This is a genomic window from Novosphingobium sp. (assembly GCF_965229225.1).
In the GTDB taxonomy this organism is placed as follows: Bacteria; Pseudomonadota; Alphaproteobacteria; order Sphingomonadales; family Sphingomonadaceae; genus Novosphingobium.
Window position 1 is genome coordinate 1,080,124 of the sequence record NZ_OZ245867.1, and the last position, 55,405, is coordinate 1,135,528.

Annotated in this window: 55 protein-coding genes and 1 tRNA gene (1 of these 56 cut by a window edge); 31 read left to right on the forward strand and 25 right to left on the reverse strand. The window is 65.0% G+C overall.

Going from position 1 to position 55,405, the window contains the following annotated elements; genetic code table 11:
- The 6 genes in view from ACO06X_RS04725 to ACO06X_RS04750 are tightly spaced (at most 26 nt apart) and all read left to right on the forward strand, a layout consistent with a single transcriptional unit that may run on beyond the window.
- Positions 1-497 carry the 3' portion of a fumarylacetoacetate hydrolase family protein gene (locus tag ACO06X_RS04725; RefSeq protein WP_421838825.1) on the forward strand. Its footprint begins 310 nt before the window's first position, so the window shows 497 of its 807 coding nt (coding positions 311-807); its start codon lies off the left edge, out of view; its stop codon occupies positions 495-497.
- Complete coding sequence (locus tag ACO06X_RS04730) at positions 497-1,360, forward strand: fumarylacetoacetate hydrolase family protein (protein WP_421838826.1); 864 nt, start codon at positions 497-499, stop codon at positions 1,358-1,360. Before ACO06X_RS04725 ends, ACO06X_RS04730 begins: the two co-directional genes overlap by 1 nt.
- Positions 1,348-2,094, forward strand: coding sequence for an SDR family oxidoreductase (locus ACO06X_RS04735; protein WP_421838827.1), 747 nt, complete (start codon positions 1,348-1,350; stop codon positions 2,092-2,094). Before ACO06X_RS04730 ends, ACO06X_RS04735 begins: the two co-directional genes overlap by 13 nt.
- Positions 2,091-2,969 carry an alpha/beta fold hydrolase gene (locus tag ACO06X_RS04740; RefSeq protein ID WP_421838828.1) on the forward strand — a complete coding sequence of 293 codons (879 nt, stop codon included), beginning with the start codon at positions 2,091-2,093 and terminating at the stop codon, positions 2,967-2,969. The genes ACO06X_RS04735 and ACO06X_RS04740 overlap by 4 nt, the downstream gene beginning before the upstream one ends.
- Positions 2,970-2,995: 26 nt before the next feature.
- A complete protein-coding gene (locus ACO06X_RS04745; protein ID WP_421838829.1) occupies positions 2,996-3,481 on the forward strand; it encodes a VOC family protein in 486 nt (161 codons plus the stop codon).
- A 4-nt stretch (positions 3,482-3,485) separates the two neighbouring features.
- The gene (locus ACO06X_RS04750) at positions 3,486-4,298 is read left to right on the forward strand and encodes a pirin family protein (protein ID WP_421838830.1); all 813 of its coding nucleotides are present in this window, start codon (positions 3,486-3,488) and stop codon (positions 4,296-4,298) included.
- 13 nt (positions 4,299-4,311) lie between these two features.
- Here the strand turns inward: ACO06X_RS04750 and ACO06X_RS04755 are convergent, their stop codons facing one another.
- The 6 genes from ACO06X_RS04755 to ACO06X_RS04780 form a co-directional block, all read right to left on the reverse strand.
- Positions 4,312-5,055: an SDR family NAD(P)-dependent oxidoreductase gene (locus ACO06X_RS04755; protein WP_421838831.1), complete on the reverse strand. Its 744-nt coding sequence runs from the start codon at positions 5,053-5,055 to the stop codon at positions 4,312-4,314.
- Between the two features lie 42 nt (positions 5,056-5,097).
- A complete protein-coding gene (locus ACO06X_RS04760) occupies positions 5,098-5,412 on the reverse strand; it encodes a putative quinol monooxygenase (protein WP_421838832.1) in 315 nt (104 codons plus the stop codon).
- Positions 5,412-6,293: an SDR family oxidoreductase gene (locus ACO06X_RS04765; protein ID WP_421838833.1), complete on the reverse strand. Its 882-nt coding sequence runs from the start codon at positions 6,291-6,293 to the stop codon at positions 5,412-5,414. The genes ACO06X_RS04760 and ACO06X_RS04765 overlap by 1 nt, the downstream gene beginning before the upstream one ends.
- A 40-nt stretch (positions 6,294-6,333) precedes the next feature.
- The gene (locus ACO06X_RS04770) at positions 6,334-7,098 is read right to left on the reverse strand and encodes an SDR family NAD(P)-dependent oxidoreductase (RefSeq protein WP_421838834.1); all 765 of its coding nucleotides are present in this window, start codon (positions 7,096-7,098) and stop codon (positions 6,334-6,336) included.
- A 20-nt stretch (positions 7,099-7,118) separates the two neighbouring features.
- A complete protein-coding gene (locus tag ACO06X_RS04775; protein ID WP_421838835.1) occupies positions 7,119-9,245 on the reverse strand; it encodes a TonB-dependent receptor in 2,127 nt (708 codons plus the stop codon).
- A 127-nt stretch (positions 9,246-9,372) separates the two neighbouring features.
- Positions 9,373-10,299, reverse strand: coding sequence for a VOC family protein (locus ACO06X_RS04780; protein WP_421838836.1), 927 nt, complete (start codon positions 10,297-10,299; stop codon positions 9,373-9,375).
- A 218-nt stretch (positions 10,300-10,517) separates the two neighbouring features.
- Between ACO06X_RS04780 and ACO06X_RS04785 the strand changes: the two genes are divergently transcribed.
- The 3 genes from ACO06X_RS04785 to ACO06X_RS04795 are packed head-to-tail and all read left to right on the forward strand — an operon-like array spanning position 10,518 to position 13,079.
- The gene (locus tag ACO06X_RS04785) at positions 10,518-10,928 is read left to right on the forward strand and encodes a nuclear transport factor 2 family protein (RefSeq protein ID WP_421838837.1); all 411 of its coding nucleotides are present in this window, start codon (positions 10,518-10,520) and stop codon (positions 10,926-10,928) included.
- Positions 10,929-10,953: 25 nt separating this feature from the next.
- Positions 10,954-12,147 (forward strand): alpha-hydroxy acid oxidase, encoded by a 1,194-nt coding sequence (locus tag ACO06X_RS04790; protein ID WP_421838838.1) that lies wholly within the window; start codon positions 10,954-10,956, stop codon positions 12,145-12,147.
- On the forward strand, positions 12,147-13,079 hold the full coding sequence (locus ACO06X_RS04795) for an alpha/beta hydrolase (protein ID WP_421838839.1): 933 nt from the start codon (positions 12,147-12,149) through the stop codon (positions 13,077-13,079). The genes ACO06X_RS04790 and ACO06X_RS04795 overlap by 1 nt, the downstream gene beginning before the upstream one ends.
- Before the next feature lie 679 nt (positions 13,080-13,758).
- Here the strand turns inward: ACO06X_RS04795 and ACO06X_RS04800 are convergent.
- A tRNA-Ser gene (locus ACO06X_RS04800) sits at positions 13,759-13,849 on the reverse strand.
- Positions 13,850-13,928: 79 nt separating this feature from the next.
- Between ACO06X_RS04800 and ACO06X_RS04805 the strand changes: the two genes are divergently transcribed.
- Positions 13,929-14,918, forward strand: coding sequence for a peptidylprolyl isomerase (locus tag ACO06X_RS04805; RefSeq protein WP_421838840.1), 990 nt, complete (start codon positions 13,929-13,931; stop codon positions 14,916-14,918).
- Between the two features lie 117 nt (positions 14,919-15,035).
- On the opposite strand, the gene ACO06X_RS04810 is transcribed toward ACO06X_RS04805, so the two are convergent.
- The 3 genes from ACO06X_RS04810 to eno all read right to left on the reverse strand — a co-directional run bounded on the left by ACO06X_RS04810 (position 15,036) and on the right by eno (position 18,546).
- Positions 15,036-16,103 carry a hypothetical protein gene (locus ACO06X_RS04810; protein ID WP_421838841.1) on the reverse strand — a complete coding sequence of 356 codons (1,068 nt, stop codon included), beginning with the start codon at positions 16,101-16,103 and terminating at the stop codon, positions 15,036-15,038.
- A complete protein-coding gene (locus tag ACO06X_RS04815) occupies positions 16,097-17,191 on the reverse strand; it encodes a phosphotransferase family protein (RefSeq protein WP_421838842.1) in 1,095 nt (364 codons plus the stop codon). Before ACO06X_RS04815 ends, ACO06X_RS04810 begins: the two co-directional genes overlap by 7 nt.
- 71 nt (positions 17,192-17,262) lie before the next feature.
- The gene (gene eno / locus ACO06X_RS04820) at positions 17,263-18,546 is read right to left on the reverse strand and encodes a phosphopyruvate hydratase (RefSeq protein WP_421838843.1); all 1,284 of its coding nucleotides are present in this window, start codon (positions 18,544-18,546) and stop codon (positions 17,263-17,265) included.
- 247 nt (positions 18,547-18,793) lie between these two features.
- Here eno and ACO06X_RS04825 point away from each other — a divergent pair, with 247 nt between their 5' ends.
- The 5 genes from ACO06X_RS04825 (at position 18,794) to ACO06X_RS04845 (ending at position 20,883) form a co-directional block, all read left to right on the forward strand.
- Positions 18,794-19,438 (forward strand): hypothetical protein, encoded by a 645-nt coding sequence (locus ACO06X_RS04825; RefSeq protein ID WP_421838844.1) that lies wholly within the window; start codon positions 18,794-18,796, stop codon positions 19,436-19,438.
- Positions 19,439-19,446: 8 nt separating this feature from the next.
- On the forward strand, positions 19,447-19,830 hold the full coding sequence (locus tag ACO06X_RS04830) for a hypothetical protein (protein ID WP_421838845.1): 384 nt from the start codon (positions 19,447-19,449) through the stop codon (positions 19,828-19,830).
- Positions 19,827-20,132, forward strand: a complete 306-nt coding sequence (locus ACO06X_RS04835; RefSeq protein WP_421838846.1) for a hypothetical protein — start codon at positions 19,827-19,829, stop codon at positions 20,130-20,132. Before ACO06X_RS04830 ends, ACO06X_RS04835 begins: the two co-directional genes overlap by 4 nt.
- Positions 20,129-20,569, forward strand: coding sequence for a hypothetical protein (locus tag ACO06X_RS04840; RefSeq protein ID WP_421838847.1), 441 nt, complete (start codon positions 20,129-20,131; stop codon positions 20,567-20,569). Before ACO06X_RS04835 ends, ACO06X_RS04840 begins: the two co-directional genes overlap by 4 nt.
- Before the next feature lie 89 nt (positions 20,570-20,658).
- The gene (locus ACO06X_RS04845; RefSeq protein WP_421839855.1) at positions 20,659-20,883 is read left to right on the forward strand and encodes a DUF4170 domain-containing protein; all 225 of its coding nucleotides are present in this window, start codon (positions 20,659-20,661) and stop codon (positions 20,881-20,883) included.
- Between the two features lie 71 nt (positions 20,884-20,954).
- On the opposite strand, the gene greA is transcribed toward ACO06X_RS04845, so the two are convergent.
- Both greA and carB read right to left on the reverse strand, forming a co-directional pair.
- Positions 20,955-21,431, reverse strand: a complete 477-nt coding sequence (gene greA, locus ACO06X_RS04850) for a transcription elongation factor GreA (RefSeq protein ID WP_421838848.1) — start codon at positions 21,429-21,431, stop codon at positions 20,955-20,957.
- 109 nt (positions 21,432-21,540) lie between these two features.
- The gene (gene carB / locus ACO06X_RS04855) at positions 21,541-24,900 is read right to left on the reverse strand and encodes a carbamoyl-phosphate synthase large subunit (protein ID WP_421838849.1); all 3,360 of its coding nucleotides are present in this window, start codon (positions 24,898-24,900) and stop codon (positions 21,541-21,543) included.
- Between the two features lie 66 nt (positions 24,901-24,966).
- Between carB and ACO06X_RS04860 the strand changes: the two genes are divergently transcribed.
- The gene (locus ACO06X_RS04860; protein WP_298174490.1) at positions 24,967-25,326 is read left to right on the forward strand and encodes an endonuclease domain-containing protein; all 360 of its coding nucleotides are present in this window, start codon (positions 24,967-24,969) and stop codon (positions 25,324-25,326) included.
- Between the two features lie 140 nt (positions 25,327-25,466).
- Here the strand turns inward: ACO06X_RS04860 and carA are convergent, their stop codons facing one another.
- A complete protein-coding gene (gene carA, locus ACO06X_RS04865; protein ID WP_421838850.1) occupies positions 25,467-26,648 on the reverse strand; it encodes a glutamine-hydrolyzing carbamoyl-phosphate synthase small subunit in 1,182 nt (393 codons plus the stop codon).
- Positions 26,649-26,810: 162 nt separating this feature from the next.
- Between carA and ACO06X_RS04870 the strand changes: the two genes are divergently transcribed.
- From ACO06X_RS04870 to ACO06X_RS04885, 4 genes are all read left to right on the forward strand, one after another.
- Complete coding sequence (locus tag ACO06X_RS04870) at positions 26,811-27,266, forward strand: GatB/YqeY domain-containing protein (protein WP_421838851.1); 456 nt, start codon at positions 26,811-26,813, stop codon at positions 27,264-27,266.
- Between the two features lie 7 nt (positions 27,267-27,273).
- Positions 27,274-29,145, forward strand: coding sequence for a DNA primase (gene dnaG, locus ACO06X_RS04875; protein WP_421838852.1), 1,872 nt, complete (start codon positions 27,274-27,276; stop codon positions 29,143-29,145).
- 45 nt (positions 29,146-29,190) lie between these two features.
- On the forward strand, positions 29,191-31,203 hold the full coding sequence (rpoD, locus tag ACO06X_RS04880) for an RNA polymerase sigma factor RpoD (RefSeq protein ID WP_421838853.1): 2,013 nt from the start codon (positions 29,191-29,193) through the stop codon (positions 31,201-31,203).
- A gap of 169 nt (positions 31,204-31,372) precedes the next feature.
- Positions 31,373-32,017 (forward strand): transposase, encoded by a 645-nt coding sequence (locus tag ACO06X_RS04885; protein ID WP_421838854.1) that lies wholly within the window; start codon positions 31,373-31,375, stop codon positions 32,015-32,017.
- Positions 32,018-32,464: 447 nt separating this feature from the next.
- On the opposite strand, the gene ACO06X_RS04890 is transcribed toward ACO06X_RS04885, so the two are convergent.
- From ACO06X_RS04890 to ACO06X_RS04900, 3 genes are all read right to left on the reverse strand, one after another.
- A complete protein-coding gene (locus tag ACO06X_RS04890; RefSeq protein ID WP_421838855.1) occupies positions 32,465-32,920 on the reverse strand; it encodes a DUF3237 domain-containing protein in 456 nt (151 codons plus the stop codon).
- Entirely contained in the window at positions 32,917-34,212 is a 1,296-nt protein-coding gene (locus ACO06X_RS04895; protein ID WP_421838856.1) for a flavin-dependent oxidoreductase, read from the reverse strand. The genes ACO06X_RS04890 and ACO06X_RS04895 overlap by 4 nt, the downstream gene beginning before the upstream one ends.
- Positions 34,213-34,277: 65 nt before the next feature.
- Positions 34,278-35,963: a M20/M25/M40 family metallo-hydrolase gene (locus ACO06X_RS04900; RefSeq protein WP_421838857.1), complete on the reverse strand. Its 1,686-nt coding sequence runs from the start codon at positions 35,961-35,963 to the stop codon at positions 34,278-34,280.
- 216 nt (positions 35,964-36,179) lie between these two features.
- Here ACO06X_RS04900 and rpiB point away from each other — a divergent pair, with 216 nt between their 5' ends.
- From rpiB to rpsD, 6 genes are all read left to right on the forward strand, one after another.
- Positions 36,180-36,620: a ribose 5-phosphate isomerase B gene (gene rpiB / locus ACO06X_RS04905; protein ID WP_421838858.1), complete on the forward strand. Its 441-nt coding sequence runs from the start codon at positions 36,180-36,182 to the stop codon at positions 36,618-36,620.
- A 12-nt stretch (positions 36,621-36,632) separates the two neighbouring features.
- A complete protein-coding gene (gene glyA / locus ACO06X_RS04910) occupies positions 36,633-37,943 on the forward strand; it encodes a serine hydroxymethyltransferase (protein WP_421838859.1) in 1,311 nt (436 codons plus the stop codon).
- A gap of 3 nt (positions 37,944-37,946) precedes the next feature.
- The gene (locus ACO06X_RS04915) at positions 37,947-38,150 is read left to right on the forward strand and encodes a hypothetical protein (protein ID WP_298174153.1); all 204 of its coding nucleotides are present in this window, start codon (positions 37,947-37,949) and stop codon (positions 38,148-38,150) included.
- Between the two features lie 9 nt (positions 38,151-38,159).
- On the forward strand, positions 38,160-38,636 hold the full coding sequence (gene nrdR / locus ACO06X_RS04920; RefSeq protein WP_298174155.1) for a transcriptional regulator NrdR: 477 nt from the start codon (positions 38,160-38,162) through the stop codon (positions 38,634-38,636).
- Positions 38,633-39,355, forward strand: a complete 723-nt coding sequence (locus tag ACO06X_RS04925) for an RNA methyltransferase (RefSeq protein ID WP_421838860.1) — start codon at positions 38,633-38,635, stop codon at positions 39,353-39,355. Before nrdR ends, ACO06X_RS04925 begins: the two co-directional genes overlap by 4 nt.
- Before the next feature lie 362 nt (positions 39,356-39,717).
- The gene (gene rpsD, locus ACO06X_RS04930) at positions 39,718-40,329 is read left to right on the forward strand and encodes a 30S ribosomal protein S4 (RefSeq protein WP_421838861.1); all 612 of its coding nucleotides are present in this window, start codon (positions 39,718-39,720) and stop codon (positions 40,327-40,329) included.
- A gap of 135 nt (positions 40,330-40,464) precedes the next feature.
- Here rpsD and ACO06X_RS04935 read toward each other — a convergent pair whose 3' ends face one another.
- From ACO06X_RS04935 to tgt, 3 genes are all read right to left on the reverse strand, one after another.
- Positions 40,465-42,777 carry a penicillin acylase family protein gene (locus ACO06X_RS04935; RefSeq protein ID WP_421838862.1) on the reverse strand — a complete coding sequence of 771 codons (2,313 nt, stop codon included), beginning with the start codon at positions 42,775-42,777 and terminating at the stop codon, positions 40,465-40,467.
- 68 nt (positions 42,778-42,845) lie between these two features.
- Positions 42,846-44,813, reverse strand: coding sequence for an alpha/beta hydrolase family protein (locus ACO06X_RS04940; protein WP_421838863.1), 1,968 nt, complete (start codon positions 44,811-44,813; stop codon positions 42,846-42,848).
- A 287-nt stretch (positions 44,814-45,100) separates the two neighbouring features.
- On the reverse strand, positions 45,101-46,228 hold the full coding sequence (tgt, locus tag ACO06X_RS04945; protein ID WP_421838864.1) for a tRNA guanosine(34) transglycosylase Tgt: 1,128 nt from the start codon (positions 46,226-46,228) through the stop codon (positions 45,101-45,103).
- 62 nt (positions 46,229-46,290) lie between these two features.
- Here tgt and ACO06X_RS04950 point away from each other — a divergent pair, with 62 nt between their 5' ends.
- Both ACO06X_RS04950 and ACO06X_RS04955 read left to right on the forward strand, forming a co-directional pair.
- On the forward strand, positions 46,291-47,061 hold the full coding sequence (locus ACO06X_RS04950) for a TSUP family transporter (RefSeq protein ID WP_421838865.1): 771 nt from the start codon (positions 46,291-46,293) through the stop codon (positions 47,059-47,061).
- Between the two features lie 67 nt (positions 47,062-47,128).
- Positions 47,129-47,365, forward strand: a complete 237-nt coding sequence (locus tag ACO06X_RS04955) for a YdcH family protein (protein ID WP_421838866.1) — start codon at positions 47,129-47,131, stop codon at positions 47,363-47,365.
- On the opposite strand, the gene queA is transcribed toward ACO06X_RS04955, so the two are convergent.
- The 5 genes from queA to ACO06X_RS04980 all read right to left on the reverse strand — a co-directional run bounded on the left by queA (position 47,362) and on the right by ACO06X_RS04980 (position 51,026).
- Positions 47,362-48,390 (reverse strand): tRNA preQ1(34) S-adenosylmethionine ribosyltransferase-isomerase QueA, encoded by a 1,029-nt coding sequence (queA, locus tag ACO06X_RS04960; RefSeq protein ID WP_421838867.1) that lies wholly within the window; start codon positions 48,388-48,390, stop codon positions 47,362-47,364. The genes ACO06X_RS04955 and queA overlap by 4 nt on opposite strands.
- Before the next feature lie 99 nt (positions 48,391-48,489).
- Entirely contained in the window at positions 48,490-49,212 is a 723-nt protein-coding gene (locus ACO06X_RS04965) for a peptidylprolyl isomerase (RefSeq protein ID WP_421838868.1), read from the reverse strand.
- A 118-nt stretch (positions 49,213-49,330) separates the two neighbouring features.
- The gene (gene coaD, locus ACO06X_RS04970) at positions 49,331-49,852 is read right to left on the reverse strand and encodes a pantetheine-phosphate adenylyltransferase (RefSeq protein ID WP_421838869.1); all 522 of its coding nucleotides are present in this window, start codon (positions 49,850-49,852) and stop codon (positions 49,331-49,333) included.
- A 2-nt stretch (positions 49,853-49,854) separates the two neighbouring features.
- On the reverse strand, positions 49,855-50,772 hold the full coding sequence (locus ACO06X_RS04975) for a polyprenyl synthetase family protein (protein WP_298171079.1): 918 nt from the start codon (positions 50,770-50,772) through the stop codon (positions 49,855-49,857).
- Positions 50,769-51,026, reverse strand: a complete 258-nt coding sequence (locus tag ACO06X_RS04980; RefSeq protein WP_421838870.1) for an exodeoxyribonuclease VII small subunit — start codon at positions 51,024-51,026, stop codon at positions 50,769-50,771. The genes ACO06X_RS04975 and ACO06X_RS04980 overlap by 4 nt, the downstream gene beginning before the upstream one ends.
- Positions 51,027-51,087: 61 nt before the next feature.
- On the opposite strand from ACO06X_RS04980, the gene ACO06X_RS04985 reads away from it, so the two are divergent.
- Genes ACO06X_RS04985 through purL form a run of 3 tightly spaced genes read left to right on the forward strand, consistent with a single transcriptional unit; the run spans position 51,088 to position 54,405 of the window.
- Complete coding sequence (locus tag ACO06X_RS04985; RefSeq protein ID WP_421838871.1) at positions 51,088-51,486, forward strand: DUF2177 family protein; 399 nt, start codon at positions 51,088-51,090, stop codon at positions 51,484-51,486.
- A 6-nt stretch (positions 51,487-51,492) separates the two neighbouring features.
- Positions 51,493-52,152, forward strand: a complete 660-nt coding sequence (locus tag ACO06X_RS04990; protein WP_421838872.1) for a hypothetical protein — start codon at positions 51,493-51,495, stop codon at positions 52,150-52,152.
- Positions 52,153-52,191: 39 nt separating this feature from the next.
- A complete protein-coding gene (purL, locus tag ACO06X_RS04995) occupies positions 52,192-54,405 on the forward strand; it encodes a phosphoribosylformylglycinamidine synthase subunit PurL (RefSeq protein ID WP_421838873.1) in 2,214 nt (737 codons plus the stop codon).
- Between the two features lie 153 nt (positions 54,406-54,558).
- On the opposite strand, the gene ACO06X_RS05000 is transcribed toward purL, so the two are convergent.
- Positions 54,559-55,383 carry a Coq4 family protein gene (locus tag ACO06X_RS05000; RefSeq protein WP_421838874.1) on the reverse strand — a complete coding sequence of 275 codons (825 nt, stop codon included), beginning with the start codon at positions 55,381-55,383 and terminating at the stop codon, positions 54,559-54,561.
- Positions 55,384-55,405: the final 22 nt, after the last annotated feature.

The following is a 55,405-nucleotide window of genomic DNA, read 5'->3' on the forward strand; positions in this document are numbered from 1 at the left end:
ACGCTGTTTCCGAGGATGCCGCGATGGATTGTGTCGCCGGCTACATCGTCCACAACGATGTGTCCGCGCGCGATCATGTCGCCGAAGTGCAGTCGGTTACCGTCCCCGTCGGCATGCTTGATGCATGGGGCCGCAATGTCGGAGGCAAGCAGCATCCCGGCTTTTCGCCGATGGGGCCTTATCTCGTCACCGCGGACGAAATCCCTGATCCCCATGCGCTGCACCTGACGGTGCGCGTCAATGGCGCCATCGTGCAGGATGTCATGACAGACGACCTGATCTTCTGCGTCGCGCACTATGTCTCCTACGTCTCGCAGTGGTACCCGCTGGTACCTGGCGACATCATTTCCACTGGTTCTCCCGCAGGCGTAGGTATCGCGAAAAAGCCGCCGGTGTTTCTGCGTGACGGCGATGTGGTGGAAGTGGACATTTCCGGGCTTTGCACGCTCTCAAACCGGGTCGTGGCGGCCAATCCGGATCGCGCCGGCAGCCGCTGATGAAATTGGCGTCATATCTTCTCGATGGGGCTGCGTCGTTCGGCATCGTCGAGGGCGATGCGGTTTTCGACGCCGGCCCTGGTCTGCGCGCGCGCTTCGGAACGCTCAAACATGCCCTCGGTGCGCTCGACGAACTCGTGCAAGGAACCGCCGGACAACAAGCCACCGCCCACCTGAGCGAACTCACCCTGCTGCCCCCGATCCCCGATCCGGGGCGTATCCTGTGCATCGGGCGCAACTATCGCGCCGATACACTGCGCGCCGGGCTGCCCATTCCAGACTATCCGATCCTGTTCTCGCGCTTCGCCGATACGCAAGTGGGCCACGGCCAGCCCCTCGCCTTTCCATCCGTCTCCGAGCAGTACGATTGGGAAGGCGAACTGGCATTCGTGATTGGCAAATCCGGTCGACATATCCCGCCCGAACGCGCCTTCGACCATATCGCTGGCTATGCCTGCTACAATGACGGCAGCGTGCGCGATTACCAGCGTCACACCAGCCAGGATCTGCCGGGCAAGAACTTCTGGCACTCCGGCGCATTCGGGCCGTGGCTTGTGACGAAGGACGAGATTGCCGATCCGGCGGACCTGGTCGTGACCTCGCGGGTGAACGGCGAACTCATGCAACGCGGCGAGGTTGCCGATTTCATTTTCCCGATCCCGGTGCTCGTCTCCTATCTCTCGACGATCTTCCCGCTTGAGCCAGGCGACGTCATCGCCACCGGCACCCCGCTGGGCTGCGGTACCACGCGCGATCCCAAGGTCTGGCTGAAGCCGGGGGATCTGGTCGAGGTCGAAATCGCCGGCATCGGCACGCTCGCCAACCGCGTCGCGGAGGAGGTCGAAATCCTATGCCAAGCGTAGTCATCACCGGTGCCAACCGAGGGCTGGGGCTCGAGTTCACCCGCCAGTTTCTGGCGACTGGATGGACGGTTCACGCCGGTGTGCGACGACCGGCTCAGGCAGCCAATCTTGCCGCACTGGCCGACGCAGAGTCTTTGAGGCTGAACATCCATGCGATCGACCTTTCGGACTTCGTGAGCATAGAGCGATTTGCCGCCGGACTTGGCGATGCCCCGATTGATCTTCTGATCAACAATGCCGGTATCATGGATGTCGGTGCATCGGACTTTTCCGAGAAGAACCGTCACAGCATCCAGGTGCTCGGCTTGCTTGACCATGAAGCGTGGGCTGAGGTTTTCCGCACCAATGTGCTGGGCACCACCAGCCTGACCGAGGCTCTGCTGCCGCATCTGGCGGCAGGCAAGGATCGCAAGATCGTGATGATCTCCAGCATCATGGGCAGTATTACAGCCTGCGCGACCGGCTCGTTTCCGCCCGGCGGCGGGCTCTACCTCTATCGCTCGACCAAGGCCGCGCTCAACATGGTCACCCGCAACATGGCGGCCGATCTGGCACGCGGCGGTTTCACCGTCATCGCGGTCAACCCAGGCTGGGTGCGCACCGACATGGGCGGCGCGGATGCCATGTTCGATCCGGCAATCAGCGTGGGCAACATGATCGCCATGATCACCGGGGCGACCACGGCTGACAACGGCAGCTTCATTTCGCACGACGGGGCACGCTTGCCCTGGTGAACTATCGCATCAACGGTCAGCAGGACAAAGGCACCGAGGCCATGGAACAGACGAACCCGGAAATCGGCAAATCCGTCAAGGCAATGGGCCTTGCGACCAATTACCACGACATGGGCACCGGAAAGCCGATCATCCTGCTCCACGGTTCCGGCCCGGGTGTAAGCGCCTGGGCCAACTGGGGCCGCACCATGCCGCGCCTCGCCGAACATTTCCGCGTCATCGCTCTCGATCTGGCGGGATATGGGCAAACCGAGCTCGACCCCGACGCACAATATGACATGCCCTACTGGGTTGCTCACCTGCTCGGCTTCATCGACGCGCTAGGGCTCGAAAAGGTCTCGTTCGTCGGCAATTCGTTCGGCGGTGCGCTGGCGACGAATTTCAACCTGCTCTACCCGGACCGTGTTGATCGCGTCGCCGTTATGGCGGGCCCTGTCTGCACGTTCGAGGTCACGCCGTCACTGCACAAGGCGTGGGGATACGCCAATCCGACTCCGGCCCTGATGCGCGAACTGATGACGATCTTCGCCTATGATCCAAGCATCATCTCGGACTCACTCGTCCAGCTGCGGTATGAAGCGAGCAACCGCGAAGGCTATCGCCAGGCCTATGAAGCGATGTTCCCGCTGGAGCGTCGGCAGGCGATCCTCGATGCATGGGGGCTCAGCGACGAGCAATTCCGCAGCTTCACCAACGAATGGCTGTTTCTCCACGGCCTCAACGATACCATCGTGCCGTTCGATGTGTCGGTTCGCGCAGCACGCCAGATCGAACGCTCGCAAGTGCGGTTGTTCAATCGGTGCGGCCACTGGATCATGGTCGAACAAGCCGACCGCTTTTGCCGCGCGCTGATCGAGTTTTTCTCCGAAGCCTGACCCAACCCGAAGAAGTGGATCACTCCATGGCCTCCTCGAACGCCACAAAATCGATACTCGATCTGAAGTTCCTCTCTCACGGCACGCTGGAAGTACACGACATCGAGAAGTCGGCAGACTTCTACCAGCGATTCCTTGGCTTCGAGTTCGTCAGGACGAGCCCGATTTCGGGCATGGTCCGGCTAGGCGGCAACCACATCTATGTCGTGGTGCAGGGACCGAAGGGCAAAGGCATGCCCTATACCAACCACAACGGCATCGACGTGGCGACGCGCGAAGAGGTCGACCGCGCCCATGCCCTGTGTCTCGCGCACAAGGAGGAATTCGGCCTCAAGGGTATCACTGACCCCGCCTCGCAGCACGATGTCTACGCCTTTTATTTCCGCGACCTCGATTCCAACTGGTGGGAAATCCTCGCAAACCCCGAAGGTGGTTACACGCAGCGCTTCGAGCGTTATTTGGCGGAAGGTCCGGTGGCGGACGTGGCTGCCTTCAAACCAAAGAAAGACTAGGTCCGTGCGCAAGGTGGTCTTCCGAACACGCGGCCAGACGCGCGGACCGATCACCCGGCTGATGAGCCCTGGCGATCTGGGCCAGAACCTCAAGCCGTTCGTGTTCCTCGACCTCGCCACACCCGAACCCGGGCCGGACGGTTTCTTTCGCTGGCATCCGCACTCGGGGATCGCAACGGTCACAGTCATCCTGAAGGGCGCAGTCCGCTATCAGGAGACCACGGGCGCGACTGGTACGCTGGGCGCCGGAGCGGTCGAGTGGATGGCTTCGGGTGCCGGCGTCTGGCACACTGGAGCACCTATCGGCACCGAGCGTCTGCTGGGCTTCCAGCTGTGGATTGCGCTTGGCCCGGATCGGGAAATGCGGCCACCTGCCAGCCAGTACCTGAACGCCGATGCTGTCCAGAGCGAGGGGCCAGCCCGCGTCATCCTTGGCGCATATGGAGCGGCGTCGAGCCCCATAGACGCGCCGCCGGGTGTTACCTACCTCGATGTCCGCCTGGCCGCCGGTGAGAGTTGGACCTTCAAGCCGGAGGCGAGCCAGACCATCGCATGGCTGGCCATCTACGAAGGTAGCATCGAGGGCGCCTGTTCGGCGAGCTTTGGAGACATGGTCATCTTCGAAGAGGGGAACGGGGAGATCACCATCTCCGCCAGCGCACCAGCCGGTTTTGTGCTTGGCGCGGCAGCAAAGCTTCCGCACGATCTCCATATCGGCCACCATTCCGTACACACCAGCGCCGAAGCGCTGCAGCGCGGGGAAGCCGAGATCGTGCGCATCGGCAGCGAACTGCGCGTTTCCGGGCTGCTGAGCTAAAGCGGCCCCTGCCCTACTTGGGCAAGCGCAGGTACTTAGCCGCTTCTGCGATCAGCGGTGCCGGATCGACGCGCCACTGGTCGCGGAACTCGGGCGCTGTCTCGCCCACCCAGCATTCCGTTTCGCCCGCCGCAATCGCGTCGACCACGCCTTGCGCGACAAGTGCCGGGTCGCTCTTCGGGATATCGAGTTTGGTCATCATCCCCGTATCGATGGCACCCGGGAACACCGAGACCACGAGCGTTCCCTGCCCTGCCAGTTCGGCGCGCATGCCGTCGGTCAGGGCACGGCAGGCAGCCTTGCTCGCGCAGTAGTTGCCGCAGAAGGGATGCGTCGCGAGCGCCAGCGGCGAAAGGAAATTGGCGATAGCGCCCCCGCCATTCGCCCCGACGATGGGCGCGAAAGCCCGGCACATCAGCACCTGCCCCCAGTAGTTGACCTCCATCTCCTTGCGGAAACCGGCAATGCTTTCGCTTTCGAGATAGGATTCGTGGATCACTACGCCGTGGCAATTGATGACGATGCTGACATCGCCTGCCTGCGCAGCAAGGGCACGCACCGCAGCCTCGTCCGTCACATCAAGCACATGGGTAGCGATACGCTGCGGATCGCGCGCGGCCAGCCGGCGCAGTCCTGCCTCGCCGAGATCGCAGGCCAGGACCTTGCCCGCCCCGGCGCGTAGCAGCGCTTCCACCAGCGCGCTGCCGATACCGCCCGCCGCGCCGGTGACGAGTGCAACTTTTCCGGCAATGTCCATGAACTCTCTCCCTGACGTTTCAGTGCGGCGGGTAACGGGCCGTCAGTAAATGTCGGTCAGCTGCCAGTAGGTCAGCTGCGGCCCCTCGATGATGAAGCTGCGGATCATGTCGAACACCCCAGTGCTCTCGCGCCACTCCATATAGCGCAGCTGCGACGCGAGGCTGTCCCATGCAACATGGTGAACCACGTGTGCCGGATTCTCCGGATCGGCATAAGTCCAGAAGCCGAGATTGCCAGCAAAGCTGCGCGTGCCCGGCGCGACCTCCGCCATATACGCAAGGAACTCGTCTAGGCGGGCCACATCCACCGTGAACTCGATCAACGTCGCAATCGATCCATGCTGAAGGTCAGGCATCACGCACTCTCTTTCCAGCTGGCAATCGTATCGGCAACGAAGGCCTCATACGTTCGCAAAGGATGCCCCAGCAGATCCGCGAGACGCTCGGTGTCCTGCGGCTCCGCCTCCAGCCCCGCCTGCTGGAAGCGCTGCATCATGAGGCCAAGGTCGTAGATCATCCATTCCGGTACCGCGCCGCGCATGCTGGCGGCCCAGGCCCCCGGATCATCGCCGCCATAGTGCACCGGGCGGCCGAGTTGGCGTGACCACACTTCCGCCGCTGAAGCACCGGTGATCACGTCGGGACCACTGAGTTCGATCACCGTGCTTGGCAAAGGCGCAGCGGCCCGGTCGCGCCGCAAGACCTCATGCGCGGCAGCATCGGCAATGTCGCGGATGTCGATCATCGAGAGGCCCCTCGACCCGATTGGCATGGGATAGACGCCATGATCGTGGATCGCAGCCTTGAGGACCATTTCGTTCTGCATGAAGTAGTTGGGCCGCAGGATCGACGCCGCCATTCCGAAATCTTCGATCATGCGCTCCGCCGCGGCCTTCGCGGCAAAGTGCGGCACGTTGGGGAAGGCGTGCGCACGCGTGACCGAAAGATAGACAATCCTTTCGATGCCCGCCGCATGCGCGAGGTTCAGCATGATCAGCACCTGATTGAGCTCGTCCGCTGCGACCGCATTGAGCAGAAACAGGGTTCGGACAGATGCCAGTGCGTCACGGATCGACCCGATGTCCGCCATGTCTCCCTGAACGACTTCGACCGTCGCTGGAAAACGGGCCTTGCCCGGATTGCGCACCAGCACGCGCACTGAGGCCCCCGCCGCCAAAAGGCGCTCGACAAGCGCGGAACCGATTGTGCCGGTGGCACCGGTGACGAGTATAGTCATTGAGGTTCCTGTCGCATCGATTGGTCGGTGAGCACGATCCTCACCATGCAGTCGTGCCGCCGTCGACCGCGAAGTCGGCGCCGGTAATCCACACAGATTCGTCGCTCGCAAGGAAGATCGCCGTCTGCACGACGTCTTCAGGCTCCCCCGGACGGCCGAGCATGATCTTGTCCATCATCGCCTTGGCCCAAGCCGGATCGCTCATCAGCATGCGCACAGCATCGCTCAGGATCAGGCCGGGACTGATCGAATTGACGCGGATGCGGTGCGGACCGCCCTCCATCGCGAGATGTTTGGTCATTGCGTTGACGCCGCCCTTGGCCGCGCTGTGCGCCACCGCAGGCAGCACCTTGTAGGCGATCTTGCCCGAGACCGATCCGACATTGATGATCGAGCCGCCGCCCTGCGCGATCATGTGCGGCCACACAGCCTGGGTCAGGTGGAACACCACGTCCATCTCGTTCCGCAAGGTGAAGCGCCATTGCTCGGGCGTCATGTCCGTCAGCCACGCAAACTCTCCGGCCGCGCCATTGTTGTAGAGCACGTCGATGTGTTCATACCGTTCCAGCGCGAAGGCGGCGAGGTCGGCCGCCTGCGCTTCCTGCGCCAGATCGAGCGGATGCAGCGAGACCATGTCTCCCCCTTCCGCCCTGACCTGCCGCAGGGTTTCCTCGGCGCGCGCGGCATCGATGTCGCACCCGACGACCCGCGCGCCGGCCTTGGCAAACAGGCGGGCGGCCTCCCGGCCCATCGACCCGCCAGTGCCGGTGATCAGGCAGACCTTCCCCTCAAGCCGCCGCGCCATGTCCGCCCGCCTCCCTGCTCTCAGAACTTGACGGACAGCGTAGCGCCGTAGGTCCTGGGATCCGCAGGATTAACCAGATCGAGGAAATTCGGCTGGGCGGTCAGCTGGTTGGCATAATGCGCATTGTTCAGGTTGCGCCCCCAGATCCGGAAAGAGTAAGCCTGATTGGCCCCGAAATTCCACGCGACCGAGGCATTGACCACCGAGTACGCAGGCTGATTCAGCCTGTTCTCCGGAGCCTCGAACCAGCGGGCGGAGTGGAAGTAGTCAGCCGCGAAATCGAGGCTGCTGCCAGGCAATTCCAGATGGTATTGCGCGCCGAGATTAAGCTGCACATCCGGAGTCTGCGGCAGCCGCTTGTCCTTGGCGCTGGTCATAGGCCCAAGCACCAGGCCACCCGTGAGGAGGATCACCGTCGTGGTGATCGGGAAGTCGCCGAAGCGCGCATGAATGAGCGACAGACCGGCCGTCAAGGTCAGCCCACGCACTGGCGCCGCCGTCAGGTCGGCATCGAGCCCGTAGATCGTCGCCTGCTTGCCGTTGTAAACCGCAGGCGCGGAGTTGACGTAGGTGTTGAGCTGGATATTCTTGAAATCATAGTAAAAACCAGCCGCATTGAAGCGCACCTTGCGCCCGGCAAATTCGCTCTTGAGGCCCACTTCGAAGGCGTCAAGCGTCTCGGGCACGAAGGCATTCGGTGTGTTGAGCGCAAAGGCATTGAAGCCACCGCTCTTGAAGCCGCGATTGTAGGATGCATAGACAAGCACATCTTCGCCGATCTTGTGGTCGATTGCCGCACGCCATGTCAGGCGCGACACGTGCTGGCGCGCGGTATAAGGCGCCGCCGGCAGCACGAATGCGGGGTTCAGGAAATCAAGCTCGCCGCTCGAATTCATGGTCTTGTCTTCGTTCGTGTAGCGAAGGCCCAGCGTCAGCGAGGTGGCCGCATCGAAGCTGTAGGTCGCCTGCGCGAAAGCCGCGTAGGAATTGGTCGACTGGATGCTGTTGATGATCTGGTTGAGCCCGAAAACCGGCAGATAGATGGTCCCCGGATCGTTGTGGGCCTTCCCGTAGAAGTAGTACCCCCCAACCATCCACTTGAACGGCCCGCTGCCGGTGGAGATGAGTTGCAACTCCTGGCTGAACTGCCGGTCCACTTCATGGACATTCACAGAGAGGGCGGGTGTGGGTGTCGCATCGGAATCGAATGCAACATCCCACTGGGTCCGCCGGTAGGCCGAGATGCTGACAAGCTTCGCACCGTCGAATTCGTGCGTCACGTTAAGGCTCGCGCCATATTGCTCGACGCTGGAGTACGGCTGGGTATCGGTGTCGGTATCGTTGAAACCGCCCTTGAAGGAGTAGCCGGTAAACAGTGCCTTTTCGCCGTAGGCAGCGCGAAATGCAGGGGCTGCTGCGATCGTGTGATCATAGTCGAAGGCGGCGATGGCCGTCGTCCTGCCACCCAGATCGAACTTGAACTTCGTGCGTACGCCGATGTCGCGCGTCTTGTTGACGTCCTTGCCGTTGGCGAGGTTCTTGCCGAAGCCATCCATCTGGTTGCTGTAATGAACCGCGAGGTTGGCTGCGGCACCCGCGCCCAGACCGCCGGTCACATAGAGGTCGCCGCCGATCGTGTTCTGGCTGCCATAACCGACCCGCGCATTGCCCTGCAGTTCTTGCTTGGGATCCGCGGTGGTGATCTGGATAAGCCCGCCCGTTGCGTTACGGCCGAACAGCGTGCCCTGCGGCCCCTTGAGCACGGCAACCTGTTCAATGTTGTTGAAGGTCAGGATCGAGCCCGTCGCGGAGGCGTAGTAGACCCCGTCGACATAGGTCGCGACAGAGTTTTCGTTGCCCGCGCCGGCAATCGCCGTACCCACGCCGCGGATGCGGGGCGTCGCCTGCGTCGCCTGCACCGTATAGGTCAGGCTGGGCGCGACCCGGGTCAGATCCACGACCGTGGTGATGCCTTTTGTGGTCAGCGCCTCACCCGAAAGTGCGGTGACGGCGATCGGTACCTTCTGAAGGTTTTCGCCGCGCTTCTGCGCAGTGACGACGATTTCGGCGAGGCCGCTGTCAGCGTCGGCCCTGACATTCGCATCGGCAGCCTCTGCCCGCGCAGCCGGTGCCAGGCATGTCATCATGGCCATCAGCGAAAGCGACGTCAGTGCCTGTGATCTGATGGCTCCGGGCCTGGTCTTGTTGCACATGGTTCTCTCCCTCATTTCTCGTATCGTTGGTCTTGTTCGGTTGTCTGCCGCGAAGTGCGGATCACGTCGCTCCCGCCGTATCGACGACAACGATTGGCAGCAGATCGCTTCGGGAATCGTCCGGCATCGCGCCCCACAAGTCGTAATGCTCTGGCTTGGCGGACATCGCGCGCGGCTGGCGCGAACCCGCTTCGGGGAACTGCTCCATGCCGAGCGTGTATTCCCAGACGAAGTTATCCGGCCCGTAGATATAGAGGTGGATGCTGCCCGAGGTGGGATGGCGCCCGATGCCGAAATGGATATCGACCCCACTGTTGCGGCAGCGGTTGAACAGGCGGCCAATGTCGTCAATCTCGTTGACCATGAACGCGATGTGATGGAGCCGCGCCGGCTTGCCTGGCCCATCGACCATGCCGATGCTGTGATGATTGGGATTGGGCCACGCTCGAACCAGCGAGATCTGCTGTTCGCCGATGTAATCCGACATCAGGAAGCCGGCGTTGCCACACAGGAACTGCGTCATGGCATGATTGTCGGGCACGTAGATCCCGAAGTGTTTGCCCCCCTGGAACGAGGTGATCCGGTTTTGCAGCGGGCTGCAGTAGTTCACCATCTCGATGTAGTATTCCCACGTCGCGCCGATGATCTTGTCGACGAAGCGGAAAGCCCGTGTGATGGCGAGGCGGCTGCATTCGGCCGGATCAACCCATGCGGGGTGCAGCCCAAGCACCTTAAAATGCGCAAAGGCCGCGTCCAGATCCTCGGGCGATTGAAGCTCCCATGCGGTGCGCACGCAACTGGCATGGTCAGCCTGGGTCAGCATGATATCGTGCCGCCCCGGCCCGACACGGAAGTAGCGGGTGCCGTCCGCAGACTCCTCCACCAGATCGAGACCAAACACATCGGTGAGGAACCGGGTGGACGCTTCGATGTCAGTCACCGTCAGCGCGAGATATCCAAGCCGCCGGTACCGGAAAGTGCTGCTCATGTTCACCCTGTCCCCGTCCGGGTGCGGCATTCTTGCGCACCCTGTCATGCGCCTCGACATCACGTCCGAAGCGCCCGATTGAATTTCCGATTCATGAATGCGTTTGTCAATGGTGAAATTTAGCTGTATGGATAGCAGCAGGCCGACGTGCTTGACGCGTCAGGGTCAGGCTTGCAGCACGGGCCTGATCGACCGAGGCATTCAGGGGAAATCGAAGGATGGCAGACCACTACCTTGAGCTGGCCAAAGGCTTCCTCCGCGCCTTCGATGAAGGCAGCGATGTGTTCGCGCTGGTCACCAATGATGTTGAGGTGATGTTTCCCAAGTGGGGGATTGCAAAGGGCAAGGAGGGTCTCGCCCAACTCTATCGCGATCTGGCGCCATACCTTGCGGGCATTTGCCACCATCCGGAAAGTTTCAACATTCTCGCCGACGGCAACCGGGTCTGCATCGCGGGTGTAAGCTCCGGCAGGCTTGCCGATGGCCGGACCTGGCAGCCGGATGGAGCCTGCATGGGGCAGTTCTGCACCTGGTTCACCTTCGAGGGCGCCCTCGCCAGCCGGATCTGGATCTATATCGACCCCGACTACGCCGATGGAACCCGGGACTATTACCCCTGGAGCCGCTGAGTCTGCCTTGACGATCGGATCGCTGATGCTGTCCCGCTGCCATTCCATTGCGGACCTGCGCCGGCTCGCTCAGCGGCGTCTGCCTGCCCCGATGTTTCATTACATAGATGGCGGCGCGGACGACGAATGGACGCTGCGCCGAAACCAGTCAGCGTTTCAGGACTATCAGCTGCTTCCCGAAACACTGCGCGATGTCAGTTCGGTGGACCTGTCTGTGGACCTGTTCGGCCGCAAGCTCGCCCTGCCGTTCTTCCTCGCACCGACCGGCATGTCGCGGCTGTTTCATCATCAGAAAGAATTCGCCGCGGCCCACGCGGCAGAGGCGGCGGGCACGTTTTACGGCCTCTCCACGCTCGCCACGACATCGCTCGAGGACGTCGCAGCGGCGGTCCGGAACCCGCTGATGTTCCAGATCTACATCCTCAAGGACCGGGGCCTGACCCTCGAATTCGTCGCGCGCTGCAAGGCTGCCGGCTATTCGGCGCTCTGCCTGACGGTCGACATGGCAATGGCCGGAAACCGCGAGCGTGATCTGCGCACAGGCATGGTGATGCCGCCACGTTTTGGCCTCAGGAGCCTGTGGAGCTTTGCCACGCATCCGGCGTGGGCAATGAACCTCGCACTCCATCCGGGCTTCCGTCTCGCCAACGTCGCCCACCGCGTCGATGCCCTCGGCGCAGGCGCTATGGGTCTGATTGACTACGTGAACAGCCAGTTCGATCGAACCGTGACCTGGGCGGATGTGGAGTGGTTGCGTGCACACTGGACTGGGCCGCTGATCCTGAAGGGCATTCTTTCTCCTGCTGACGCAGCCCGTGCAAAGGCAGTTGGCGCGGACGGACTGATGATCTCGAACCACGGCGGACGGCAGCTGGATGGAGCTCCTGCCCCCATCGATCTGGTGCGCCCGATCCGCGCGGCGGTCGGCCCAGGCATGGAACTTGTCGTCGATGGCGGCATTCGGCGCGGCGGCGATATCGTGAAGGCCATCGCGCTCGGCGCGGATGCATGTTCGGTCGGCAAGGCCTATCTCTACGGCCTCGCCGCCGGCGGCGAAGCGGGTGTGTCGAAGGCGATCGCCATCCTGCGCAGCGAGTTAGAACGGACGATGATCCTTTTGGGCTGCCGCTCGATCAGCGAGATCGGCGAGCGCCATGTTCTGCCGCTCGAAGGCCGCCGCATTCCCGCCATACCCCTGCAAAGCACAGGAACTGTCTGATGCCGAAGAGCTATCACCCGATCAGCGAAGCCGACGCAGCCGCAATGGCCGGTTTTCGCGCCATGCTGGCCAGCCAACCGGCATTGCATATCACCCCCGAAACACGGGAATTCTTCGACCAGATGATCGCAGCGACGCCTGCTGCGGAAGAAGTGACTTACGCAGCGGGCTCAGTAGGAGGTATACCCGGCTGGTGGTGCCATCCCCGCGATGCCGCCCCGCGCGCGGCGATCCTCTATCTTCATGGCGGCGGCTATGTCATCGGCAGTGCCGCCGCCTATCGCCATCCGGTTGGCCAGATCGCTGCAAGCAGCAGCGTCAGCGCCTTCGTGGCCGACTACCGGCTCGCGCCCGAGCACCCCTTCCCCGCCGCCATCGAAGATGCGTTGGCCGCCTATGACGGCCTTGTCGAGCAGGGCGCCGCACAGATCGTCATTGCCGGCGACTCGGCGGGTGGCGGCCTCACGCTTGCGCTCTGTGCCGCCCTTGCCGTGTCCAGTGCTGCAAAGCCCTCGGCCGCCGTCGCGATTTCGCCGCTGACCGACCTGACTGCCTCGGGTGAAAGCTGCCGCACGCGCGCGGCGGCCGATCCGATCCTGAGCCGGGACGAGATACTCGCCTGCGCCGCTACCTACCTGGCCGGTGCGGATCCCGCAGACCCGCGCGCCTCGCCGCTATTCGCGCCGGCGTCTGGCCTGCCGCCCGTTCAGATCCATGTCGGCGAAGACGAAGTCCTGCTCGATGATTCGACCCGGTTCGCCGATCTCGTCGAACGGGCTGGTGGCAGTGCGGACCTCCATGTCTGGGAAGGGATGCCCCATGTCTTCACATCCAGCATCGCCATGTTCGAAACCGCCCGAAGTGCTTCGCAGATGATCGGCACCTTCATCGCGGACCGGGTGGCGGTTGCAAGCCAGGAGAATTCTCGATGAATGCCCGGCACGAGGAGGCTGCCCTTGATATTGCCTTCCGTTGCCCGCTTGTAGTCCTGGCGCAGCAAAACATCTTTGGGCGACAGGCGGTTGCCTTCGGATCCAAACAGCTTTTCTTCGAGAAGGTGCAGCCAGCAGCCAAAGTTACCGATGTGATCGCGGCGAACCTTGCCGCTGCTGCTGCGACCTTTGGTTTTCGTTGCCATCGTGGATCTCCCCTTTTGGAGCTATCGCGGCGATGCCGGATGCATCGCTGCCCACCGAGGCATCCCGTCACGACCTTGGCGCCTCAACCCCAACACCAAACACAACGAGCCAGATCTGCTCGAAACTCGACCCTGTTACCGTCCAAAGCGGGCCCTGTTAGGGGTGCATGCCGAACCTGCTATTAACCCGGAAACCGGGCATTCCTTACGTGGCTAGTCCCACACTTTTTGAAAAGAGGCGCAGGAAAGTCGGCACGAGAAAGCTGCGATCATTCGATGCTCTGCGCAACGCTGAATTCGCGATATGGGCGAAACTGAACTGCCCCGGTTTCTCAGCTCCGCGCAGGCCCCCGATAATGGCCCGCCAGCGCTCTCCGGATTCTCTCCGAAAGCGCGATACAGCGCAGAAACCGCGAAGTTCTGCGGGTTTTCGGGGGAATAGCACCCGAGCGCAGAATTTAGGCCGGACTGCGTGGCGGAGCGGCAGGGATTCGAACCCTGGATACGCTTTTGGCGTATACTCACTTTCCAGGCGAGCGCCTTCGACCACTCGGCCACCGCTCCGCATTGCACTGGAAGGCGCGGCCCTAACCGCATGGAAGCGCTTTCGCAAGGCCGCGAAGGCTGGCACAAGTCGTTTGTCATGAAACACCCGCTTCTGCTCTCCGTCGCCCTGCTGGCCAGCTGCAACGCCGCGCCCGCGCCTGCACCCACCAAAGAGACTGCGCCCGCCGCTGCACCTGCGCAAAAGTCCGCGCTCGCGCCGACCGAAATCGTCGCGGCAGCCCCGGCGGCGGACTGGGCGGCGATTGCGCCGTCTGATCTGCTGGTGATGGACCTGGCGTCCGATGCCAAGGGCGCGGCGCGGCGGGTGGTGATCCAGCTGCTGCCGGCACCGTTCTCGCAAGGGTGGATCGGCAATATCCGCAAGCTGGCGGCGGCGAAGTGGTGGGACGGCACGAGCGTCAACCGCGTGCAGGACGGCTATGTCGTGCAATGGGGCGATCCGGACGGCGAGGACAGGGCGAAGGCCAAGCCGCTGCCTGCGGGGATCGCGGTGGTGCCGGAGGGGGAATACCAGCTCTACGATGCCGCGTTCACCGCAGAGGCTGCAGCTGGGCAGGCGGCGAAGGACACGCTGCGCGGCATGACGGATCCGTACGCGCCCGGCTACATGTTCCGCGATGGCTTTCCCTTTGCTCTATCCGGTGATGACAAGGCAACATGGCCCATCCACTGCTACGGCACGGTCGGCGTAGGCCGCGATTATCCGCCCGATACGGGCTCGGGCGCCGAGCTATACACCGTCATCGGCCAAGCCCCGCGCCAGCTTGATCGTAACATCGCCGTCGTCGGCCGGGTGATCGAGGGAATGGAGCACCTCTCCAGCCTGCCGCGCGGCACCGGCGATATCGGCTTCTACAAGACGGCGGAGGAACGCACACCGATCCTCACCATCCGCATCGGCAGCGATGTCCCCGATCTGCCGCGCTTCGAGTACCTCTCGACCGAAAGCAAGAGCTTCGCAGCCTATGCCGATGCGCGGGCTAACCGGCGCGATTCCTTCTACATTCGGCCCGCTGGCGGGGTGGATATCTGCAATGTGCCGGTGCCGGTGCGGCGGGTGAAGTAGGCAGCTCAAACCCATAACCCGCTCATGCTGAGCTTGTCGAAGCATCGTGCGCGGCGGTTGCGCCAGCACCCTTCGACAGGCTCAGTGTGAGCGGAGTTTGGGGATGCAAGCTGGTGCCTACCCCAGCCCCAGCGGCGCGTAAGCGCCAAAGATCAACTGCTCGAACACGCCCGTGCCCACCTCGCCAGCGCTGGTCGTGACACGGCTGACGATCTGCACATGGAAGTTGTCCATCCGCTTCGGGTCCACTTCCGCCAGCACGATATCCTCGCGCTCCACTTCCAGCACGCCGTGATAGAGCCCATGCCCCCACGTGGGTGAGGTATACCCCAGCCCGCGCATCTGAAAGCGCACCAGCGGCTCGAACGTCAGCGTCAGCGGATCATCGCCGCCGCCCACAGTCAGCGTGCCGCCCGCCGGCCACAACGTGCCCGGCTGCAACGGCGCATCGAGCTTCGCGGAAGGCGTCTCCGTGAAACCATCATGCCCCGCCCCATCGGGTGCGATTACAGCGCGGGTGTTCCACGGCGCGCCATGCGCATCGGCGTTGATGTGGAAAAACACGCTGCGAGTGGGCAAATTGATCGGCGTCCACTGCCAGAAGAACTGCGGGACAACGCCGTGCCCATGCGGCTGCGCATCGCTCGTGCCGACAGGGCGCACGCCCCAGCTGCGGTCGCGCGTACCTGCCGTTCCCGGCTTCAGCACCGTGCGCACCCCGTCGATCTCGACCCAGCCGGTATAGTGCCCGTTCTGCGTCAGCCGCGTATAGTCCATGAAGGTGCGCGGCCCGATGCGGTGGATGAAGCGCGGCTCCTCGATGGGAAACGCCCGGCCCGTAAACACGATCTCGGCACGGATCCCCTCCCCCTCAACGCTGATCGAAAGGCGCTTGAGCGGTTCTTCCACGCGGATCGCAATCGGCCCGCAGGTCAGGTCCAGCCGCTCCATCGCCAGTTCGCGCGAAGCGTGGAGCGAATGCTGTACCCCGTCCTTGATGAAGCAGAAATGCGCGTCCGCCACGTTGAGGTGCGGATAGATGCCGAAGGCCGCCGCGAAGAAATCACTTCCGTCGGGCGCATAGCCGTTGAAGAAGTAGCGGTCGTAGAAATTGCGGTCGGTGCCGGAGTAGGCGACTGGCTCCGGGGTCTGGTGCAGCGGGAAGTCGTCGCCCTTGGTCAGCATGTCCTTGTCTCCATCATGGCGTCCAAAGCGCCGATGCTATCATGATCGAGCGCGAGTTCGGCCGCGCCGCGCGCCATCGAAAGGAAGTTGGCATCCCCCCGCTCGGTGCGCACCACGAAGGCCGCGCTGAAAACGGCGGTGAAGAGGCCATGGAGCGCCCCGATCCGGTAGCGTCGCATCATCACGTCGTGCGCAACCGGCGCCCCATGCCGCGCCATTTCCTCGGCATAGAGCGCCAGCAGCGCCGCCTCGTTGGGCCGCCTGAGCGTACTGCCGATGCCGCAGCCCATGAAGTAGCCGACGTCCGTCATCCCGCAGCCGATGGCGCAAGTCTGCCAATCGACAATCGCGATAGGCTCCGCCCCGCCACCAACACCGAACAGCATGTTGTCGAGCCGGAAATCGCCGTGGATCAGGCAGGGCTCCTCGGGCTGGCGGCCCAGCCAGCCCTCTACCCGCCGGTCGAGTTCTTCGCACAGCGCCATGGCATCGGGCGCGAGCTGCCCGTCGTAGCGCTCACGGAAGATGGCGTGCGCGTGATGATAGAGCCGACCGATCTCCGCGAGCAGCCCTTCGCGCCCATGCAGCCAGTCCGCCCCCAGCACCGCCGGATGGCCCTTGGTGGCCGCATGGAGCGCCGCCGCCTGCCGGATCGCTGCCTCGGCATCGGCAAGGTCGCAGCCCTCCAGCTGGTTCCCGCCCCGCTCCGGCGCCAAGTCCTCGAACAGCAGCACGAAATCGGTGCCATCAGCATTGATCTCGGCGGCATAGACTTTCGGCGTCCGCACCGCGATTTCCGCCGCGAACGCGCGGTAGAAGCCCACTTCCTTGACATAGAGCATCATGGCCGCCGCCGTGCCGCGACTGGTCGGATCGGCAGAGGCGAACTTGCCCGCCAGCGTGGCGGGCGCGGCTGTGGGCCGGTCGTAGGTCAGCGTGAAGCGCGCCGTATCGCCCACCTGTCCGGTGCCGATGGCCTTCCATTCCAGCCCGGTAATCCGCGCATCACCCAGCAGCCCGGCGCGCGCCAGCCCAGCTTCGATCCAGCCCGGTGTTACCGCCGCGGCCGTCGTCGGAAATTCATCCATGCATCACTCTCCGCCAGCAAGGCTGGCAGAGAGCGGCACGGTTGTGAAGTGTTTTTAAGCGCCCGCTTAAATCAGGCGAGACGGCCAAACGCAGCCGCGCCCGCATAGCGTGCCGATTGGCCCAGCTCTTCCTCGATGCGGATCAGCTGGTTGTACTTGGCCAGCCGGTCCGAGCGCGCGAGGCTGCCGGTCTTGATCTGGCCGCAGTTGGTGGCAACCGCGAGATCGGCAATCGTCGCGTCCTCGGTCTCGCCCGAACGGTGCGACATGACTGCGGTGTAGCCATTGCGCTGCGCGATGCTCACCGCTTCCAGCGTCTCGGTCAGCGTGCCGATCTGGTTGACCTTCACCAGCAGCGAATTGGCGAGACCCTTGGCGATGCCCATCGTAAGGCGCTTGGGGTTGGTGACGAACAGATCGTCGCCCACCAGCTGCACCTTCTTGCCGATCTTGCTCGTCAGCGCGGCCCAGCCCTCGAAATCGTCCTCGCCCATGCCGTCCTCGATCGAGCGGATCGGATAAGCATCGGTGAGCGCGGCGAGATAGTCCGCCATCGCTTCGGGCGAAAGCGAGAGCCCCTCGCCGCTGATCTCGTACTTGCCGTTCTTGAAGAACTCGGTCGCGGCGCAATCGAGCGCGAGCACGATGTCCGTCCCTGGCTTGAACCCGGCCTGCTCGATCGAGGCCATCACGAAATCGAGCGCATCGCGCGTGCTGGCGATGTTGGGGGCAAAGCCGCCCTCGTCGCCCACGCCCGTGGCGAGGCCCTTCTGGTGGAGCGCCTTCTTCAGCGTGTGGAACACTTCGCTGCCCCAGCGCACGGCTTCGGCCAAAGTCGGCGCGCCGACTGGCATGATCATGAATTCCTGGAAGTCGATCGGGTTGTCGGCATGTTCGCCGCCGTTGATGATGTTCATCATCGGCACCGGCAGCAGATGCGCCGAAACCCCGCCGACATAGCTGTAGAGCGGCAACCCGCGCGCGTCCGCCGCAGCCTTGGCCACCGCAAGGCTGGTGCCCAGGATTGCGTTGGCACCAAGGCGGCTCTTGTTCTCGGTGCCGTCGAGCGCGATCATCGCAAGGTCGATATCGCGCTGGTCTTCGGCGTCCATGTCGACCAGCGCGCCGGCGATCTCGCCGTTCACTGCGCCGACGGCCTGCAGCACGCCCTTGCCCTTGTAGCGCGCGGGATCGCCATCGCGCAGTTCGACCGCTTCATGTGCGCCGGTCGAAGCGCCCGAAGGCACCGCTGCGCGGCCGAACGAGCCGTCCTCCAGCAAAACATCGACTTCGACGGTCGGGTTGCCCCGGCTATCGAGGATCTCGCGGGCGTGAATGTCGATGATCGCGGTCATGGCGCTTCCTCGTGTAGTGAGATGTTCTGCGCGCCCCTATCTGCGCTTGGCCGGAGTGACAAGGTCAAGCTTGGAACCGGCACGCCCTTGCGCAGTTATGGAAGGCAGGCGGCAAAACCGGCCGGGCAGCCGCGCCCACCAGTCTCTGGCGCGCGCCAAAACCGGCCCCCCGCGCCTTTCGCACTTGCGGCAATTGGGCTAGGACAGAAGCTCAATCCAGAATCGCCCCCGCGAAAGGACCCGCACGATGACCGATACCCCCGAGAACGCGGCTCCCGAAGCCGCCGTCAAGCCCAAGACCCGCAAGAAGGCCGCGCTCAAGGTGGTCGAAACCATCGCCGAAGCCGTGCCTGCAGAGATCGCGCAGATCGAAGAAACCGTCACTGAAACCGCAGAAGCCGTCACCACCCGCTTCGGCAAGGCGATCGAGGATGCCAAGGCGAGCGCCGCGAACCTGACCGGCGAAGCGCGCGAACGCACCGCCGCGATCACCGAGACTGTGGCTGCCACGGCCAGCGAGTACACCGAAAAGGCCGGCGAATATGCCGAGCAGGCCAAGGTCGTCGCGCTCGATCTCGCACGCCAGGGCAAGGGCAAGGCCACCGCTGCGCTCTCGACTCTGGGTGAGACGATCGAGAGCAACGCCGGCGTGATCGACGAAAAGCTCGGCGTGCAATATGGCGACTACGCCCGCGGCGCGGCGCACACGCTGCAGTCGACCGCCGCCACGCTGGAAGCCAAGGACATTCCCGAGATCGGCGAAGAGATCGTGACCTTCGTGAAGAAGAGCCCGGTCAAGGCGCTCGGCATCGCAGCGGTCGCCGGGTTCGTGCTTACGCGCTTGCTGCGCCGCAAACCGGCGAGCACAGACAGCGAAACGACGGAAGCCTGAACCCGCGCGTGACCGAAGAGGCGGCCCGCACCACGGACGAGGCGGCGGCAGGGGATGATACCCTGCTCGGCGGCGCGCGCGCGCTGCTGGAAGACGGGCAGACGCTCCTCGCGGCGGAGATCGAATTCCAGAAGGCGCGGGCGGGCTTCGTGCTCGGCCGCGCCAAGGGAATCCTCGCGCTCGCCGCGCTGGCGCTCGCGCTGCTGTTCTTCGCGCTGATGGCGCTGGTGGTGGGACTGCTGCTCGCGCTGGCCCCGCTGCTCGGGCCTTGGGGCGCGCTGGCCGTGGTTGTCCTCGGCCTCCTCGCGCTCACCGGCCTCAGCGTGCTCGGCGTCGTCCGCGGCGTCGGGTCCATCGCCCGCGCGCTCAAGGGCAAGGACGGCCCGGCATGAGCGACGAGACGCTGCACGAAGCACGCAGCCGCCGTGATCAGGCCTGGGCGCGCGTGCGCGGCCAGATCACCACGTTGCGCACCGACCTTACCGAACGTCCGATCCCCACGCGCATCAAGGAAGCCGCGATGGACCGGGTGCTCGACACCGTTGACGAAGCCAAGGCCATCGCCAAGGACAACGTGCCCGTCATCGGCGGCACGCTGGCGCTCCTCGCCGCATGGTTCTTCCGCCGCCCCCTGATTGCCCTGATCAAGAACCGCTGCGCCCCTGCGGCCGCGGCGGACGAGGACGAAACATGAGCGATAGCGAAACCCCGCAGCCTGAAGCGCCAGAGACGCCCGAAACCGCCACCGATCCGCTCGGCAAGGTCAAGGGCTTCGTCGAGGAGCATCCCGTCGCGATGGTTGCGGGCGGTATCCTGCTCGGCGCGCTGGTCGCCGGAGCGATTGCCCGCACCGGCAGCGGCGTTGTTGGTGACAAGGCGACCCGCAAGGGCACGCTTTCCCGCATGTCACTGCCCCGCCGCGCGGCGGATATTGCGGCGGTCGGTCTTGAGCTCGCCGCAGCCTATGTGGCAGGCGCAGTCGGTGAAAAGGCGGCTGCCGCCAGCAGCGCTGACGAAGCCGAAGCGCCCGCCAAATCGGACAAGGCTCGGCTGACTGACCTTGCCGGCAAGGCCCTGCGCTCGTTCGGCCCGGTGATCACGCGCCGCCTGCCGGGCAAGAAGGCTGATTAACGGCGACTTCCGTAGCGTCCGGCGCTTGCGCACCCCTCTCTTTTTTGCCAGTGCCGCGCTTCCTCCCCAAGGAAACGGACAAGCCAGCCATGCAGAAACTGCACCTCGTCATGGGCGGGCGGGTCAAGGACCCGCAGCACCTTGAATTTACCGATCTGAACGCGATCGATCTCGTCGGCGTCTATCCCGACTATGCCAGCGCAGAAGATGCCTGGCGCAGCTGTGCCCAGCGCACCGTGGACGATGCCGAAATGCGCTACGTGGTTGTCCACCTCCACCGCCTGCTGGAACCGGCCCTGCACAAGCCGGAGTAAGCCCCAAAACAAAAGCGGCCGGAGGCACCACGCCCCCGGCCGCTTTGTTCAGATCAGTCCGCAAAGACCGATCAGATAAACTCGATCTTCTCGACGACGTAGAACCGGTCGCCCGAAGGCACCGTCACTTCGATCTCGTCCTCGACCCGGCGGCCGATCAGCGCGCGGCCCAGCGGCGAGTTGTAGCTGATCCGGCCGACCTTGGCGTCCGCCTCGGCCTGGCCCACGATCTGGTAGCGCACCGGCTTGTCCGCATCGTCGAGCAGCGTGACGGTCGCGCCGAACACGATGCGATCACCGGAAAGCGTCGTCGGATCGATGATCTGCGCGCGGCTGATCTTGTCTTCAAGATCGCTGATCCCGGCCTCGACCTGGCCCTGTCGCTCTTTCGCGGCATGGTATTCGGCATTTTCGGAAAGATCGCCGTGCGCGCGGGCTTCCTCGATCGCATCGACGATCAGGGGACGCTCTTCGCGCAGCGCCTTCAGCTCCGCCGTCAGCTTCGCATAGCCTTCAGCCAGCATCGGCAGCTTCTCAACACTTGCCATCCCTAATCCTTTACCCTTTCAATCCCTTGCCACGCCGGACAAGAGGAAAACCGTTCCACCCCAGCCAGCACTATGCCGAACCGGGCCCCAATCGCCGCGTTAATGGGGATCATGTGGAGGGCTGATAATAATCCTGCAAGGAGCGTACCGCAAGTTCGGCGCTGCGCAGAGCCTCGATTGCACCCGCCGCCGCGACAGATGCCGCCGCCGTGGTGAAATAAGGCACCTTGCCATAGAGCGCGCTGCCCCGGATCGATTGCGAATCCTTGTGGCTCTGCCAGCCTTCGGTGGTGTTGAAGATCAGCGCGATCTCGCCATCGATGATCCGGTCGACGATATGCGGCCGCCCTTCGGCCACCTTGTTGACCCGCTCGACCTTCACGCCCGCTGCGGTCAGGAACGTCGCCGTCCCGCCCGTCGCCACGATGCGGAAGCCGAGCGCATCGAGCTTCTGCACTGCGGGCAGGATCACCGGCTTGTCGCTGTCCTTCACGGACACGAACACCGTCCCCGTCTGCGGCAGCACCATCCCCGCGCCCAGCTGCGCCTTGGCAAAGGCCACGGCGAAGCCGCTATCGATGCCCATGACTTCGCCGGTCGATTTCATCTCGGGCGAAAGCACCGGATCGACACCCGGGAAGCGCGCAAACGGGAACACCGCTTCCTTGACCGCCATGTAAGGCACATCGCGCTTGATCGGTGGCAGGTTCCTGATCTTCTCGCCCGCCATGATCCGCGCGGCATACTTGGCTATCGGCTGGCCGATGGCCTTGGCGACGAACGGCACCGTGCGGCTGGCGCGCGGGTTCACCTCGATGAGGTAAACCTCCCCGTCCTTCACCGCGAACTGGATATTCATCAAGCCGCGCACGCTCAGCGCCTTGGCCAGCAACACGGCCTGCCGTTCCATCTCGGCAATGATTTCGTCCGGCAGGCTATAGGGCGGCAGGGTGCAGGCGCTGTCGCCCGAATGGATGCCGGCTTCCTCGATATGCTGCATCACGCCCGCAACAACCACGTCGTCGCCATCGGCCAGCGCATCGACATCGCATTCGATCGCATCGCGCAGATACTGGTCGATCAGCACCGGGCTATCGCCCGAAACCTTCACCGCGGTCGCGATATAGTCATCAAGCTGCGCCTGGCTGTCGACGATCTCCATCGCGCGCCCGCCGAGCACATACGAAGGCCGGATCAGCACCGGGTAGCCGATGCGCGTCGCCACCGCGACCGCCTCGTCGCGGCTGCGGGCCATGCCGCCCAGCGGCTGGCGCAGGCCGAGCTTTTCGACGAGGTGATTGAACCGCTCGCGGTCCTCGGCCAGATCGATGGCATCGGGCGAAGTGCCGAGGATCGGAATGCCCGCATCCTCCAGCGCCTGCGCCAGCTTCAATGGCGTCTGCCCGCCGAACTGCACGATCACGCCCACCAGCGTGCCGTTGGCCTTCTCCGCCTCCAGCACTTCGAGCACGTCCTCGGCCGTCAGCGGCTCGAAATAGAGCCGGTCCGAAGTGTCGTAGTCGGTCGAGACGGTCTCGGGGTTGCAGTTGATCATGATCGTCTCGAAGCCGGCCCCGGCCTCGCCGCTCGCCGGGTCCGTATCGCCCAGCGCGAAGCAGGCGTGGCAGCAGCAATAGTCGAACTCGATCCCCTGCCCGATCCGGTTCGGCCCGCCGCCCAGGATCACGATTTTCTTGCGGTCCGTCGGCGCAGATTCGCATTCAGGCGCGCCGAACAGGCCGCTTTCATACGTCGAGTACATGTAAGGCGTCACCGCCTCGAACTCGGCCGCGCAGCTGTCGATCCGCTTGAACACCGGGCGCACGCCCAGCTTGTGGCGAAGCGCGCGCACTTCTTCCTCGCTCGTCGCCCCCGCCATCGCGTTCAGCACGTCGTGGATCAGGCCCGAGCGGCGCGCTGTCGTCTCCGCCATGCCGCCCGCCACGCCGACCGACCGCACCGCCAGAGTGGCCAGCCGCTTGTCGGAAAAGCCCATCGACTTCAGGCGCCGAAGGCCCGCCGCGTCAATCGGGAGCCCCTCCACGTTGATGCGCTTCTCCTCGGCAATGATCGCCTCGATCTGACGCAGGAACCACGGCTCGTACTTGGTGACGGCGTGGATCTCGTCGACGCTCAGCCCCTCGCGGAAGGCCTGCCCGATCACGAGCAGCCGCTCCGGCGTCGCCCGGCTCAGCGCAGCCACGATCTGGTCGCGCGTCGCGCCTTCCAGTTCGACCACGCGGTTGAACCCGTCGAGCCCGGTTTCAAGCCCGCGCAGGGCCTTCTGCATCGATTCCTGGAAATTCCGGCCAATCGCCATGACTTCGCCGACGGACTTCATCGCCGTGCCGAGCAGCGGCTCGGCGCCCTTGAATTTCTCGAAGGCAAAGCGCGGGATCTTCGTCACGACATAGTCCAGCGTCGGCTCGAACGCCGCCGGGGTCGCGCCGGTGATGTCGTTCATGATCTCGTCGAGCGTGTAGCCCACCGCCAGCTTGGCCGCGACCTTCGCAATCGGGAAGCCGGTCGCCTTCGAAGCGAGCGCAGAAGAGCGCGAAACGCGCGGGTTCATCTCGATCACGATCAAGCGCCCGTCCTTCGGGTTGACCGCGAACTGCACGTTGGAACCGCCTGTTTCGACGCCGATTTCCCGCAAGACCGCGATCGATGCATTGCGCATGATCTGGTATTCCTTGTCGGTCAGCGTCAGCGCCGGGGCGACCGTGATCGAATCGCCGGTGTGGACGCCCATCGGATCGACGTTTTCGATCGAGCAGATGATGATGCAGTTGTCCTTGCGGTCGCGAACGACCTCCATCTCGTACTCTTTCCAGCCGAGCAGCGATTCCTCGATCAGCACCTCGGTGGTCGGCGAAGCTTCCAGCCCGCCGCGCACGATCTTGACGAATTCGTCCTTGTTGTAGGCAATCCCGCCGCCGGTGCCGCCCATCGTGAAGCTGGGCCGGATGATCGAGGGCAGCCCGGTGCGCTCCAGCACGGCGAGCGCTTCGTCCACCGTATGCGCGATGCCGGAACGAGCGGATTCCAGCCCGATCTTGTCCATCGCATCGCGGAACTTCATGCGGTCCTCGGCCTTGTCGATGGCCTCGGCATCCGCGCCGATCATGATGCAGCCGTACTTCTCCAGCGTACCGTCGTTCGCCAGCGCCAGCGCCGTGTTGAGCGCGGTCTGCCCACCCATCGTCGGCAGCACCGCATCGGGGCGCTCCTTGGCGATGATCTTGGCCACGATCTCGGGCGTGATCGGCTCGACATAGGTCGCGTCCGCCATGTCCGGATCGGTCATGATCGTGGCGGGGTTCGAATTGACGAGGACCACGCGGTAGCCCTCCTCCTTCAACGCCTTGACCGCCTGCGTGCCCGAATAATCGAACTCGCAAGCCTGGCCGATGACGATCGGCCCGGCGCCGATGATCAGGATCGAGGAGATGTCAGTGCGTTTGGGCATGGACCGGCCTTAGTGTACTAAAGCCCTCCCCCGGTCGGGGGAGGGTTGGGTGGGGGTGCACGACGCATGAGCGAAAAACGCCTGACGCCGGTGGCGCGCAAACTGCGCAAAGATCCTACGGAAGCGGAAAAACGGCTTTGGTCGCGGGTGAGAGGCGAACAACTTGGCGCGCGCTTCACCCGGCAATATCCCATCGGCAATGCTATCGTCGATTTTGCGTGCCGCAGTTTGCGCCTCGCCATCGAACTCGACGGAGGACAACACGCCGATAGCGAGGCTGATGCGGCGCGTACGCGCCTGATCGAAGCCCAAGGCTACCGCGTGATCCGCTTCTGGAACAACGATGTCCTCGCCAACACAGACGGCGTTCTGACGGTGATCGCGCAGGAACTCGCGCTCGCCCGAAACCGCAGCGATCCCTTCTAGCGCCGAGCACCCCCACCCAGCCTCCCCCGACCGGGGGAGGGGCAGGCTGCGCGATGCGACATTGCGGTGCTCAACCGAAAAAGCCCTCCCCCGCTCGGGGGAGGGTTGGGTGGGGGTAACCGGGTTATCCGAAAGCCAAGTCACCCCAGCATCCCCACAAACTTCTCGAACAGATAGAAGCTGTCCTGCGGCCCCGGGCTCGCCTCGGGGTGATACTGCACCCCGAACGCCTTCTTGCCGACAATCGAAATCCCGCAATTCGAACCATCGAACAGCGAGACATGCGTCTCCTCCACGCCCTCGGGCAGCGACGCATTGTCGACCGCGAAGCCGTGGTTCATCGAGGTGATCTCGACCACGCCGTCGGCATGGCGCTTCACTGGGTGGTTTGCGCCGCGATGGCCCTGGTGCATCTTGATCGTGCGTGCGCCCGCCGCGAGGCCGAGCATCTGGTGGCCAAGGCAGATGCCGAACACCGGAATATCGCGCTCCAGCAGCCCCTGGATCACCGGCACCGCGTAAGCCCCCGTCGCAGCCGGATCGCCCGGCCCGTTGGAAAGGAACACGCCCGCCGGGTTCAGCGTCAGAACCGTCTCCAGCGAAGTCTCAGCCGGCACCACCGTCACCTGCGCGCCGGCCCGCACCAGATTGCGGAAGATATTGTCCTTCGCGCCATAATCGATCGCCACGACATGCGGGCGCGGATCGTGCGGCGAGCGGGCATAGCCCTTCCCCAGATGCCAGATGCCGCCTTCCCACTCGTCCTGCTCCTCGCGGCTCACCACGCGGGCAAGGTCCATGCCTTCAAGGCCGGGCCAGGCCTGCGCCTCGGCGAGCAGCGCCGGAATATCAAAATCGCCATCGGGATCATGCGCGATCACCGCATTGGGCGCGCCGCCGAGGCGGATGCGCCGTGTCAGCGCGCGGGTGTCGATGCCCGAAAGCCCGATCTTGCCGCGCGCCGCCAGCCATGCCTGCAAGGGCTCCACGCTGCGGAAGTTGGCCGGATCGGTCACATCCTCGCGCACCACGAGGCCGATGGCGCCCATAACGCTTCCGGGCACATCGTGGCTTTCCATGTCTTCGGGATTGGTGCCGACATTGCCGATATGCGGGAAGGTGAAGGTCACCACCTGTCCGGCGTAGGACGGGTCCGTCAGCACTTCCTGATAGCCCGTCATTGCGGTGTTGAAGCACACCTCGCCCACCGCGGTGCCGACCGCACCAAAGCCGCGACCCCAGGCCACCGAACCATCGGCGAGGACGAGAACGCCCGTGGCTCCAGCTGGTTTTGGCGCGTGCGTGTAGGCGGGGTCGGCCATTGTAGGGGGCGCTCCGTGGGCATGGTTCTGGCGATGTCGCTAAGGCTCGGTCGCTAGGCCCCTCGTCCCTTGCCGTCAACCTAGCGAAGGCAGAAAGTTTCGCCTAAGTCACAGGGTCTCGCGCCGTGTGACGGCGCTCAATCCACAGGAATACGTACTCTCATGATCCGCGATACGATCAAGGCCGCCCAGATCAGTGCCATGAAAGCAGGCGACAAAGCCCGCCTCGCCGCCGTCCGCCTCATCCTTGCCAAGCTGAAGGACAAGGACATCGAGCTGCGCACCGCATCCAGCACGCCCGATGACGATGTGCTGGTGGTCGACGTCCTCCAGAAGATGGCCAAGCAGCGCCGCGAATCGATCACGCTCTATCTGGAAGGCGGCCGCCAGGAGCTCGCCGATATCGAGCAGGCCGAACTGGCAGTGATCGAGGAATTCCTCCCCGCCCAGCTCGGCGATGACGAGGTGAAGGCCGCTATCGAGGCGATCAAGGCCGAACTCGGCGCAACTTCGATGAAGGACATGGGCAAAGTCGTCGCCGCCCTCAAAGCCCGCCACGGCAGCCAGCTCGACATGGGCAAGGCGAGCGGCCTGGTGAAGGCGGCGCTGGCGGGCTGAGGGACGCATGTCCCTAACCCCCCAATGGCTCGATGAACTGCGCACCCGCGTCTCGCTCTCCGCGCTGATCGGGCGGAGTGTGCGCGTCCAGAAGGCAGGGCGCGAGTTCAAGGCCTGCTGCCCATTCCACAACGAAAAGACGCCCAGCTTCACGATCAACGACGAGAAGGGCTTTTACCACTGCTTCGGCTGCGGCGCGCATGGCGATGCCATCCGCTGGATGACCGACCATCAGGGCCTGCCCTTCCTCGACGCGGTGAAGGAACTTGCCGCAAGCGCGGGCATGGAAGTCCCCGCGCCCGATCCGCGCGCCGCAAAGCGAGCTGAGGAGCAGAAGTCGCTCCACGATGTGATGGCCGCTGCGCAGGCGTTTTTCATGGCCAGCCTCGCGGAGGATCAGGGCGCACAGGCCCGCGCCTATCTCGCCTCGCGCGGGTTTCCGGCCCAGATCGTCAAGGAGTTCGGTTTCGGCTACGCGCCCGATAGCCGCACCGCGCTGAAGGAGGCGCTCTCCCAGTTCCCCGAAGCCATGCTGATCGAGGCCGGCCTCCGGATCGTTGTCGAAGGCCGCGATCCCTACGACCGGTTTCGCGGCCGGCTCATGCTCCCCATCTGCGATCCGCGCGGCCGCGTGATCGCCTTCGGTGGCCGCATCCTCGACAAGACGAAAACCGACGCCCCCAAGTATCTCAACTCCCCGGATACCCCGCTCTTCGACAAGGGCCGCACGGTTTACAACCTCCACCGCGCCTCTCCGGCCAGCCGCCAGTCAGGCCGCGTCGTCGTGGTCGAGGGCTATATGGACGTCGTGGCGCTGGCAGCGGCGGGCATAGGCGAGGCGGTTGCCCCGCTCGGCACGGCGCTCACCGAAGACCAGATCGAGCGGCTCTGGCGCATGACCGAATGCCCGGTGCTGTGCTTCGATGGCGACGCCGCCGGCCAGCGTGCCGCCGCGCGCGCGATCGTCCGCGCTCTGCCGCTGCTGCGCCCCGGCCATTCGCTCCGGATCGCGGTGCTTCCCGCCGGGCTCGATCCCGATGACCTCATCAAGCAGCGCGGGGCCCCTGCGATGGAAGAGGTCCTCGCCGCCGCGCGCCCGATGGTCGAAGTGCTCTGGGATATCGAGCGCCAGGCCGGCCCCTTCGCCACGCCGGAGGACAAGGCCGGGCTCAAGGCCCGCCTGATGGCGCATGTCGAGACGATTGGCGATGGCGATATCAAGGGACTTTATCGCCGCGATCTGCTCGACCGCTTCGGCGCGCTCGCCTACCCCCAGCGCGAGCGGCCCCCATTCCAACCTGCGCAGCGCAGCCCCGGCTCCGGCCGGAAAGGCCCGTGGAAGCCCGCGCCGCCGCCGCTTTCGGCCGCCGTCACCGCGCGGATGCAGTCCGTGGGCGAAGGCCGACCCTTGCTCGCGGCGGTCCTCACCGGCCTGATCGATCAGCCGCAGCAGATCGCGCGCCACGCAGAAACGCTCGCCCGGCTCGAGGTCGCCGATCCCGGCCTTGCCGCGCTGCTCGATGTGCTGATCGATATGGTCCACAGCGGTGCCCAAAGTCCTGGGCAGCCGCTTGAAAGCAGCAATGTTCTTACCATATTGGCAAGACGGGGCCTCCGGGCACCGCTGGCGGACGATTACGCCGGAATGCGATTCGGTTTTCTGGACGGCAAGGCACCCGATGCGGCGGAGGAACTCGCCGAAGCGGTCGATCTGCTGGTCGGATTGCCGGCCGTCGAAGCCGCGCTGGCAGAGGCCACGCGCAGGCATGAGGCGGAGTTTTCCGACGAAACATTCGCCGAACAGCAACGTTTGCTGCAACGAAGGCTGGCGCTGCTGGCCCGGTTGGGGCAAATGGGCCGCACCCGCGCCGGGATGTAACAGGGGAGTTGCAGTCCGCGCGCGCACAGATGGTACCGGGAATAGATGGCTTCCAACGATACGACTGACACCGGCGACGCTCCGCTGATCGATCTCAACGATGCTTCCATCCGGAAGCTGATCGCCCGCGCCAAGCGGCGCGGGATCATCACGGTAGACGAACTCAACGAGGCCCTGCCGCAGGACCAGATGTCTGCCGACCAGATCGAGGACATCATGGCCGCGATCTCGGAGATGGGCGTGAACATCGTCGAGAGCGACGAGGACGCGGTCGATCCCGAGGACAAGGCCGCCGAGGACGACGCCGACGAGGCCGAACAGGTCGACGAGCGCCCGGACCTTGTCTCGAAGCGCAAGGAAACCATCGAACGTACCGATGATCCGGTGCGCATGTACTTGCGCGAAATGGGCGCAGTCGAGCTCTTGAGCCGCGAGGGCGAAATCGCCATCGCCAAGCGCATCGAGGCCGGCCGCGACACCATGATCCTGGGCCTGTGCGAAAGCCCGATCACCTTCCACGCGATCATCCAGTGGTCCGAGGCGCTCAACGCGGGCGAAATGCAGCTGCGCGAGATCCTCGATCTCGACGCGATGCTCTCCAAGGAGCCGCAGCCCGAGAACCTCTCCGAAGACGGCGAGGAAACCGGTGACGGCGAGATCAGCGAAGCCACGGCCGGCCCCTCCTTCAAGGAAGAAGAGGACGTCGAGGAGGAGGAATCCGCCGAAGACGAGGACGACGAGCTCACCGAACGCCGCGCCAAGCGCCCGGCCGAGGAAGAGGAAGAGGACAACACCCTCAGCCTCGCGCAGATGGAAGCGCAGCTCAAGCCCGAAGCGCTCGAGAAGTTCGCTCACATCACCAGCCTGTTCCGTACCTTCGAAACGGTGCAGGCACAGCGGCTGAACGCGCTCGGTGCCGGGCTCGATTTCCCCGCCGCCAAGGAACTTCAGTACCAGCAGCTGCGCGAGGATCTCACCGCGCAAGTCGAAAGCGTGCAGTTCCACGCGACCAAGATCGAATATCTGGTCGACAACCTCTACGCCTTCAACCGCCGCCTTACCACGCTCGGCGGCCAGATGCTGCGTCTGGCCGAGCGCCACAAGGTGCCGCGCAAGGACTTCCTCGATCAGTACGTCGGGCGCGAGCTCGATGAAGGCTGGCTGCAGGCACTTGCGACCCGCGACAAGAAGTGGGCCGCCTTCGCGCTGAACGAAGCCGATCCGGTCGAGCGCATCCGCGCCGAGATCGCCGATATCGCAGCCGCCACCGGCATGTCGCTCGGTGAGTTCCGCCGCATCGTCAACATGGTCCAGAAGGGCGAGCGCGAGGCGCGCATTGCCAAGAAGGAAATGGTCGAGGCCAACCTGCGCCTCGTGATCTCGATCGCCAAGAAGTACACCAATCGCGGGCTGCAGTTCCTGGATCTCATTCAGGAAGGCAACATCGGCCTGATGAAGGCGGTCGACAAGTTCGAGTACCGCCGCGGCTACAAGTTCAGCACGTATGCCACGTGGTGGATTCGGCAGGCGATCACGCGCTCGATTGCCGATCAGGCGCGCACGATCCGCATCCCGGTCCACATGATCGAGACGATCAACAAGCTGGTGCGCACCAGCCGCCAGTTCCTGCACGAGCAGGGCCGCGAACCGACGCCGGAAGAGATGGCCGAGCGCCTGTCGATGCCGCTCGAAAAGGTCCGCAAGGTGATGAAGATCGCCAAGGAGCCGATCTCCCTCGAAACGCCGATCGGCGACGAGGAAGACAGCCACCTCGGCGATTTCATCGAGGACAAGAACGCGGTGATCCCGGTGGACGCGGCGATTCAGGCCAACCTCAAGGAAACCGTCACCCGCGTCCTCGCCAGCCTCACCCCGCGCGAGGAACGCGTGCTGCGCATGCGCTTCGGCATCGGCATGAACACTGATCACACGCTGGAAGAAGTCGGCCAGCAATTCTCGGTGACCCGCGAACGCATCCGCCAGATCGAAGCCAAGGCGCTGCGCAAGCTGAAGCACCCGAGCCGGTCACGGAAGATGCGTTCGTTCCTGGATCAATAAATAGGGACAGTCCCTATTTACGAATTGGGGCTCCGCTGCGGCGGGGCCCTTTTCGTTTGCAACGCAAGCGCCACACACTCCGCCCAAAAATAGGGACAGTCCCCATTTATATTGCGCTGGCCGACAAGACTGAATAAATGGGGACTGTCCCTATTTTTGAGGTAGCGCAATGCCGCGTGCCGCGAGACTCGTCGTTCCCGATTGCCCTCACCATGTGATCCAGCGCGGGAATCGCCAGCAGCCTGTCTTTTTCTCCGATCACGACCGGCGGCGCTATCTGGCACTTCTGGCAAAGAACTGCACTGACCATTCGGTGCGCTGCCTCGCATGGTGCCTCATGAGCAACCACGTTCACCTCGTGCTCGTGCCGCCGTCCGCTGATGCCCTGCGTGCTGTGCTTTCCCGCACGCACACCAGCTATGCCCAGCGGATAAACTTGCGCGAAGGTGTCTCGGGCCACCTCTTCCAGGGACGCTATGCGAGTTACCCGATGGACGCTGCGCACCTCGCCATTGCCGTCCGCTATATCGAGAACAATCCGGTCAAGGCCGGGCTCGTAGGCAGCGCAGAACAATGGCCATGGTCGAGCGCCAGAGCTCACATCAGCGGCGCGCCCGATGGGCTGACCGATCTGGAGCAAGAATTCCCGGTCACCAACTGGCGCGCCTATCTGGAGGATGGCGTCGAAGCAAGCGAGCGCGACGACGAACTCGAAGCGGCTATGCGATCCGGCCGTCCGCTTGGCAGGATTGAAGTGCCGGGAGGTCCGGTAACTGAACCAAGACCGCGAGGCCGCCCTCGGCTCAATAAATAGGGACTGTCCCTATTTATTGAGCCGTTATGACAAGGCGGCGTCAATTTCTGTATAAGCGCTCGGATTCAGTGCCCGTTGCTCTACGACATGCGCCGCATTGCGATGGGCAAATGCCTCGACCTCGTCCAACGTGTCTGGGTAGGCTTCTGGCAAGCTCCAGAAGAGAAATCCTCGGCGGACGAGTGCCTCGACCTTTCGCCACTGCTTCACATCAGTGGTCTTGGGTGGCTTGAATTTGCGCGTGAGGCCGACGCTGGGGCCGCCGCAGTTCGGGCAAGGAAGCACTGCTCGCGTGCGGCTGGCGCGCTTGAAGCTCTTTCGGCAGCCAAAACAAGCATAAGGATGCGGTGCCCCGGACTGGTAGGGTGAAGCTTTTTGAGCTGGGGGCACGGATTGGTCGGGTCTCATTCCAAAGAATTAATGCCAAAAGCGCGATCCTGCCAATCCTCACCCCACCCGCCAAACCGCCAGCCGCACCGTATTTCCCACCTTGCCGCCATCTGCGACATAGATCGAGCGCGCCACCCACGCGTAGTCCGGATGCCCGCAGTCGAGCCGGATCGCGGTGCGCATGTAGTATTCCGAAGGCGGCACCGCCTCCCCCGCCACAATCCGCGCCGCGACTTCGGCGGAGGCATGGCGGATGCCCTGGCTCACCACTTCGATCACCGCGCCGTCGTCCGTCTCTATCGCATAGCGCGCGTCAAGCTGTGCCACGCCGCCCGCCTGCACTGTCTGCCAGTCCGCGCCCACGTTGAGGATGCGCCCGTTGATCCGCTCGCCGCGCGCCGTTCCGCCGACAATCGGAATAATCCGACGCGTGCCCGTCAGTGCCGCACCCATTTCGTGCGGAGCCGAAAGTTCGACCACCAGATCGCAGACATGTTCCAGCGCAATCGTCATGCCCCAATTTCTCCCAGCACCCTCGCCCCAGCCGGGATCGTCGGCGGCGCGGCATTGAGCTGCTCTTTCGCGAAGCCCGCCGCCTTCTGATAAGCCAGCATGAACGCCGCGCGCTCCTCGGCCGGGATCACCGCGTCGATATCGTCAAACTGCCCGCCGCAGCGCTCGTCTACCATGTTGAGCAGGCCAAACGGCCCCGCCCCCCGGTTGCGCATCGCCACCGCGCCGATGGGGCCGCACAGCTCGGCATCGAACGCCGCCAGCGTCCCCGAGTTCACCCCCTGCTGCGTCATGATCCGCCCCAGCACGCGCGCATCGATGATCGCCTGCGAGGCGCCGTTGGAACCCGTCGGATACATCGGATGCGCCGCATCGCCGATCAGCAGGACCGGCCCGTCCACCCATGTCGGCAGCGGATCGCGGTCGATCATCGGGTTTTCATAGGCCACGTCTGACCCGGCCAGCAGCGCCGGCAGATCGAGCCAGTCGTAGACAAAGCCCTCGAACTCATGCGCAAACTCGGCAAGCGGCACCGGCCGGAACCAGCCCGATTGCGTCCAGTCATGGCTCGCATCAAAGGTCTGCTCGGCGATCCAGTTGATGTCCGCCATGCCCTCCGCATCCGGGTGCGAGATCGGATAGAGCACCACGCGGTGCCGGCTCGTGCCCAGCCCCACGAACGAGGAGCCACTGCGGATCGGTACCCCGCGCGCCGTGCCGCGCCACATGATCGTGCCGCCCCAGTGGATCGGAGGCTGATCGGGATGCATCTGCGCCCGAATCGCCGAATGGATGCCGTCCGCGCCAATTAGCAGCGCGCCGCCGAACTCCGCGCGCCCGCCATCCGCCCGCTCGACCAGTGCCGTCACGCCGCCATCGGCGTCCTTGCGGTATCCCGAAACCCGGCACCCCAGCCGCACCGCATCCGGCCCCAGCCGCTCCAGCACCGTGCGGTAGAGCAGCATATGAAACTGCCCGCGATGCACCGCATACTGGTGCCAGCGATAGCCCGCGAGCTTGCCACGCGGCTCGGCATAGATGTCCTTGCCGTTAAGCCCGACCAGCGCCCATTCGCGCGCCGGGATACCGACCGCATCGAGCTCGGCCTCGCCGATGCCAAGGTCTTCCAGTTCACGCACGGCATTGGGCTGCAGGTTGATCCCCACCCCCAACGGCCTCAGTTCGCGCACGCTTTCGAACACCGTACAGCGCACGCCGATCTGGTGCAGCGTCAGCGCCAGCACCAGCCCGCCGATCCCCCCGCCCGCGATCAAGACCTCGTTCTGGGCCATCCACCCCCCCGAATGTTATGTTTCATAGCGGCGCTACAGGCTGGGCTTCGGCGTTGCAACGGCTCTCACTTGTCCGCGCTGTAGGCCGGAACGGTATCCGCCAGCGGATCGAGCCGCACTGTCAACGCCGTCCCCAGCGCCGCCACCAGCAGCACCGCCGCCACCATCCGCGCGGTCCGCGCGCTGAGGCCCTCCCACAGCGGCAGCACAGCCAGCACCGCGAGCGCTAGCGGCAGCGCGGCCGCCATCGGCAGGCTCGGGCCCACGCCCTGCATCACGAAATGGCCCATCGAGATCATGTAGCCGATCACCGGCACGCCCAACGCCAGCGTGATCAGACGCCCGCCCGCACTCTCGCCAGCCGCCATGGCCAGCGCCGCCAGCATGACCGGCAGCACCACGATGTAGCCCGCCGTCGGTGCCAGCGCTTGCAGCACCAGTCCCAGCAGGAAGAGCGGCAGCGCCGCGCCCACCAGCCCCGCCGGCTTGGCCTTCCATGCCCCCAGCGCCAGCAGGAACGCTGCCATTCCGCCACACAGTGCCATCACTTCCAACCGCGGGATCGCCGCCAGCCGGTCATAGTAATTTACCTTGTCCGGCCCGATCGAAAGCGCGTTCACCGCCCAAAGCATCACCCCGGCGAGCCCGATCAGCGCCAGCATCCGCGCAGCACCCGCCAAGCCATCCCTCCAGCCGCCGCCACGCCGCGCGGCAAGGCCGAGGCACACGGCCCCCACCGCCAGCATCGCCCAGCCCACCCAAGGCGGATAGACCACCAGCGCAAAGCCTAGCGCATCGAAGAACACCACGTCCGGCGCCCTGCCCGGCAGCGGTTCCGCCACCAGCAGCGCGCGCGTCAGATCGAGCACTTGCGCGCCCATATCCTGCAGCGCCCCCTGATCGAGCGCATCGGGGGTCGCCTTGGGCGAGTGGTAGAGCTGCGGACGCCCGATGAACGCGAAGTTGTAGCCCGTCCAAGGCCCGCCGCGCGTCTCGGTGAGGTCGGTATCGTTGGGCAGCACCTTGTAGATGAATACCGCGAGGCTGGAGCCGCCGGGCCGCGCGATCGCGCCTGCCGCCCGCGCAATCGCCGCGCCATTGTCCGCCGAGGTCTCGAACAGCGTCGTCCGCCCTCCGCCGCCGCGCGCCTCCACATTGATCACCGCGCCGATATGCGCGCGCAAGGGATCGGCGGTAAAGAAGTGCCGCGCCCCATCGAGCCCCAGTTCCTCGCCATCGGTGATGAGGACGATGAGGTCACGCGCAGGCTGCCCACCGGCCCTCACCGCCCGGACTGTCTCCAGCAGCGACGCAATGCCTGCGGTATCATCCGCCGCCCCCGGCGATCCGCCCACGGTATCGTGGTGCGCCATCAACAACACGGCGGGCAAGCTGCGGTCCTTGCCCGGCAGCACGCCGATCACGTTGGTGAGCGTAGGTGCGGGATCAGGCTTGCCGCTCCACCACGCCAGCCGCTTGGCGCTCTCCGGCGGTGCGGTGAACGGCGTCTCGTGCACAGCCATCCCCATTGCCGCCATCCGCCCCGCGATATGCGCGCGCACGGCTGCGTTCTCGGGCGAGGCGGCAAGGTGCGGCCGCGCCGCGATCGTGCGGACATCCGCCATCGCGCGACCGGCAGAAAAGACCTGCGGCGGCGCATCAGCCCCCACCGGCGCAGGCGGGGTCGTCGCGCGAATACCCAGCAAAATGCCCAGCACTAGCGCCGCCAGCAGGATCAGCCGTTTGCTCATGTTTTCTCCCTATCGTGTGCAACCAAGCCTGATCGAAAGGTTTGCGCAAGATGCATATCCCCCGGACCCGCCACAGACGGGGCGGAGGGGTTCCGCCTTGTTATTATTCTTCCTAATACTGCACTTAAGGCAATCACACGCACTGGCAAAGCTCGGCCAACCCTCCTAAAGCGCTCTGGACACACGAATCCCCCGGCTCAGGACCACCCGCCGCCCATGCGCATCGCCATCGCCTCGGACCACGCCGCCTTCGATCTCAAGGCCGAACTCGCCGCCCATATCGCCGCGCTGGGCCACGAAGTGCTCGATCTCGGGCCGGACAGCACCGCCAGCGTCGACTATCCGGACTACGGCTACAAGATCGCCGAAGCAGTTGCCTCAGGCAACGCGGATCGCGGCGTCGCGCTCTGCGGCTCGGGCATCGGCATTTCGATCGCGGTAAACCGCCACCCGGCGCTGCGCTGCGCGCTGGTCAGCGAGCCGCTCTCGGCCGCACTCAGCCGCTCGCACAACAACGCCAACGCGATTGCCATGGGCGCCCGCCTGATCGGCCCCGAAATGGCCAAGGCCTGCGTCGAAGCCTTCCTTGCCGGCGAATTTCTCGGTGGCCGCCACGAAGGGCGCGTCGCCAAGCTTTCCACCCCTGCCCTCGCATAAGGAGCCCCGCCGATGAACATTGCAGCCCCCGCGCAGGAAATCCGCAAAGCCGGCTTCTTCACCGAACACCTCGCGTCGGCCGATCCTGAAGTCTACGCCGCGATCCGCGGTGAACTGAACCGCCAGCAGACCAAGATCGAGCTGATCGCGTCGGAAAACATCACCAGCCTCGCCTGCCTTGAAGCCGCCGGTTCGGTCTTCACCAACAAGTATGCCGAAGGCTACCCCGGCAAGCGCTACTACGGCGGCTGCGAATATGCCGACGTCGTCGAAACGCTCGCCATCGAGCGCGCAAAGCAGCTGTTCGGCTGCGAGTTTGCCAACGTGCAGCCCAATTCGGGCAGCCAGATGAACCAGGCCGTGTTCCTTGCCCTGCTGCAGCCGGGCGATACGTTCATGGGCCTCGATCTCAATTCGGGCGGCCACCTCACCCACGGTTCGCCGGTCAACATGTCGGGCAAGTGGTTCAAGCCGGTCGCTTATGGCGTGCGCCGCGAGGATCACCAGATCGACATGGACGCGGTCCGCGCCACGGCCCATGAACACAAGCCCAAGCTCATCATCGCCGGCGGCACCGCCTATTCGCGCGTGTGGGATTGGGAAGCCTTCCGCACCATCGCGGACGAGATCGGCGCCTACCTCCTTGTCGACATGTCGCACATCTCCGGCCTCGTCGCGGGCGGCGCGCATCCCTCGCCGATCCCGCACGCGCACGTGGTCACCACCACCACGCACAAGAGCTTGCGCGGTCCCCGCTCGGGCGTGATCCTCACCAACGATGAAGCGCTCGCCAAGAAGATCAACATGGCGGTGTTCCCCGGCATGCAGGGCGGCCCACTCGTCCACATCATCGCCGCCAAGGCCGTCGCCTTTGCCGAGGCGCTGAAGCCCGAATTTGCGGCCTATGCCCACCAGGTCGTCGCCAATTCGCGCGCATTGGCGGCCAGTCTGCAGGAAGCCGGCCTCGGCATCGTCTCGGGCGGCACCGACAACCACTCGATGCTGGTCGATCTCACCCCCAAGGACGTGACCGGCAAGGCTGCCGAAAAGGGCCTCGACCGCGCCTGGCTGACCTGCAACAAGAACGGCATCCCCTTCGATACGCGCTCGCCCTTCGTCACTTCGGGCATCCGCCTGGGCACCCCCGCCGGCACCACCCGCGGCTTCCGCGAGGACGAGTTCCGGCAGATCGGTGCCCTTATCGCCGAGGTCGTCGATGGCCTTTCGCGCAATGGCGATGAAGGCGATGGCCAGGTGGAACAACGCGTGCGCGAGCGGGTTGAAGCCCTGTGCGCCCGCTTCCCCATCTATCCGGAGCTTTGAACCATGTCTGACAACAACGATCTTCTCGGCCGCGCCCAGACTGAAATCAGCGGCATGGCCAAGCAGGGCATGGACCACCCGTCGACCAAGCCGGTCCTGATCGGCGCGGGCATCGGCGCAGTGGCGGGTGCGCTGCTCCCGTTCGTGTCGCTCCCGCTCGGCCTTGCCGTCGGCGCGGGCTATGCCTTCTGGCAACGGATCAAGTAAACCCGCCTGATGCGTTGCCCCTTCTGTGCCCATGAAGAGAGTCAGGTAAAGGATAGCCGGCCGAGCGAGGACAACACCTCGATCCGCCGGCGCCGCCAGTGCGAAGGCTGCGGCGCGCGCTTCACCACGTTCGAGCGCGTGCAGCTGCGCGAAGTCATGGTGGTGAAGGCGGGCGCGCCGGGCGGCGAACCCCGCCGCGAACCCTTCGACCGCGCCAAGATCGAACAATCCGTTGCGCTCGCCTGCCGCAAGCGCCCAGTCGCGCCCGAACGCATCGAGCGCCTCGTCAGCGGCATTCAGCGCCAGCTCGAAACCTTGGGCGATGCCGAAGTCGAAAGCCGCCAGATCGGCGAAATGGTGATGGAAGGCCTGCGCCAGCTCGACAGCGTCGCCTATATCCGCTTCGCATCCGTCTACCGCGATTTCACCGAAGCGCGCGATTTCGAGGAATTTGCCAGCACCGTGCGCGAGGTGGGGGGGAAGTGACTGCAAACCCCGTTATCGTCCTCGTCCGGCCCCAGCTCGGCGAAAACATCGGCAAGGCCGCGCGCGCCATGCTCAATTTTGGCCTCACCCGCATGCGCCTCGTGTCTCCGCGCGATGGCTGGCCCAATCCCAGCGCCGGCCCAGCCGCTGCGGGCGCAGACATCGTGCTGGCCAATGCGGAAGTCTACGAAACCCTCGCGGACGCCGTCGCCGATTGCGCGCATGTCTACGCCACCACCGTGCGCAAGCGCGGCGTCACCAAGCCTGTCCTCACGCCCGAAGAAGCCGCGAAGGAAGCCGCCACCGCCGTGGGCGGCACCGCCTTCGTGTTCGGCCCCGAACGCTCCGGCCTCGAAACCGATGATGTCGCGCTTGCCCGCAGCATCATCACCGTGCCGATCAACCCCGAATTCGGCTCGCTCAATCTCGCGCAGGCGGTGATTCTCTGCGCCTACGAATGGTCGAAGCACGCGCCCCAGGGCGGCCTTGCCCAGCCCCCCGCCGAAGAGATCCTGCCCCCTGCTCCGCAGGTGGAGCTCGAAGGCCTGATCGCCCAGATCACCGAGCATCTCGAACCGCGCGACTACTTCAAACCGGTCGGCCGCGCGCATGCCACCCGGCTCACCTTGCGCAACATGCTGACCAAACCGGCATGGAACCACCTCGAAGTGCGCACCATGCGCGGCGTCATCACCGCCCTGATGCGCACGCCGCGATAAATGGGGACTGTCCCTATTTCCATATTGGTTCGCGCAGAGATCGCAGAGTTCGCAGAGACGGGTTGAAGACCTTCGGCGCAGCCAACTTCGGCTCTCTCTGCGAACTCGGCGATCTCTGCGCGAACCATCTCTTCCTGCTTCTCTGCGCATCCACGCAGGAAACGCACTCCCGCCTTGACATTCCCCGCATTCGCTGGTCTAGGCGCGCCTTCGCAATTGGCCCTGCACGCCCGGTGAAGCAGTGGCCGCATGCCCCTTAGGGGAACATGGTGCGGTTCCGGGTCTACGAAACGCCGGCCTCAAGGCCGGTTCCCATAGGTCGGCCACGCGCTGGCCGCCAAAGCAAATTGAAAGGACTTGCCATGTCGAAGCGCAAGGCATCGAAGCACAAGATTGACCGCCGTCTTGGCGAAAACATCTGGGGCCGCCCGAAGAGCTCGGTCAACCGCCGCGCCTATGGCCCCGGCCAGCACGGCCAGCGCCGCAAGAGCAAGGTGTCGGACTTCGGCATCCAGCTCCGCGCCAAGCAGAAGCTGCGCGGCTACTACGGCGACGTCACCGAAAAGCAGTTCAAGCGCACCTATCAGGAAGCGGCGAGCATGAAGGGTGATACCGGCCAGAACCTCATCGGCCTGCTCGAACAGCGCCTCGACATGATCGTTTATCGCGCCAAGTTCGCGCCGACGATCTTCTCGGCCCGCCAGATCGTCAGCCACGGCCACATCCGCGTCAACGGCGTGAAGTGCAACATCGCCAGCCGCCGCGTCCGCCCGGGCGACGTGCTGACCCTCGGCCCCAAGGCCAAGGAAATGGCGCTGATCGCCGAAGCCCAGTCGCTGGCCGAGCGTGACATTCCCGATTACGTCGCCGCCGAAGCCGACAAGGCGACCTTCGTCCGCGTCCCGACGCTCGATGAAGTGCCCTACCCGGTGAAGATGGAACCGAACCTGGTCGTCGAGTTCTACTCGCGCTGATCCACCGGTTTCATACCGAACACGAAGAAGGCGGGGCTAACACCCCGCCTTTTTTGTTTCTTCGTGGTCCTCCCCATCTTCACGAAGTGCAAATGGGGAGGTGTCAGCCCACAGGGCTGACGGAGGGGTAAAGCCCTACTCCCCCGGCGTCACCGCGATGATCCGCTCCGCTTCCTGCAGCACCCTCGCCCGGCTCCACACGAAGGGCACATAAGCCCCGCCCGCCCAGCGCGCGAATAGATCGCGGTAATGCGCGCTCGCCGGATCGCCAGATTGCCCCGGCGTGTTGATCGCCACGCTGTTGTCCCACGCGCCCACGTCCATCACCAGCCGCACCGAAGGCCCCGCCGTCAGCAGGAAATCGCCCGACCAGCTCGCGGCATTGGGGGTCGAAGACCCGCCGCCGATCCCCAGCGGCCCCACCCGCTGTCCGCTCTCGCGGCCTGGAATGGCGAGCGCCGGCCGGAAATCCGCGACATGCAGCGAGCCCCAGCGCCATCGCGCCGGATCGGGCCCCAGCCGCCGCGTCATCTCGGCCCACGCGCTCCCCAGCGAATCGAGCAGGATCGCATGGCTGAGCTGCGCTGGTAGCTTGCCGTCCTCAAGCGTCTGAACGACGCCGATCAGCGCAACTGTGCCGATCGCTTCCCGCGCTGCCTCAGGCACGATCGCCTTCACCGCGGCCTGGGGCAGAAAGCGCCGCGCCCAGATCTCGTAGAGCGCCGCCGCCGCGCTCTCCGCGCCGAGCTCGCCATCCCAGCCGCGCAGCAGCGTCAGCGCGCCTGTCTCATCCACAGTCCTCCCTTCAAGCCCGCCCAGCAGTTTCACCACCCGCCGCGCAAAGGGCGAAGTCACATCGTTCTGAAGCGCCATCGCATCGGTGATGCCGAATTTGGGCTTCGCCGCGATCACCTCGGTAATCCGCGTCATCCGGCTCGGATTGGACCATTCGAGACCCAGCATATGCGGATAGCCCGCCGGCACGTTGTACTGGTTGGCCGTCGCAAACCACCCCTGCGCCGGGTCCTTGATCGCCGGCATCAGCGCACCGTCGAGCAGCCCATTCCAGCCATGGGCCTTACCCGCCGGCACCGGCAGCAGCCCGTCGCCCGCCGCACGCTTCGGCACGAACCCGGCCGCCATCCACCCCGTCGTGCCGCCCCTGTCGGCATAGAGCAGGTTGAGCGGCGGCGCCCCCCAGTGTGTCTGCGCCGCGCGGAAATCGTCCCAGCTCTTCGCCGTAAAGGCCCAGGCCGCGTTGAAATAGGCCGAAGCGCCCGGCTGGTTCCACGTCGCGCGCAAGGCAAAGCTGCGCCCACTGGCGGCATCCTCATGGATCACCGGGCCGTCTGCGGTGAACTTCAGCACGACCTCACGCGGGGCCTCGCCTTTCACCGCGATGCTCTCGCGCACTTCGGTCAACTTCGCGCCCTTGGGGTTCACCACCAGGTCCTGCTGGTCGATGGCAAAGATCGTCAGCGCCCAGGCCGCATCCTCGTTGTGCCCAAGGCTCATCCCCGGCAGCGCCGGCTCGCCCGCACCCGCAATTTTCAGCTCGGGGGTGTCGATATGCGAAAGATAGCGCAAGTTCGGCACGCTGTGCGTGCGGTGCGGATCGTTGGCCATGATCGCCCGCCCCGTCGCGCTGCGAGCAGGCGCGATCACCCAGTTGTTCGATCCCTCCTGCACTTCGGGATCGCGCAGTGCCAGGGCCAGCGCCTTGCCATCAAAGCGCACCTCGCTCGTGCCCAGCAGGTACTCATCGAGCACGTCCTTGGGTATGCTGCACGGATCGAGCCCCTTGGGCATCACCAGCTTGTGCGTCGCTGGCTCCAGCGGCGCGCGCATCGCCTCATAAGGCCCCGCCCCGCCGCACAGCGCCCGCGCCCGGTCGACTTCGGAGGCAATGTTGCTGGCGAGAGCATTGGAGCGAATGCGCACGACATCGTCCGCCGTCCAGCGCTCGGGCCGACTGGCGCTCGCGGCAAACTCCAGCGGCAACGGCTGCCGCCCCGCCTCAACATCGGCAACGAAGGCATTGATTCCAGACACAAACGCCTCGGTCCAACCCTTCGCTGCCGCCGGATAGGCCGCCCATTCCTTGATCATGTCCCCGCGATAAAGCAGCAGTCGCGCTGCCCGGTCCTGCGCCACGTAGGCTGGTCCAAAACTCGCCGAGAGCCGCCCCAGACCGCGCTTGCGCCACAAATCGATCTGCCACAGCCGGTCGCGCGCCACGGCATAGCCCTGCAGGAAAAACCCGTCGCGCGCGTTTCCGGCGTAGATATGCGGAATGCCAGCCCGGTCGATCACGATCTCGCCGGCCGCCTGCAGCCCCGGCACCACCCGAGCCTCGCGGACCACCGAAGGCGGCACCTCCTGCGCCATCACCGCCGAGCCCGAAACCGCCGCCAGCAGCCCTGCCAGCACAACCCCAATCCGCCGCATCACACCCCCCATCCTCACCGGATGCCAAGGTGCTGCGGCAGGGCGCGGAAGGCAATCGCTTTCCCGAGCTAGAAACCCATGGCCTTCCGCAGAAAGGCATCGCTCTCCGCCAGCACCCGCGTGCGCGCCGCTGCGGAGAACAGCTGGTGATCGAGCCCGGGGAACGTCACCAGTGTCACCGCCTTGCCCGCCGCGCGCAGCTTGTCCTCCATGATCCGCGATTGCGCGATATCGACATTGACGTCGTGATCGCCGTGGAACAGCAGAACCGGGGCCTTGATCCGGCCGGCATTCTGCGCCGGCGATCCCTCGGTCACTTGCGGCCCCTCTCCGATGAAGTCGCGGCCAAGCTTGCTGCTGTCTACACGAAGCCGCTGCAGATCGGTCACCGGCGCCACTGCCACGATTGCCTTGAACAGTTCGGGATCGAGCACCGAGCTTTGCAGGGCGGCATACCCGCCATAGGACCAGCCCACGATTCCCAGCTTGCCCGGTGCGGCGATGCCCTGCGCCGTGAGCCAGCGGCCCGCATCGTTGACATCGCCGATTGCGGTGCGCCACGAGCGGAAGCCATTGCGCTGGTACCAGTCGCTGCCATAGCCCGCAGAGCCGCGGAAATTCGGCTGCAGCACCGCATATCCGCGCACCGCAAAGAACTGCACCAGCCAATCAAAACCCCACTCGTCGCGCGATGATGGTCCGCCGTGCGGCATGACGATGGCGGGCAGATTCTTCCCCGAACTGCCGGGCGGCAGCGTCAGATAGGCCGGGATCATCGTCCCGTCCGCCGCCGGATAGGTCACCGATTTCATCGTGCCCATCGTCACGCCGGCCAGCTCCGCGCGCACCGGCAGCAGCGGCGCGAGTTGCCGGGTTGCGGGGTCATAGCGGTAGAACGTCCCCGGATCGACGTCGCTCGATGCCAGCAGCAGCAACTTGCCGTCGTCGCTTGCATCCATGAAGGCCACGCTCGGCTGCCCTGGCAGCGCCTTGCCCAGCCCCGCGCCAAGTTTCTTGAGCGCAGGATCGAAGAACTCGACCATGCGCCGGTCTGTTGCATAGCTCGCGCCGACCACGCGCTGGTCGCGCCCGATCTGGATCAGACCGTCGACATCGACCCCATCGCGCGCCAGCACCAGCTCCTGCTTGCCCGACCCGTCGAGCGCCATGGTGTAGAGCGCTTGCGCCCCGTTCAGCGCTTGCCAGCCATAGACCACGTTGCGCGCCGCATCGATCGCCAGCGGATTGAAGCCGTCCTCCCGGCCGGATGCATCGAGCCTTACCTTCGAAAGGCTCTGCCACTCGCGCGATCCGGGCTGGCGGAACGAATAAGTGACCTGTCCGCGCCGATCGCCATTCCCGTCGATGGGCTGCACGCCCATGATGCGCACATTGCCATGGCCGTCGCTGATATACTCGCTGGCCTCGGCAACAGGCCGCTCGACAGTATGCCGCGAGAGGCTGGTGACGTCGACTTCCTCGACCCCGAAGCCCGTCACATCGCGCTTGATGCCGACTTGCGAGGCCTGCTGCGGCACGAAGAAGCGCGTCACGAGGATGCGGCCCGGCTTGCCCGGCACAGCGGCCCAGTCGATCACCGATCCGCCCGTCAGCGCCACCGAGCCCAGCGTATCGCTGCCGGTCCCGGCCGAAACGCGCTGGACATTCCCGCCATCACTGTCGAGCGCGAAGAGGCGGCTGATCGGAAGCAGATAACCGCCGTAGTCATAGACGGTGGTATTGCGGCAGACGAGCCGCGTCGCCGTGGCCCAGCTGCAAGATCGCAGCGTCTCCGGCCCGGGCCGCTGAGCCAGCACGGCCTTGGGCACGCCGTCTCCCGCAAGATCGACGACCATAAGCCGGGCCCCGCCATCACCTTGCGGCGCGACGTAGGCAATCTTGGAGCCATCGGTCGAAAGGCTGATCTGCCGCACGGATTCGAGCGCGCCAAACTTCGCCGCGATCACGGTGCCCTCGTCCGCCTGAGCCAGCGCGCGGCCCGCGCCGGACAGGCTCGCGGCGCTCAATCCCATCATCCACAACGCAAGGCGCAAGCTTGGCCTCCCCCGGAAAAGCCATCGCATCCTCAGCGCAAGACTGCCGCCATGCAAGCGCGAACAGCGCCGATATGGAACCCGCGCGAACGCTGGGCAACGCAAGGCGCTGTCCTACACAAGCCCGGCACGATAGGGTGCAGCCTTGCTCTGTGAAACCGTGAAGAAACCCGCTCGCCGCGCTGTCACCGCCGGTGCCGTTTGCCTGCGAAAAGAGGGGGCGGAGTTTTTCCTCAGGACTGTGTCAACTGTGTCAACCTGACCTGAATTCAGCGCTTCGCCAGATATCTTGCCCGGAACCCCGCCGCAAAGGCCGCAAACCGCCCCTCGGCAATCGCGCCGCGCATCGCGGCCATCAGTTGCTGGTAGAACGAGAGGTTGTGCTCGGTCAGCAGCATCGCGCCCAGCATCTCACCCGCCTTGTGGAGGTGGTGCAGGTAGGCCCGGCTATACTTGGCGCACACCGGGCACGTGCACTCCGGATCGAGCGGCCCCATGTCCTCGGCGTGCTTCGCGTTGCGCATGTTCAGCGGCCCGTCCCAGGTGAAGCCCTGACCGTTGCGACCCGAACGCGTCGGCAGCACGCAATCGAACATGTCGACCCCGCGCTCCACCGCGCCAACAAGGTCATCGGGCTTGCCAACGCCCATGAGGTAGCGCGGACGATCCTCCGGCAGCTGGCCCGGCGCGAAATCGAGCGTGGCGAACATCGCCTCCTGCCCCTCGCCCACCGCCAGTCCGCCGATGGCATAGCCATCAAAGCCGATATCCCGCAGCGCCCCCGCGCTCGCCGCGCGCAGCTCCTTGTCGAGCCCGCCCTGCTGGATGCCGAACAGTGCGGCGCTTTCCGCATGCGCGCCGCCCGCATCGAAGCCGTCGCGGCTGCGCTTTGCCCAGCGCATCGACATGTCCATGCTGCGCGCGATCACGTCGCGCGGCTGGTCGATCTTGGGGCACTCATCGAAGGCCATCACGATGTCGCTACCCAGCAGCCGCTGGATCTCCATGCTGCGCTCCGGCGTCAGATTGTGCCGCGAACCGTCGATATGGCTCGCGAAGGTCACGCCTTCCTCGGTGATCTTGCGCAAGTCGGAAAGGCTCATCACCTGATAGCCGCCGCTGTCCGTAAGGATCGGTTTGTCCCAGCGCATGAAGTTGTGCAGCCCGCCCAGCCGCGCCATCCGCTCCGCGCCAGGGCGCAGCATCAGGTGATAGGTATTGCCGAGGATGATGTCCGCGCCCGTCGCCGCGACGTCCTCGACCTTCATCGCCTTGACCGTGCCCGCCGTTCCCACCGGCATGAACGCGGGCGTGCGGATCGTGCCGCGCTGCATCGTGATCGCGCCGGTGCGGGCACGGCCATCAGTGGCGTGGACGGCGAAGGAAAAGCGGGTCATTGCGCAAGTTCTCGGGTGCGGGAGAGGTTGTGCGCCTTACGCACAAACGCCATGGGGCGCAAATGCACGAAGCTTTCGTCCTCGCCCCCTGGCTCTATCCCGCGCTGACCGCCCTTGCCGTACTCACGGGCTGCATCGATGCCATAGCGGGCGGCGGCGGGCTGCTGACGCTTCCGGCGCTGATCTACGCCGGGCTGCCGCCGCATCTGATGCTCGGCACCAACAAGCTGCAGTCCGCGATGGGCGCCACCGTCGCCACCACGCGCTATCACCGCGCCGGGCTCTTCACGCTGCGCCCTAATCTGCCTGCCACGATCGCCGCCTTCCTCGGCGCGGGCGCAGGCGCGCTCGTCATCCAGCACTTCGATGCCAAGGTCCTGCGCCTCGTCGTACCCCTGCTGCTGATGGGCGCTGCGCTCTACACCCTGCTCTCCCCCCGCATGGACGACGCGCCGGGCAAGCCGCGCCTCTCCGAAGGGGCCTATCTCCCCGTCGCTGGCGGCATCGGCTTCTACGATGGCTTCTTCGGCCCCGGCACCGGCCAGTTCTTCGCCGCCACGCTGGTCGCCTTGCGCGGCCTCGGCCTCACCCGCGCCACGGGCCTTACCAAGCTGCTCAACCTCGCCAGCAATGTCGCCAGCCTCGTGGTCTTTGCGCTGGGCGGGCAGGTCATCTGGCTGCTCGGTATCTGCATGGGCGCAGGCTCGATGGTGGGCGCCATGATCGGCACGCGGCTTGCAACGCGCTACGGCGCGCGGCTGATCCGCCCGCTGCTCGTCACCGCCAGCTTGGCGCTCACCGGCAAACTGGTGTGGAGCTGGTTCGCGAATTGACCGGCCGCAATTCGCCGCCCCTCCCGCCCTGCTAGGCTCCCCCCAGACCCCAACGAGGAGACCACGCATGAGCCATTCCGCCCACGATCTCGCCGCCGCATTTCCGGATGCCACCGCAAAGCTCCACGCACTCAAGCTCGGCAACGCGCACTTCCAGAAGCTCAGCGATGCCTACTACCAGCTCGACAAGGCGATCCACCGCGCCGAAACCGGGATCGAGCCAACGTCCGACCATCACCTCGAAGACCTCAAGAAGCAGCGCCTCACCGTGCTTGATGCCGTGGCGGAGATGGTCGCGGCCTAGGGGATCAGCAGGCTGGAATCGCCGTAGCTGTAGAAGCGGTACTCATTCGCGATCGCGTAGGCATAAACCGCCTGCATCCGCTCCAGACCCATCAGCGCGCTGACCAGCATCATCAGGGTCGATTTGGGCAGGTGGAAGTTGGTCATCAGCCCATCGATCGCGCGGAAGCGGTAGCCCGGCGTGATGAAGATGCTGGTATCGCCCGCAAAGGGGTGGATCACGCGGGCTTCATCCGCCGCGCTTTCCAGCAGGCGCAGGCTGGTCGTGCCCACTGCGATGATCCGCCCGCCCGCCGCGCGGACAGCATTGAGCCGCGCCGCTGCTTCGGGTTCGATCCGGCCCCATTCGGCGTGCATCGCGTGGTCGTCGGTATCGTCGGCCTTGACCGGCAGGAACGTGCCCGCCCCCACGTGCAGGGTCAGCGTCTCATGCAGCACGCCCGCCTCGGCGAGCGCGGCCATCAGTTCGGGCGTGAAGTGCAGCGCGGCGGTCGGCGCGGCCACTGCGCCGTCTTCTGCTGCGAACATCGTCTGGTAATCCTCGCGGTCGCGCTGATCCACCGCGCGCTTGCCCGCGATATAGGGCGGCAGCGGCATCGTGCCCGCCCGCTCGAGCAGCACCTCGACCGGCTCCTCGCCGCCGAAGGCCAGCGTCCAGCTGCCGTCGGCGTGGCGCTCCTCGGCGGTCGCCGTCACGCCAGCGCCGAACGTGACCACCACGCCCGGCTTCAGCCGCCGCCCGTTGCGCACGAAGGCCTGCCAGCGGCGCAGGTCCATCCGCTTGTGCAAGGTCGCGCCGATCCGGGCGTTGCCGACTTCGCCGTCCAGCTGCGCCGGGATCACCCGCGTATCGTTGAATACCAGAACATCGCCCGCGCGCAGCAATCTGGGCAGATCGCGCACCGCGGCATCGGTGAACGGCCCTTGCGCCCCCACCCCAAGCAGCTTGGCCGAATCGCGCGGAGAGGCGGGGCGCAGCGCAATGCGCTCGGGCGGAAGCTCGAAATCAAACAGGTCTACACGCATGGGTATGGCCGCTAGCGCCGCTGCGTTGCTTCGACAAGCTCAGCGGGCATGCGGACAAACTAAATGACAAACCCTCGCGCCAAGCCGCGCCAGCAACCCTCAGTTGGACTGGGAATTGCTCAGCATGTCTGCGGTAAACGCTGCGGGCGCAGCCGGCGCGGGCGGCGGCGGCGGGGCCTTGCCCTCGGACGCCAAGCTTGCCTGCACGATCTTGGTCGGGTTCTTCGGCGGCTCGCCGCGCACGATGGAATCGACGATATCCATCCCCGCGATCACCCGCCCGAAGTTGGTATATTTGTGATCGAGCGCGAAGCGCGGATAGAACACGATGAAGAACTGGCTGTTGGCCGAATTCGGCTCTTCCGTGCGCGCCATCGAAACGGTGCCGCGCAAGTGCGGGATATCGTTGAACTCGGCACTGAGGTCCGGCAGCTTCGAACCGCCCTGCCCGGTGCCGGTGGGATCGCCGGTCTGCGCCATGAAGCCCTCGATCACGCGGTGGAAGATCACCCCGTTGTAGAAGCCTTCCTTGGTCAGCGTCTTGATCCGCTCGACATGGTGGGGCGCCCATTCCGGCATGAGCCGGATTGCCACGCGCCCGCCGTTCGAAAGATCGAGCAGCAGCACGTTGTCGGGATCATGCGAGATATCGGCATCGACGGCATACGTGATCGTCTGCGCATGCTGGATCGGATCGATCTTGATCGGCTTGGCCGCTTCCTTCTCCGGCGGGCGCTGGGCCATGACCGGCGAAATCGGGGCGATGAGCGCCGCGCCGAGCGCGAGCCCGAGCGTGATCCTGGTGAACAAACGCGATGCCATCAAACCCAATTCCTAATCACTCTGGCCGATCAGATCTGCCGATGTGCGCCGGATAGCCCCCCGGCGATGACGCCGCAATGAACAAATCGCCCCTGGCCCGGCGTTCACCAGGCCGCGTTCAATAGTCGCCAAGCCTCCCCTGGCGTTCCACCCGCTCCACCACTTCATCACGCACTGTCGGCGTCACGAACCGGTGAATGTCGCCGCCAAACAGCGCGATTTCCTTGACCAGCTTGGAAGCGATCGGCTGCAGGCTGACGTCGGCCATCAGGAACACCGTCTCGATGCCGTCATTGAGCTGCTGGTTCATGCCCGCCATCTGGTATTCGTACTCGAAGTCCGCCACCGCGCGCAGGCCGCGCACGATCACGCTTGCGCCCTGCTTCTCGGCAAACTTCATCAGCAGCGCGTTGAATCCCATGACCGAGACGTTCTCGATCCCCTGCGCCGCCACTTCACGCGTGACCATGGCCATGCGCTCCTCGGGCGTGAACATCGGGTTCTTCGAAGGATTGGTCGTCACGCCGATGATCAGCTTGTCGACCAGTTTTGCCCCCCGGCGAATGATATCGAGATGCCCCAGCGTGATCGGGTCGAACGTGCCGGGGTATACCCCGATCCTGCTTCCCGCCTCTCCCATTTCTACCGATCCCTTTCGACAATGAACCACGCCAGCGCACGCAGCAGGTCCGCTTCCTCCCCATAGGAGGACAGAAACTGCACCGCTTGCTCGACCAGCATATGCGCCTGCTCTCGCGCCCGCTCCGGCCCGAGCAGCGAAAGGAAGGTCTCCTTGCCCGCCTGCTCGTCCTTGCGCAGCGCCTTGCCCGCCGCTTCCTCGTCGCCTTCGGCATCGAGCAGATCGTCGGCAATCTGGAAGGCAAGGCCGATATCGCGGGCATAGCCGCGCAAGTGCGAGCGCCCCTCGGCCGGAATGCGCCCGATGATCGCGCCCATTTCCACCGCCGCGCTCAGCAGTGCGCCGGTCTTCAACTGCTGCAGCCGGGTCACCGTCGGCAGATCGAACGAGGCGGTCTCGGCGGCGATATCCATCATCTGCCCGCCGGCCATGCCGTTCATCCCGCTCGCCAGCGCCAGCGTGCGCACCAGTTCGATCCGCACGAAGGGGTCGCCCGACAGGTTGGGATCAGACAGCACCTCGAAGGCAAAATCGTGCAGCGCGTCCCCCGCCAGCACCGCCGTCGCCTCATCGAAGGCGACATGCAGCGTCGGTTTGCCGTGGCGCAGCGCGTCGTCATCCATGCACGGCAGATCATCGTGGATCAGCGAATAGACGTGGATTGCCTCGATCGCAGTGCCCACCCGGATCGCCATGGAGCGGTCCGCGCCGAACAGGCTGGCGGTGGCCAGCACCAGCAGCGGGCGCAGCCGCTTGCCGCCGCCGATCGCGGCATAGCGCATCGCCTCGATCAGCCTGTCGCGCGGGTCGTTCGCCAGCGGCAGCAGCGCATCGAAGCTGCTGTCGATATCCTCGGCGATGCGCACCAGCGCCGGGCGCAGCAGGTCCTGCCAAGGGCCCGTCCGTTCCATCGCGGTCATGCCCCGGCGTTTCCTTCATCAAATGGCTTGGTGCCCGCAGCGCGCCCCGGCCCATCGCTGACAATCGCCTCGATCCGCGCCTGCGCCGCATCCAGCCGCTTCTGGCAATGCGCGCGCAGCGCATCCCCCCGCGCGTAGAGGTCGATTGATTCGTCCAGCGGCGCCTCGCCGCTTTCCAGCCGGCGGACGATATCCTCCAGCGCTTTCAGGGCTTCCTCGAAACTCAGCGAGCCGATGTCGGGTTGGTCTACCATCGCGTGCCAGCATTGACGGGCGAGCCGCAGCCGGTCAAGCTTCGAGGCAGGGAGACCGTGGATGCAACTCGTAATCGCCTATGTCGTGGCGGCCCTCGTGTTCGGGGCGCTCGATGCGCTGTGGCTCGGCTGGGCCGGGCCAAACCTCTATCGCCCCGCGCTCGGCGATCTCCTGGCTCCCACATTCCGCCTTGCCCCTGCCGGCATTTTCTACCTCGCTTACCTTGGCGGCATGGTCTGGTTCGCGATCCGCCCCGGCATCGCCTCCGGTCTCGGCGCCGCAGCGCTCAACGGCGCCCTGCTCGGCGCGCTGTGCTACGCAACCTATGATTTCACCAATCAGGCCACACTCGCCCGCTGGCCGAGTTACGTGACCGCAATTGATGTCTGCTGGGGCGCCTTCGCCACGATGACCGCCGCAGTTGCCGCCACCTGGGCCGCACGCGCTTTCGCCGGCTGAGGCCCCATGTTCGTCGGCCATTTTGCCCCCGCCTTCATCGCCGCCACAGCGCGCAAAGCGCCGCCGCTGGCAGTGCTCATGGTCGGCACGCAGCTCATCGATTTCGGCTTCTTCACCTTCGCCCTTCTCGGCATCGAGCATTTTCGCATGGTGCCGGGAATCACCGCCAGCAACTGGCTCGATCTCTACGACATGCCCTACACGCACAGCCTGCTCGGCACCGGCGTATGGGCGGCAGGCTTTGCGGCACTGGTCTGGCTGGTCTGGCGCAGCGCCGCCGCCGCTCTGCTCGCCGCCGCCGCAGTGCTCTCGCACTGGCTGCTCGATCTTCTCGTCCATCGGCCCGATCTCACGCTAGCGGGATCGCCGCCCCTGCTCGGGTTGGGACTGTGGGACCTGCCGCTGGTCGAAAAGCCGCTGGAACTCGCCCTCATCTTTGGCGCGCTGGCGTTCTATGTCTGGCGCACGCGGCCTGTTTCGCCGCGCGCCGGATGGGCGCTGGGGGTGCTGGCCGTGGTGCTCGCGCTGGTTCAATCGATAGACTGGTTCGGCGCGCGCACGACAGTGGTCGATGCCAGCCTGCCGCTAACCGCGCTGTTTGCCTACGTTCTGATTTCGGTGCTTGGCGTTTGGTTGCAATCTACCCGGCAAAACCGCTCCTCTTGAGACTCGCCTTGGCCGCGCTCCGTCGCTAAAGCCCCCCGCATGGCCGAGATCACCGCAGAAACCGTCGCCGCCCACGGGCTGTCCGAGGAAGAATACGCCCGCGTGCTCCACGCGCTGGGGCGCGAGCCGAACCTCGTCGAGCTCGGCATCTTCTCGGTCATGTGGTCGGAGCACTGTTCCTACAAATCGAGCCGCATTCATCTCAAGAAGCTGCCGACCGAGGCGCCCTGGGTGATCTGCGGCCCCGGCGAGAACGCCGGCGTTATCGATATCGGCGATGGACCGGACGGCACCAAGCTCGCCGCCATCTTCAAGATGGAGAGCCACAACCACCCCTCCTACATCGAGCCTTACCAAGGCGCGGCGACGGGCGTGGGCGGCATCCTGCGCGACGTTTTCACGATGGGAGCGCGCCCCGTTGCCAACATGAACGCGCTGCGCTTCGGCCGCCCCGATCACCCCAAGATGAAGCACCTCGTGCAGGGCGTCGTCGCGGGCATCGGCGGATATGGCAACTGCGTCGGCGTGCCGACCGTGGGCGGCGAGACCAACTTCCACCCTGCCTATGACGGCAACATCCTCGTCAACGCGATGACTGTGGGCGTCGCCGATCAGGACAAGATCTTCTATTCCGCCGCCACCGGCATCGGCAATCCGATCGTCTACGTCGGCTCCAAGACCGGGCGCGACGGCATTCACGGCGCAACGATGGCCAGCGCCGATTTCGGCGAGGATTCGGAAGCCAAGCGCCCCACCGTGCAAGTCGGCGATCCCTTCACCGAAAAGCTCCTCATCGAAGCCTGCCTCGAACTCATGGCGACCGACGCCATCGTCGCGATTCAGGACATGGGCGCGGCGGGCCTCACGTCCTCGTCGGTCGAAATGGCGACCAACGGCAAGGCCGGCATCGTGCTCGACATGGACAAGGTGCCCTGCCGCGAAGAGGGCATGACGCCCTACGAAATGATGCTCTCGGAAAGCCAGGAGCGCATGCTCATGGTGCTGAAGCCCGGCAAGGAAGCGATGGCCGAGGCGATTTTCCGCAAGTGGGAACTCGATTTCGCGGTGATCGGCGAAGTGACCGACACCGGCAACATGGTCCTGACGTTCCAGGGCGAGACCGTGTGCAACATCCCGCTCGGCCCGCTCGCCGAAGACGCCCCGCTCTATGACCGCCCAGCAATGAGCCTTGCGGACTACAAGGCATGGGCCGGGGTGAAGCCGCTGGGCGATGTGCCGGCCAGCACCGATCTCGGCGCGGATCTCCTCAAACTCATCGGCTGCCCCGATCTCGCCAGTCGCCGCTGGATCTGGGAGCAATACGATTCGCAGGTTGGTGCAGACACGCTGCAAAAGTCGGGCGGCGACGCGGCCGTCGTGCGCCTCCACGGCACGCACAAGGCGCTCGCGATGAGCACCGACTGCACCCCGCGCTACTGCTATGCCGACCCTCACGAAGGCGGCAAGCAGGCGGTGGCCGAAACCTACCGCAATATCTCGGCCGTCGGCGCGACCCCGCTCGCGATCACCAACTGCCTGAACTTTGCGAACCCGCAGCGCCCCGAAATCATGGCCCAGATCGTCGAAGCCCTGCGCGGCATGGGCGAAGCCTGCCGCGCGCTCGACTATCCGATCGTGAGCGGCAACGTCTCGCTTTACAACGAGAGCAAGGCGACTGGCGGCGGCTCGGCCATTCTCCCCACCCCCGCGATCGGCGGCGTCGGCCTCATGGAAAACCATGAGAAGATGGCGACGATTGCGTTCAAGGCGGCAGGCGAGGCGATCTTCGTGATCGGCCACAGCGATGAAGGGACTTTGGGGGGCCACCTCGGCCAGTCACTCTGGCTGCGCGAAATCCACGGCCTTGAGGACGGCCCGCCCCCGCCGGTCGATCTCGCCGCCGAACGCGCCCACGGCGAATTCGTGCGCAGCCTGATCGCCGCCGGAAAGGTCAGCGCGGTTCATGACGTTTCAGACGGCGGCCTGCTGGTAGCGCTTGCGGAAATGGCGCTCGCCAGCGGTATCGGCTGCACGCTCGAGGAAATCGGCGATCACTTTACCGCCTTCGGTGAGGATCAGGGCCGCTATATCGTGACGAGCGCGGTGGCGGAGACGATCCAGGCCGCCGGCATCCCGATGGCCCGCATCGGCACCACCGGCGGCAGCGCCGTCAGCGGGCCGGGGTTTTCGGTGGAAATCGCGGCGCTGCGTGAGGCCAACGAGGCGTTCTTCAAAGATTGGATGGAGGGGTAAAGAACCCCTCCGACCTGCCTGCGGCAGGCCACCTCCCCATTTGCCCTGCGGGAAAATGGAGAGGATAAGGCAGGCAGCGCTTCTATCTTCCTCCCCATTTTGGCTAAGCCCAAATGGGGAGGTGCCTGAGCGGAGCGAAGGCGGAGGGGTTCTTTACGCCGCCTTCTTGCCCAACAGATCGTAGGGATCGACCCCCATCGACTGCCACACCGCATGCGCCGCACGATAATGCATCGCGGGCGAGATGTTGAGGCGGCGGCGCACTTCCTGCAGCGGCAGCGGCAGCAGCTGCGTGATTGATTGCTCGACCAGCCGCGGGCAGGCCTTGCCCAGACCCTGCGCCTCGCGGATCGCGCGCAGCACCGGGGCGCTGCTCTTGACCTGCTTGCCGATATTGAGCCCGGCCATGTAGCCGATGAACAGGTGCGCCGGCGAAGGCTGCTGGCTGTAGGTGAACGCCAGCACGCAGGCCTCGCCCAGCGCATCGCGGCCATAGCCGGTGAGAACATGAAGCATATCATGCACATCGCGCATGCGGTTCATGTACCACTGGAACTGGTCGTTGTACTTGGGCTTGTCCTTGGCGAAGCGTTCGAACTCCTCGACGAGGCCCGCCGCGGTGAGTCCTTCCTTCTCCATGAAGTCGCAGTAGGCATGCGCCAGCGAGCCTTCCGGCATGCGCCGCAGCGCTGCGTGGTCATCAAGGATCGTCGGCAGATCGGGTTCCTTCACCCGGATATCCATGCCGCGCTCCGAAGTCAGGAACCGCTCGCCGGACTTGCGCAGATCGCGCCAAGGCAGCGCCTCGAAGATGTAGAACACCTCCTCGGTATTTTCCTTGTCCTTCAACAGCTCACGGAAATGGTGCAGCGCCTTGGCTGGACGCAGCCGCAGCTGCGGCCGCCGCTCATCGAACAGCGGCAGCTGCAGGAAATCGCGTGAGGTATCAGCTTCGAAACGGGCAGTCAGAGCGTTCACGCAGGCCTCCGCAGAATCAGGT

Coding starts and splice junctions, on each gene's coding strand:
- eno (WP_421838843.1), bottom strand. CDS start 18,546: ATGACCGCGATCATCGACATTCACGCCCGCGAGATCCTCGATAGCCGG.
- tgt (WP_421838864.1), bottom strand. CDS start 46,228: ATGACCCGCTTTTCCTTCGCCGTCCACGCCACTGATGGCCGTGCCCGC.
- ACO06X_RS04940 (WP_421838863.1), bottom strand. CDS start 44,813: ATGATGGGATTGAGCGCCGCGAGCCTGTCCGGCGCGGGCCGCGCGCTG.
- ACO06X_RS04885 (WP_421838854.1), top strand. CDS start 31,373: ATGCCGCGTGCCGCGAGACTCGTCGTTCCCGATTGCCCTCACCATGTG.
- ACO06X_RS04835 (WP_421838846.1), top strand. CDS start 19,827: ATGAGCGACGAGACGCTGCACGAAGCACGCAGCCGCCGTGATCAGGCC.
- ACO06X_RS04735 (WP_421838827.1), top strand. CDS start 1,348: ATGCCAAGCGTAGTCATCACCGGTGCCAACCGAGGGCTGGGGCTCGAG.
- ACO06X_RS04890 (WP_421838855.1), bottom strand. CDS start 32,920: ATGACGATTGCGCTGGAACATGTCTGCGATCTGGTGGTCGAACTTTCG.
- ACO06X_RS04795 (WP_421838839.1), top strand. CDS start 12,147: ATGCCGAAGAGCTATCACCCGATCAGCGAAGCCGACGCAGCCGCAATG.
- ACO06X_RS04950 (WP_421838865.1), top strand. CDS start 46,291: ATGCACGAAGCTTTCGTCCTCGCCCCCTGGCTCTATCCCGCGCTGACC.
- ACO06X_RS04775 (WP_421838835.1), bottom strand. CDS start 9,245: ATGATGACATGCCTGGCACCGGCTGCGCGGGCAGAGGCTGCCGATGCG.
- carB (WP_421838849.1), bottom strand. CDS start 24,900: ATGCCCAAACGCACTGACATCTCCTCGATCCTGATCATCGGCGCCGGG.
- ACO06X_RS04730 (WP_421838826.1), top strand. CDS start 497: ATGAAATTGGCGTCATATCTTCTCGATGGGGCTGCGTCGTTCGGCATC.
- ACO06X_RS04765 (WP_421838833.1), bottom strand. CDS start 6,293: ATGACTATACTCGTCACCGGTGCCACCGGCACAATCGGTTCCGCGCTT.
- rpiB (WP_421838858.1), top strand. CDS start 36,180: ATGCGCATCGCCATCGCCTCGGACCACGCCGCCTTCGATCTCAAGGCC.
- ACO06X_RS04860 (WP_298174490.1), top strand. CDS start 24,967: ATGAGCGAAAAACGCCTGACGCCGGTGGCGCGCAAACTGCGCAAAGAT.
- ACO06X_RS04915 (WP_298174153.1), top strand. CDS start 37,947: ATGTCTGACAACAACGATCTTCTCGGCCGCGCCCAGACTGAAATCAGC.
- ACO06X_RS04770 (WP_421838834.1), bottom strand. CDS start 7,098: ATGGCGCGGCGGCTTGAGGGGAAGGTCTGCCTGATCACCGGCACTGGC.
- ACO06X_RS04785 (WP_421838837.1), top strand. CDS start 10,518: ATGGCAGACCACTACCTTGAGCTGGCCAAAGGCTTCCTCCGCGCCTTC.
- ACO06X_RS04760 (WP_421838832.1), bottom strand. CDS start 5,412: ATGCCTGACCTTCAGCATGGATCGATTGCGACGTTGATCGAGTTCACG.
- rpoD (WP_421838853.1), top strand. CDS start 29,191: ATGGCTTCCAACGATACGACTGACACCGGCGACGCTCCGCTGATCGAT.
- ACO06X_RS04935 (WP_421838862.1), bottom strand. CDS start 42,777: ATGCGGCGGATTGGGGTTGTGCTGGCAGGGCTGCTGGCGGCGGTTTCG.
- carA (WP_421838850.1), bottom strand. CDS start 26,648: ATGGCCGACCCCGCCTACACGCACGCGCCAAAACCAGCTGGAGCCACG.
- ACO06X_RS04780 (WP_421838836.1), bottom strand. CDS start 10,299: ATGAGCAGCACTTTCCGGTACCGGCGGCTTGGATATCTCGCGCTGACG.
- nrdR (WP_298174155.1), top strand. CDS start 38,160: ATGCGTTGCCCCTTCTGTGCCCATGAAGAGAGTCAGGTAAAGGATAGC.
- ACO06X_RS04900 (WP_421838857.1), bottom strand. CDS start 35,963: ATGAGCAAACGGCTGATCCTGCTGGCGGCGCTAGTGCTGGGCATTTTG.
- glyA (WP_421838859.1), top strand. CDS start 36,633: ATGAACATTGCAGCCCCCGCGCAGGAAATCCGCAAAGCCGGCTTCTTC.
- rpsD (WP_421838861.1), top strand. CDS start 39,718: ATGTCGAAGCGCAAGGCATCGAAGCACAAGATTGACCGCCGTCTTGGC.
- ACO06X_RS04815 (WP_421838842.1), bottom strand. CDS start 17,191: ATGGATGAATTTCCGACGACGGCCGCGGCGGTAACACCGGGCTGGATC.
- ACO06X_RS04790 (WP_421838838.1), top strand. CDS start 10,954: ATGCTGTCCCGCTGCCATTCCATTGCGGACCTGCGCCGGCTCGCTCAG.
- ACO06X_RS04840 (WP_421838847.1), top strand. CDS start 20,129: ATGAGCGATAGCGAAACCCCGCAGCCTGAAGCGCCAGAGACGCCCGAA.
- ACO06X_RS04990 (WP_421838872.1), top strand. CDS start 51,493: ATGTTCGTCGGCCATTTTGCCCCCGCCTTCATCGCCGCCACAGCGCGC.
- ACO06X_RS04745 (WP_421838829.1), top strand. CDS start 2,996: ATGGCCTCCTCGAACGCCACAAAATCGATACTCGATCTGAAGTTCCTC.
- purL (WP_421838873.1), top strand. CDS start 52,192: ATGGCCGAGATCACCGCAGAAACCGTCGCCGCCCACGGGCTGTCCGAG.
- dnaG (WP_421838852.1), top strand. CDS start 27,274: ATGTCCCTAACCCCCCAATGGCTCGATGAACTGCGCACCCGCGTCTCG.
- ACO06X_RS04825 (WP_421838844.1), top strand. CDS start 18,794: ATGACCGATACCCCCGAGAACGCGGCTCCCGAAGCCGCCGTCAAGCCC.
- ACO06X_RS04965 (WP_421838868.1), bottom strand. CDS start 49,212: ATGGCATCGCGTTTGTTCACCAGGATCACGCTCGGGCTCGCGCTCGGC.
- ACO06X_RS04980 (WP_421838870.1), bottom strand. CDS start 51,026: ATGGTAGACCAACCCGACATCGGCTCGCTGAGTTTCGAGGAAGCCCTG.
- ACO06X_RS04805 (WP_421838840.1), top strand. CDS start 13,929: ATGAAACACCCGCTTCTGCTCTCCGTCGCCCTGCTGGCCAGCTGCAAC.
- ACO06X_RS04810 (WP_421838841.1), bottom strand. CDS start 16,103: ATGCTGACCAAGGGCGACGACTTCCCGCTGCACCAGACCCCGGAGCCA.
- ACO06X_RS04975 (WP_298171079.1), bottom strand. CDS start 50,772: ATGACCGCGATGGAACGGACGGGCCCTTGGCAGGACCTGCTGCGCCCG.
- ACO06X_RS04870 (WP_421838851.1), top strand. CDS start 26,811: ATGATCCGCGATACGATCAAGGCCGCCCAGATCAGTGCCATGAAAGCA.
- ACO06X_RS04895 (WP_421838856.1), bottom strand. CDS start 34,212: ATGGCCCAGAACGAGGTCTTGATCGCGGGCGGGGGGATCGGCGGGCTG.
- queA (WP_421838867.1), bottom strand. CDS start 48,390: ATGCGTGTAGACCTGTTTGATTTCGAGCTTCCGCCCGAGCGCATTGCG.
- greA (WP_421838848.1), bottom strand. CDS start 21,431: ATGGCAAGTGTTGAGAAGCTGCCGATGCTGGCTGAAGGCTATGCGAAG.
- ACO06X_RS04985 (WP_421838871.1), top strand. CDS start 51,088: ATGCAACTCGTAATCGCCTATGTCGTGGCGGCCCTCGTGTTCGGGGCG.
- ACO06X_RS04755 (WP_421838831.1), bottom strand. CDS start 5,055: ATGGACATTGCCGGAAAAGTTGCACTCGTCACCGGCGCGGCGGGCGGT.
- ACO06X_RS04955 (WP_421838866.1), top strand. CDS start 47,129: ATGAGCCATTCCGCCCACGATCTCGCCGCCGCATTTCCGGATGCCACC.
- ACO06X_RS04845 (WP_421839855.1), top strand. CDS start 20,659: ATGCAGAAACTGCACCTCGTCATGGGCGGGCGGGTCAAGGACCCGCAG.
- coaD (WP_421838869.1), bottom strand. CDS start 49,852: ATGGGAGAGGCGGGAAGCAGGATCGGGGTATACCCCGGCACGTTCGAC.